Consider the following 57,671-nt stretch of genomic DNA (forward strand, 5'->3'; position numbering starts at 1 on the left):
CCGGCATCACCCTCACCGCCACCACCCTCGGCCTCATCGCCGCCCTCGTCATCACCATCTCCATCCACCACCACCCCACCACCTCACCCACAGAAACAACCGCCAGTGACAGGGAGACGTGAATGACGAACCTCCTCCACACCCACAGGTCCGCGCTCCAGCGCCTGCGGCTGCTGGTCAACCGCCAGCTCGGCGCCGGCGACTTCTTCTGGCATGCCTGGGCCACCGCCAACGTCCGGGAGCGCAACCTTCCGATCGTCTTCCACATGGAGCCCGGCCCGCAGGAGCAGGGCAGCGGTGAGCCCGTCGGGCTCTCCCTGGACGACCTGCGGCTCCGGGTGATCCGCTACGCGCACTGGTACCGCGGTCAGGGTGTCGGCCCCAAGAGCCACGTCGGTGTCTACACCCGCGCCGGTGTCGAGAACCTTCTGCACTACATCGCGGTCACCAGCCTCGGGGCGGTGCCGGTGCACGCCAACGCCGCGATGCCGGCCGACACCGCCGCCGACTACTTCCGTCGCACCCGCGTCACCGTGCTCGTGGGGGACCGCGACCTGGTCCAGGGTTGCACCGCGGTCTGGAAGGAGACGGCACCGCAGGACACACCGGCCGTGCTGGTGGAGGACACCGTCCTGCTGCGCGACAGCGCGCCCAAGCCGCCGCACCGGCTGGAGGGTTTTCCGTACCGGCACGCCGATGCGGACCTGGTGCTGATCTCGCATTCCTCCGGTACCACCGGGAGGCCCAAGGCACCCGTGTTCACGCACCGGTCGTTCTTCGCCGGGCGCTGGGACCGGTTGTTCGCCTTCCCTTCCCATCGCACGGACAAGTTGCTGTCGGTGTTCCCCCACAGCCACTCAGCCGGACTCGCCCATCTCAGCATGGCGATCCTGCTGGGACTGCCCACCCTGCTGCTGGACGACGTCTCGGGCCCGTCGGTGGTCCGTGCCGTCAACACCTTCCGGCCCACGATGGTGATCGGCTTTCCGATCGCGCTGGCCGGACTGCGGACCGCTGACATCACCCCTGAAGCCGCGCGGACCGTCCACACCTGGTGCGGCATGGGCGACGCCTCGCACGAACGGCACATCCGCCCGCTGATCGCCCTCGGCTCGCGCGCCACCCGCGGCGGGCGGCTGCCCGGTTCGGACTACCTGGACGGCCTCGGCTCGTCGGAGATGGGCATGGTTCTCTTCGAACAGGTCCACAACGCCGAGATCGGCATTCACCGGCGGCTGGTGGGCCGCCCCACCAAAGTGGTGTCCAGCGCCGTCGTCCTCGATGAGGCGGGCCGGGAACTACCGGCGGGACAACCGGGAATGCTCGGTGTCCGCGCCCCCAGCGTCACGCCGGGCTACTGGGACGACCCCGGTCTCACCGAACGCTCCATGCGCGACGGTCACTTCCTCACCGGTGACATCGTGGAGTACGACGAGCAGGGCCTGTGGTACCACCTCGACCGGGTTCCCGATGTGATCAACTCCGGCACCGGACCCGTCTACAGCCTCCCCCTGGAGGAAGTGGTGCTGCTGGAGACCGGCGCCCTGGACTGCGCGGTCTTCGCGGTGGACGACCCGGACCTGCCCGGAATGTCCTGCCCCGCAGTCGTCGTGCTGCCCGAGGACATCGAAGGGGGCCTCGCAGCCCCGCCCCCCGGTGAGCTGCTCGCGCGCTGCAACGGCGCCTTGCGCCGGGCGGGGTTGGCCGAAGTGAGGGCCCTGGTGGTCGCCACGGAGCGGGCGGGCATTCCGGTGGGACCGACCGGAAAAGTGCTCAAGCGGCGCCTTCGCGAACGACACGCCCGCCTGCTCGCCTCCGACGCCACCCCCGGCCCCGATACCGCCGTCGTCCCCGAGAGGACGAGGGCATGAGCGGTATCCACGCTCCCGCACGCGACGACACCGAGCACCGTGCCGCGCGCCAGGTCATCGAACTCGCCACCGGAGCCTGGCGGGCCCGGGCCCTGTACGCCGCCGCCTCGCTGAGGCTCGCGGACCACATCGCCGACGGTCGTACCGACTGTGCTCGGCTGGCCTCGGCCACCGGCACCGACGAGGACGCCGTCCGACGGCTCATGCGGTTGCTGGTCACCCTCGGGGTCTTCGAGGGCGGAGAGGACACCGGCTACCGCCTCGGCCCGGTCGGATGCCTGCTGCGCAGTGGAGTGTCGGGCTCCATGCGAGACATGTGCCTCATCTACGGCGAGGAGTTCCACCGGGCGTGGGGAGCGATCGTGCCCGCGCTGCGGACCGGGCGCAGCGGATTCAGCCAGGCGTTCGGCAGTTCGCTGGGGGAGTACCTGCGCGACACCCCCGGCGCGGGGGAGAAGTTCCAGCGGGCGATGAGCGTCGGCAGCGTCCCGCTGGCCGCGGTCGCGCAACTGATCGACTTCTCGGGGTACCGCACGGTCGCCGACCTCGGAGGCGGCGCGGGCACCCTGCTCTCCGCGATCCTGACGGACCACCCCGGTCTGCGAGGAGTGCTGTTCGACCTGCCGCACATGGCGGCCCTGGCCCAGGAGCACCTGGGCGCCACCTTGGCGCCTGACCGCTTCGAGATCGCCGGCGGCGACATGTTCGAGGCCGTCCCCACCGGGGCCGATGCCTATCTCCTGTCGCGGGTGCTCCAGGACTGGAACGACCCGGACTGCGTGACGTTGTTGGCGAACTGCCGCCGTGCGATGGGGGAGTCGACCAGTTCCGCACCGCGCCTGTTCATCATCGAACGAGTGATACCGACCGATGCGTCTGCCGTGCTGCCGGTGCTGTGGGACGTTCATCTGATGCTGGTTGCGGGGGGCCGCGAGCGGACCCTGCCGGAGTACCGCGCCCTGCTGGCCCGGGCCGGACTGACGCTTGAGTCGGTACGGCCGCTGCCACTGGAAACGAGTCTGCTCGTCGCCGCGCCCGCCTGATCATCCCATCCGCTCAGGTAAGGACATCGCTCCATGGATCTCACCGACCGTCGTGTCATCGTGCTGGGAGGCACCTCGGGCATCGGCCTGGCGACCGCGCTCGCAGCCGCCCGCCGAGGGGCTCTGGTAACCGTCGCTTCCAGTCGCCGTGACACCGTCGAAGCCGCCGTCAAGACGCTGCCCCCGGGCAGCCGTGGAGTGGTTTGCGACGCCCGCGACGAGAAGGACGTCCAACGACTCTTCGCCGAAACCGGCCCGTTCGACCACCTGGTCTTCACCGCGGGCGACAGCCTTCTCCTCGACCGCATCGAGGCGATCACGTCGTCCGACGCCCGAGGGGCCTTCGAGATCAGGTTCTGGGGCGCCTGGCTCGCCGCCAAGTACGCCAAGGAGCATCTGCGGCCCGGTGGTTCCATCATCCTGAGCTCCGGCATCGCCGCGGGCAGGCCGCCCAGTGGCGGAAGCGTCGTCGCGCCGGTGTGCGCCGCGGTGGAAGCGCTCACCCGCGCTCTTGCCGTCGAACTCGCACCGATCCGGGTCAACGCGGTGGCCGCGGGAATGGTCGACACCGACCTCTGGGCCGATGTGCCGGCCGCCGCCCGCGCCGCCATCTTCGCCGAGGCACGCCGGACACTGCCCGCCCGGACCACCGGTGAACCGGCTGACATCGCCGAGGCACATCTCCATCTGATGACCGCCCGATTCACCACGGGCACCGTCCTCACCATCGACGGCGGAGCCACCCTGACCTGACCGCGGTACTCCCGGTCGGAAGGACAGGCCCTGGCGCCGTACCCCCCACTGCGTCGCCAGGGCCCCGGCCGAGCCCCTTCGTCCATTCGGCGGCACGGTCGCCGCCCCTCGAATCCGTCCCCACTACCCGAGAGTTCTCAGCCCACCAGCCACCAGGAGGCACCCGTGACGCAGCCCCCCTCACCACCGGTTCCCCATCCGGGCCCGGTCGGCCCCACCCCGCACCTGCGCCCGTCCTCGCAGGAGTTGAAGAAGCTCGACCGCCGGCATCTGGTCCGCTCCATGCAGCGCGGAGACGTCCAGGACCGTGTCGTCGTCGTTCGCGGCCGGGGCTGCACCGTATGGGATTCCGACGGCAACGAACTGCTCGACGCCGCGGGCGGTGGAGTGTGGCACTCGCCCGTGGGCCACGGCCGCGAGGACCTCGCAGCGGTCGCTGCCCGGCAGATCACCGAACTGGAGTTCTTCACCAGCCTGATGGAGTTCTCCAACGATCAGGCGATCCAACTGGCCGCCCGGCTCGCCGCGCTCGCGCCTCAGGGCATCGAAAGGGTCTTCTTCACCAACGGCGGCTCCGAAGCCGTGGACACGGCGATCAAGGCCGCCCGCCTGTTCCACTTCCGGCGCGGCGAAGAGGACCGCACTTGGATCATCGCGCGCCACAACTCCTTCCACGGCTCCACCTACGGCAGCGGCACCGCGACCGGACTGCCTCCCATGCAGCAAGGAGTCGGGCCCAATCTGCCCCACGTGGCGAAGGTGTCGGCCCCCTACCTTCACCGAGCCGCCGAGCTCTACGGCCTCGACGATCCCACCGACTTCCTCCTTCGGGAACTGGAGGAAACGATCATCCGGATCGGCGCCCACAAGGTGGCCGCCATGATCGGCGAGCCCATCATGGCCGGAGGAGGGGTCCTCGCACCCCCGCCCGACTACTGGCCCCGGGTCCGTGAACTCCTCACCCGCCACGGCATCCTGCTGATATCCGATGAGGTCGTCACCGCCTTCGGGCGCACCGGCACCTGGTTCGAGTCGGAGCGGCGCGGCATGGCTCCCGACATGATCACTACCGCCAAGGGCATCGCCGGCGGCTACATCCCCCTCGGCGCCACCCTGATGACCGACATCATCGCCGACACCATCCTCGACGCCGACACGGGCTTCTTCCACGGGTACACCTTCCAGGGCCATCCCGTCGCCTGCGCGTTGGGTCTCGCGACGCTCGACATCATCGAGCGCGAGGGGCTGCTCGCCAAGGCCGACGTCATCGGGACCTGGTTCGCCCAGGGGCTGGCCCCCGCACGGGAGTTGCCCTGTGTCGGGGACGTACGGGTGGAGGGCTCGCTCGCCGCCGTCGAGATCATCACGGATCGGACCACCGGCCGCCCGGCCCACTGGCCCACGGTCGTGGCCGCGGCCCGGGAGATACGCCAACGGCACGGAGTCATCGTCCGCCCCTACGGCCACAACCTGGCGCTGGCCCCGCCGCTGACCCTCCAGGAGAAGGAAGCCCGCCGCGTCACCGACGCGGTGCTCGACGTCCTCTCCCGCATCCGCCCCGACGTCGACACTGACGAACGGCCCGGACAAGGGCGCCCGTGACCGGTGTCCAGGAAGGAACCGCAGCCATGCTGAACTACCACTCCTCGGCGATGCTCATGCGAATGCGCCGGCTCCACCGCCACGGCGACGGCAGGTTGTTCATCGTTCCCCTCGACCATTCGGTCGCCGACGGACCGATCCTGCCCGGTGGGGAACTCGACCCCCTCATCGGCAGCCTGGCCCGCAGCGGTGTCGACGCCGTCGTCCTCCACAAGGGCAGGCTGCCGTACGTCAGCCCGTCGCGATTCGCGGACATCGGCCTCATCGTCCATCTCAGCGCCAGTACCGTCCACGCCCCCGATCCCGATGCGAAGTACCTGGTTGCCAGCGTCGAGACCGCGGTACGCCTGGCCGCCGACGCGGTCAGCGTCCACGTCAACCTCGGCTCGGACGGCGAACATCGCCAGATCGCCGACCTGGCCGCGGTCGCCGATGCCTGTCACCAGTGGAACATTCCGCTCCTGGCCATGATGTACCCGCGCGGCCCCCGCATCCAGGACCCGCACGATGCCACCCTCCTCGCGCACGCCGCCTCCCTCGCCACCGACCTCGGCGCCGACATCGTCAAACTGCCCTGGGCACGCACCGCAGCGGAGATGGTCGACGTCGTCAGCCAGAGCGCGATACCGGTCATCACCGCCGGCGGGCCCGCCGGCGGTGACACGGGCACCCTCCTCGCCCAGGTGTCCCGGATGCTCGGCGCCGGCACCGCTGGAGTCGCCATGGGACGCAACGTCTTCCAGGCCGCAGACCCGGGCCGCATCGCCCGGCAGGTCGCCGACATCATCCACCGACCCCACTCTCCGGCCCCGGGAGACCGCATCTCCTTCGCCGACTCCGTCCGTGACGACACGGAACTGAGCCTGCGGCACTGACCAAGGCCGGCACGGCATCCGCCGGACCGGTGCCACGCAGAGAACGGAGGATGTCACGTCATGCCTGACAGGCGCTCAAGGCGACGATGGCGGGACGCGAGCGGAACGACAGGAGCGGAGCCACCCTTCGAGGTCGCCATCGTCGGCGCAGGACCACGAGGGCTATCCGTCCTGGAGAGGCTGTGTGCCAACGAGCGCGCCGCACCCACCCATCCCGAGATCGTGGTGCACGTGATCGACCCGCACCCGCCCGGCTCGGGCGAGGTGTGGCGCACCGGACAGCCACGGCAACTCCTCATGAACACGGTCGCCTCCCAGATCACCGTCTTCACCGACGACAGCGTGACCATCGAAGGTCCCGTCGAACCCGGCCCCAACCTGTACGAGTGGGCCCGCACCCTCGCGCTCCTCGGCGAGTTCGACGGCTATCACGAGGCCGACATCGCCGAGGCCCGCTCGCTGGGCCCTGACTCGTACTCCAGCCGGGTGTTGTACGGCCACTACCTGCACGCCTGCTACACCAGGATCGCCGCTTCGGCTCCCGGCCACCTCCGCATCCGCTTCCACGCCACCCGCGCCGTAGCCCTGGACGACGCCCACGGGGTTCCGAACGGCCCGCAGAGCCTGCGCCTGCACAGTGGGGAACGCGCACTCCTGCTCGACGCCGTCGTTCTCGCACAAGGACATACATCCGCCCGACCCACTGCCCAGGAGTCCAGAGCAGCAGGACTTGCCCGCATCCACCACCTCACCTACATCGGCCCGGGAAACCCGGCGGACATCGATCTCGGCATCGATCGGGTGGAGCCCGGGCAGCCGGTTCTCCTCCGAGGGCTCGGACTCAACTTCTTCGACTACATGGCCCTGCTCACCGAGGGACGCGGCGGTCGGTACGAGAACGCCGACGGCCGACTCGTCTACCGGCCCTCCGGGGAGGAACCCCTCCTTCACGCCTTCTCCCGCCGGGGCGTGCCGTACCACTCACGCGGGCGCAACCAGAAGGGTGCTTCGGGCCGCCACCACCCACGACTGCTCACCCCGGACGCCATCGCCCGGATGCGTGCCAAAGCTCCCGGCGGGCTGCGCTTCTCCACCGATATCTGGCCACTGATCGCCCGCGAGGTCGAATCCGTCTACTACGCCACCCTGCTGGAACGACGCGGGGACGGCGCCGTGGCCGAGGCGTTCACCGAGCGCTACCTCACAGCCGGGGACGGGGAGCACGCCGCGCTGCTCAGCGCGCACGCCGTTCCGCCCGGTGAGCTCTGGCGCTGGGAGCACATCGACAACCCCTGCGCCGGACGCGCTTTCACCGACCGCAACGCCTTCCGCGCCTGGCTGCTGAACCATCTCGAACGGGACGTGGAGGAGGCGGAGAACGGCAATGTGGACGGCCCCCTCAAAGCCGCACTCGACGTCCTGCGAGATCTGCGCAATGAAATCAGGCTCGCTGTCGACCACGGAGGGCTGCGCGGCGACTCACACCGAGACGAGTTGGACGGTTGGTACACCCCGCTCAACGCCTACCTCTCCATCGGGCCGCCGGCCACCCGCGTACGCGAGCTCATCGCCCTCATCGAGGCGGGGATCGTGGAGATCACCGGGCCCGGCACCCAGGTGCGTTTCGACGCACCGAGCGCCTGCTTCGTCGCCGCGTCCGTCGACGTGCCAGGGCCGCCGGTCCACGCCCGCAGCCTGATCGAAGCAAGGCTGCCCGTGCCCGATCTGCGGCGCACACTCGACCCCCTGCTCACCCAACTCCTCGACAGCGACCAGGCCACTCCCTACCGTGTCACCGGGCCGGGCCGTGCCCACCACCAGACCGGAGGTCTCACCGTCACCGAGCGGCCCTACCACATCGTCGACAGCCTCGGCCGGCCCCACCCCCGACGCCATGCCTACGGCGTGCCCACGGAGTCGGTGCACTGGGCGACCGCGGCGGGCATCCGTCCCGGCGTGGATTCGGTCACCCTCGGGGACTCCGACGCCATCGCCCGAGCGGTCCTCTCCCTGGCTCCCGCCCTCGTACCGACCGGCGCCGCCGAACCGCCCGCGACCACGGGGGCCGAACTGCCCGGGGTGATCGTGTGAACGACCTCGACACCGGTCTGCTCTCCCCTGTGAGGGCCGGTACCCCCATAGAGGAACTGGTCGGAGACGCGGCCTGGCTACAGGCGATGCTGGACGCCGAATCAGCCCTGGCCCGCGCCCAAGCCGCCCTCGGCACTTTGCCCCGCGAGGCCGCGGACACGATCACTTCCGTCTCGCGCAACCATGCCCTCGACCTGCGTGCCATCGCCGTGTCGGCACGCGAGAACGCCAATCCGGTTGTGGCCCTCGTCCGCGAGTTCACCCGAGCCGTCGCCGAGGTCGACCCCGCGGCCGGCGAGTACGTCCACCGGGGATCGACGAGCCAGGACGTGTTCGACACCGCCGCCATGCTCATCGCCCGGCGGGCCCTGCGCCACATCGCCGCGGATCTGCACGCCGCCGCCGCATCGCTCACCTCGCTGGCCCGCGAGCACCGTGGCACGCTCATCGCGGGACGCACTCTCGCCCTACAGGCCGTGCCCACCACTTTCGGCCTCAAGGCGGCAGGTTGGCGCCAGCTCGTGCTCACCTCGGCCGAGCGCTGCTTCCAGCTCTCCGAGCAACTCCCGGTCTCGCTCGGCGGCGCTGCGGGAACCCTGGCCGGATATGCCGCCTATGCCACGCCGGTGACGGCCGTCCTGCCCGGTGTGTCCCAGGCCGTCCCGAGCGCAGACGATGACACCGGTGGCTACACCGACCGCCTGGTACGGGCGTACGCCCATGAGACCGGCCTTGCCGTGCAGACGCTCCCGTGGCACGCGCTGCGTACCCCGGTGGCAGATCTGGGTGCGGTACTGGGTCTCACCGCCGGCTCGCTCGGCAAGATCGCCGTGGATGTGATCACCCTCTCCCGTACGGAGATCGCCGAGGTCGCCGAACCCGGTCCACCCGGGCGGGGGGCATCCTCCGCGATGCCGCACAAGCGGAATCCGGTCCTGGCCACCTTGATCCGCAGCGCGGCGCTTCAGGTCCCGCTGTTGGCTGCCGGACTGACAGCCGCGCTTGCCGCGGATGACGAGCGCTCCGGTGGCGGCTGGCACGCGGAGTGGCTGCCGCTGCGCGAGTGTCTCCGCCTCACCGGAGGCGCCACGCACACCCTCGTCGAGCTGGCGGCGGGTCTGGAGATCAAGCCCGAGCGGATGGAGGCGAATCTCCGCCCCATGGCCAGTGCGATGAGCACCGAGCGCATCGCTGCGGCGTTCTCGTCGAGCCTCGGCCGGGCGGGGGCCCGTGAACTCCTCACCCGCTGCGCCCAGGAGGCGGCCGGGTCCGGGCGTACGGTACGCGAGGTGTTGCCCGCCGCGTTGGCGGCGCTGCCCGACGGTGGACCCGAGCTCACGTCCGCGGAGTTGGACGAGCTCTGCGACCCTGGACGGTACACGGGGTCGGCCGCCTGGCTGGTGGATCGGGCGGTAGGGGAAGGGTAGCGCTCAGGCGCTACCGCTCCGCACGGTCCCGGCCCTGGCGCCGAGCGCGGTGTCCGTCTCCACCGACGCCTCCAGATCGGCGCTGTGTTGGGCGAGCCGGTCCCGCAGTTCCTGAAGCCGGGAGATTCGGCTGTCCAGCGACTCCAGACGCTTGCGGACCGTGTCGAGTTCGCCGTTGCATCTGCGGGATTCTTCCAACGGCCGGTCCAGGCAGCCGCGTTTGAGGTAGTGGAGCACATCCTCGGTGGTCAGACCGACGGCGAGTAACTCCTTGATGTTGATCGCACGCACCAGCGCGACATCGTCGTACACGCGATAACCGTTGCTGTCGCGGGAGGGGGCCAGCAAGCCTTGCTCCTCGTAGTAGCGCAAGGAACGAGTGCTGGCGCCGATCTGTTCCGCGAGTTCCCCGATACGCATCCTGTCCGTCTCCGTGAGGTTAAGGCGGGCGGTTCTGTCACCTCAATCTTTGGTGGAGGAGGTGACAGTCTGCGACTGCTCAGTTCATTCCGCGTAAAGATGGCTGATTTCCGCTGCTCTAAGGGTCTTCGTACCCGCAGGGTTGACCGAAACCGCGAGTACTCCCGGAGTACGGATCTCCCCTGCCTCGGCGTGTGCTGCGCCCCGCGGCGGCGCGGTCGCACGTTCACCGGGCCGTGGGTCACAGGATGCACGGCGAGACGTCATGCCTCCCGGGTGCCTTCGGGGCCGGTGAGGTGTTGCACCCCCAGTGTGAGACGGGTCATCACCTCGTCCGCGTGCGCCACCCGGTCCTGGTGGAGCGTGACCCCGAGGAGGAACGTCCCGTTTCCCAGGGCGCAGTAGAACAGGGCGCCTTCGTCCACGTCGAGCACGGTTCGGGTCAGCCGCCCGGGCAGTACCGCCTTCAGCGAGTGGTTCAGTCGGGCCACGACGAAGTGCAGCCGTCGGGAGATGTCGTGGTAGCGGTCGCGGCGCTGCTGTCTATTGATCAGGCTGTGGTATCCGGCCAGTCCTTCGGCGGACAGGAGGTCCGTGGAGAGGAATCCCGAAGTGGGGTCGACGTAGGCCACGTAGTGCAGGTTCTTCGCGGTGAGCGAGGCGGCGCAGAGTGCCCCGATGCGATCGGCGTCGGGTCCGATGTCGCCGAACACCTCGCGGTGGTGCTCCTGGGTCGGGGACCCGGCGAAGGGGAACTCCGTCGGCGCTGGACGTTCCGGCGACGGTGATGCCTCGGGTGCGCCGATGAAGCCGCCGTAGTCGATGCGCAGTTGGTGCAACCCGGTACGGAAGCCCGTCGCGAGCCTGGTCATCGCCCGATCGCCGGCCTCCGCGGTCTCCCGCCCCAGGGAGACGCCCGTCAGATAGCGCCCCGGTCGTACGTAGTAGTGGAACAGGGTGGCCTGACCCAGTCGTAGGACGGTGCGGATCAGCCGTCCGCTCTCCACCGGGCGCAATGAGCGGTCCATCCTGCCGAGCAGGAAGTTCAACTGGCGTCCGACGCGGATGTAGAGGGCGCGATCGCCCTCGGAGGGCCCGTGTGGGTTGACCAGGTGGGCGAGGTGTGGGTGGTCGAGGATGTCCACGGAGTAGTTGAAGACGCCTCGATGGTATTCGGCGACGTGGTGCAGGCCCTCGGGATGGAGCGCCTGTTCACAGAGGTCGATGAAGGCCGCACTGTCGTCCGTCACATGTTCGGCCTTCTTCCGGTGCGGCACCGGCACCGGTCCGGTCTCGGCCAGCGGGTCGGCCGTCTCGATAAGCGTGTGGGGATGGTCCCCCGTTTTCTCCATCACGCCTCCTTCAGGTTGTGTGGTCGAAGCCCGAATAGAACAGGGCCGGGTCGAGTGCCTCCATCTGGCGTTTCAGGTCGGCACCGAAAGGGGTGTCCAGGGCGGGCAGTTTGCTGGCGTAGAGCGCTGCCACGGTGTCTGGAGCGTAGGGCAGATGGATGAGGGTCCTTTCATGGGGTGACGCGAACAGGCCCTGTTCCAGGGCGTGTTCAGTGGATGTCGGGCGGGTCGTGCCGTTGGTGGATGCGGGGTCGGTCCCGTTCCTTGTGGTTCCGGGTTCCACAGGGGCGGCGGATCTTCCTCCCGGCGTCGGTTGGTTCTCGACGAGCAGGAGGTTGTTGTGGATCAGCCCGTGTTCCTTGAGGCGGTCCACCAGCTGTCGGGTCTCGGGCCGGGCCAGTCCCCCCGGTTCGCTGACCACCGCTATGAACTCCACGGCCCGACAGATCTCCACCGTGACCTCGCTCCACTCGGAGCCGCAGTCCACCAGGAGACAGCCGGCGAGTTCGACCAGGCGTTGGACGGCCATGCCCATGATCTTGGGCAGATTGGTCAGCTCCTCCAGCGGAGGGTCACCGGGCGTTCCCTGGGTGAGCAGCAACATCTCGCCCTTGCGCCCGTCGGGGGAGCGCATCGGGGTCAACCGCGGCTCCAGGGAGCGGAAGTCCAGGGGGATCGCACCGTCGAAGGCGAACCCGGCGAGACCTCCGCCGTAGTGCATAGCCGAGCCCCACTGGTGCAGCAGCCGGGTCAGCCCGGCGGTCCGCAGGTCGGCATCCATCAACATCACGTTCTGTCCGACCGGCCCGACCGCGGCGTCCACCATCGCCCCCGCAGCGATGGTGACCGTACTGGCACCGACCCGTGGAGTGGCGGCGAGCACCGCCACCGACCAGGAGCGACCGAACTCTCCCTCCAACGATTGGTCCACCACTGGTTGCCTCCTCGGGGCGACGCACACCGGGGACGGGCACGCGGCCCGTTCCTCAGATGTAGGGGATGTCCAGGTCCAGCTCAATCCTCACTCCCCCTTGTGCCCCCCTGCCGCCGTGCAACCGGGCTTCGCCGATCTGAAGATTGGTCGCCGCGAAGACCGTGAAGGGGTGCTCGGCGCGCATCCGCTCCCGCAGTCGCTGGTACGTGTCCCGGTCGAGTTCCCATGCCTGCTCGGATTCGCCCGCGAACACCAGGGCGTTGCCGTGGTTGAGCGCGGCGATGAGGGTGAGCGGATGGTCTGCGCCCAGCGATTCGACGAGCCCTTGCCAGCCCTCGGCGCTCAACTGCAGGCTGTCCGTTCCGCTGCCGGCCGAGCGCCGGCAGAGGGCCAGGTTGACCTGGGCGATCCTCAGGAACGGGTGCCCCGGCTCCCAGGTGGCGTACTGGTCGACACAACCGCTGGCCAGTTCGACCGCCTCGGCGTGCTTGCCGAGGAGCCGGAGGTCGGCCGCGAGGGCAAGGCGGGCCGCCACCGATTCATGGTGGTCGGGACCTCCGTAGATCAGCAGCCCGGCCACGGTCTCCGCATCCAGTTTGCGCGCCGCGCTGATGCTGTCCCGGCCGCCGCGGCGCCTCAGGGTCGCCGCGAGGCCCCTGGCGGCGATGAGCGTCGTGGGGTCGGACTCACCGAAGGTGTCGACGGACTCCTTGTACGCGTACTGGAGATGGCGCATGGACCGGTCGTAGTCGCCCGACTCCCGGTACCTGTTGCCGAGATGGGCGGCGGAGTCCCAGGTCAGGCGGTGTCTGATGCCCAGCATCCGACGGCAGCGCTCGGAGGTCTCGCGGTGGAGGTCCAATGCCTCCTCCGTCATGCCGACCATGGCCAGGGACAGCGCGAGGTTCCCCTCCGCCATCAAGGTGAAGGGGTGGCCGTCGCCGAAGACGTCCTTGATGAGTTCGGCCGTTGACTGGTCCTCCGCGAACGCCTCCTGGACCCGTCCGAGTGCGCGTAGTTCTGCACCCCGCCCCAGCGCGCTGCGCAGCGTGAAGGGGTGGTCGAGGCCGAGTGCCGCCCGCAGGGCGTCAAGGGCCGTGCGGTTGACCTCTTCGGACTCCTTGAACCGCCCCGCGTCCCGATGGACGTTGCCCCATTCGACCTGGAGCCGCAGGAGCAGGGGCTCCCTGGGCGGCAGGGTGGCGCTCCAACGGTCGTTCAACTGCTGGGCGAGGTCGAGGGCAGCGCCGAGTTGACCGGTCAGTCGGCGTGATCTCACCTGGTTGACCAGCCACCGCCGTACCTCGGGGTCATCGCTGGTGACCGCCTGCGAGGTGTCGACGTGCTGGTCGAGTTCGGCGAGGACCGGCTCAAAGCGCTCCTCGTCGGTCTCGTCGTCCTGCGGGGAGAAGGCGGCGAGGATGTGATGGACCGCGGTGAGGGTTTCCGTGCGCTCGTCCTGCGACAGATGGGCGCGCAGCAGCACCAGCCCCATCGGGTCGCCGACGATCCGTTCGGAGGCGTGGTCGGTGCGGGCCAGCGCCCGTGCGGACAGGGTGCGAAAGGCGGTTCCGAAGGTCACCGAGGTGAGGGGGGCCTGTCCCTGCCGGCCCAGCCATGCGAGCGCTGCCGGCGAGCGCATCAGCTCGATCGACGCGCCGCGCGGAGACAGGTACGCCAGCAGCCGCAGGATCCGCTCGGCTGCCGGGTTCTCCGTACGGAGGGCGTTCAGCTGCATCGCCCAGGTGGTGCGGGCGGCCTGCGGGTAGTCCTCGACGGACGGTGGCGCGGGTTCGTCGGCGGATCGCGACCGATAGAGGTCGACTGCTTCTGCGAGCGGCAGACCCGTGTTGCGCAGCCAGGTGGCGGCCAGTTCGACGGACTGCGGCAGTCGGCCCGAGACGTTGAGGATCTCGGCGGCCATCTCGGCGGTGAGGCCGGGGAAGTGGCGGGCGAGTTGGGCGTGGGCCTCGGCGCGGGTCGGCATGGCCACCGGGATCCGGGTGCCGACCGCGGCCCACTCGTCGGACTGTGAGGTGATCAGGACGTGCGCACTGCCCCCTCCGGGCACGAGACCTTCGAGTTCGGTGGCGCCCGGAGCGTCGTCGAGGACGAGCAGAAGCCTGCGGTGGCCGCTCGTGGTGCCTTCGCGCAGCACCCGCAGGGCAGCGGTGACCGCGCCCGGCGAAGTGCTGGTGGTGACCTGGAGCCTGGCTCCCAACTCGGCGAGCCCGGCACGGACGAGTGCCGGGGTGTCGGCGTTGATCCACCAGATGGCGTCGTAGTCGGCCGCGAAGCGGTAGACGAACTCCAGCGCGATCTGGCTCTTTCCGACGCCGAGCGGGCCGGTGAGGGCGACCGGCAGCACGGGCCGGCCCGGCACCAGGGCGTCACGGAGTTGGTCGAGGTACTCCTCCCGACCCAGGAAGGTGGCGTTGCGGGGCGGTGACTGCCAGATGTCGGGTGCCTGGCCGGGGAAGCGGGCGCCGCCCTCGGCGCGGTTGCGGGTGGCCGAGCGGGCTTCCTCCTTCTGGCCGTCGAGTGCGAAGCGCTCGAAGAGCAGACTGCGGGCCTCGCGCTCCCCGAGGCTCTGCAGCAGAGGTCCCTGAAGTCGTGCGATGGGACCTTCGAGCCGGGTCTCCTCGATGGTGACCGCGACCATCCAGGGGCTTGCCCGGCCGCCGCCCAGACGCGCCGAGTTGCGCACGCACTGGTCGCTCACCTCCTGGTAGCCGGGTGCCGACGGCAGTGCGGGGGAGACCAGGACGATGGTGAACGTGGGTTCCTGCTCCGAAGGCGCCCGCGGTCCCTGGTCGCCGTCGGTGGTCTCGCAACTGATGCCTATGCCCGCCAGTTCGGTGCGGATCCAGTCGGCCCACTGGCGGTCACGAGGTGCGTGCACGATGCGGGCTGTCCGCGGCCCGGGCGGGGTGATCTCCTCGAACCGGTTCGCGTACTCCCGCCGGAGCCGCTCGGGGACCGGGCGGATCACATTGACCTCGCCGCGGCTGATCTCCTCGGCGATCCGCAGGTACGCCTGGAGCTGGCTGGAGTGCTCGCCCGGCTCCAGGACGAAGGGGACCAGCACCTCCTCGTAGGCGAAGGTCGCCGAGTGCCGGACCTCGACCTGGCTCCAGTACGCGGTGGTGTCACCGGCGACCAACGGTCCCACGATGCCGGCGAACTGCTGTTCCGCGTAGCGGCGTCGGGCCATCGCCTTGGCGCGGTCGACGCGCTCGATCCGCATCGGGACCGGCAGGATACGGATCTCCCGGCCGGTGCGCTTGGCCTGTTCATGGACCTGTCGGGCGACGGCAGCTGTGCCTTCGATGGACTGGTTGCTCAGGTTGAAGCCGCCGACCAGTACGTCGGGCAGCCACAGGGTGCAGACGCTGGCGTTGTCCGAGTGGCCGGTGCGGCTGTCGATGAGGACGTAGTCGTAGCCGGAGTTGCGGAGCTGCTCCCGCAGGGTGTGGACGAACTGCGCCCCGGCCTGCTGACCGTAGAACCGGGCCCAGTCGAACAGGGCCACGTTCTTGCTGTACTCCTCGCTCTGGCATCCGGGGCCGAGGAAGGAGATGCTGCCGCCGTCTCCGGGGAAGTGGCTCCAGCGGACGGTGTCGACCCAGCCCGCCACTCCGGTGTGGAGGTCCAGGAGTTCATTCAGTCGCGCGTCGTGGGCGGGTGGCGCGAACTCTTGTGCGACCAACCGCTCCACGGCCGATCCGTAGTCGCGGACCATCTCCACGACGCCCTGTAGCCGGACGAGGTCCGGATCGGAGAGGAAGGGGCGCAGGAAGCGGTGCAACCCGGGCGACTCCAGGTCCCAGTCGATGACCAGCACGCGCTTGCCGTCGCTCGCGAGGAGCCAGGCGACGTTGGCGAGCGCCATGGTGCGGCCGACCCCGCCCTTGTAGGAGTAGAAGGTGACGATGGTCGCCGTGCCGTCGCCCTCAGGGGCTCGGTTGGCGAAGGGCTCCACGCTGCTCATCGATGCCGCTCCACGTGTTCACATCAGCTGTGCGGTCCCCGGAGGATGGGACGTTCACCCTCTTCCGGGGAAGAGAACCAGGACCTGCGCTGAGCAATCGCGTGCTGCCCGGAATCGAAACTTCCGGAACTGTGCCTCCCGGATTCTCGAACTCCGGAATGGGGCGGCGTTGCGATGCTCCCGGACTGCCACGGTACCTGGACGGGAGCGGGGTTGTTATCCCATGAGAAGGCCGGCATACGGGAGTGAGTGGTGAATTGCGTGAGGTAGTCGATGTCATGGGCCGTCATCACCGGAGGTGGATGCAGGGCTGCGCCCGCGACGCGCTCGGCGACATTCCGTACGACCTGGAGATATCCGCCGCGCGCGGCCGGATCGGCGACCAGGTGTCCCAGCCCGCGCCGGGGGTAGTCGCTCCCCGCGGGCCCGGCCAGTCGAACGGTCTCCTCCACCCAGCGGTCGGGCAGTCCTGCCGTGTCCCACACCACGTTCACCGGGGAGAGTGCCGCATCGCCCGTGCGATGGCCTTGCCATCCCATGCGCTCGCTGAAGACCGACAGGTCAAAGGTGCAGCAGGGGCTGCGGAAGTACTCCTGGGTGTACAGCACGACCAGTGCTCGACAGGCCATTGCCGGTGTGCTCGGCGGCACCCCGGCACCTGGCTGACCAAAGATCCCGGCACCCCCAGAAAGCCCGGCACCCCCAGAACCCCCAGAAAACCCGATACCCCCGGAAATCTCAGTCGCCCCACCGGTAGCCGTCGTTCGGCGGTGCCTGTCGGCCAACTCGCCGTCGAACTGCGCCTCACGCCCCAATCTGGCGCGCAACTCCCCTTGGAGATCGCAGAGAAATTGCTCGACGTATTGTCTGCCGCCACCGTCTATGGCGTGACTAATGAAAAAGTACGGGCCCATATGCCCCGTCCCCCACCCTAGATCAGTACGCTCATCACCTTTTCGCTCACCGGCGCGATTTTCTCTCGGCAGACATCCTCATGATAGGAAGAAATGGTCGCCCTGTGGCCTCGTTGTGATCGGTATCCGCCAGTGTCCTTATGCTTTCGGCCACGCGCTGTCCGACGTGGTCGATCAAAGTGCGTAGATCTGCGCAGTAGCAGGACGGATTGTCGAAGCCGTTCCGCGGCTCGTACCGGTGGGCCCGCAGCCCGCCGCCGCACACCTGCACCACGGGGCACCCTCTGCACTGCGCGCACAGTCCATCGATGCCCACCCGCTCCGCGGCGAACCCCGGATGCCCCGCGACCTGGTCGAAGTCATGCGTGTAGACATGACCTCCGGTGTGGACGGCCTTGTCGTACGCCGATCTGAGGACGTCGTTCTGCTCGATGGTTCCGTCGGACTGTACGACCACCGAGTCGGAGCCCAGCGGCCCCCAAGTCTCGCCCGCACTCGCCCCGCCGAGTTGCACGTCCACCAGCGCATCGAAGAGACGTACCGGGACCTCGCGCACCGGGGCGTCGAACCAGCGATCGAAAACGGCTGAAAGCCATGTGCCGTACGGAGCAAGGCCGGGACCTGCGCCGGGCGGCGGAAACTCCCACGTGGCGTGCGGAAGCAGCAGGTCCACCGCGGGCGGGTCAAATTCGAGGAGCGCTTCGTAGGTGGCCACCGGATCGGCTTCGAGGTCCACCACGCACAGCAGCCCCCGGTAGAGCTTGCGGTAACGCTCGCCCCGCAACAGCGCGAGCCCCCGGGCCACATCGGTGTACGTGCCCTTGCCCGAGCGGTAGGGCCGCCGTCGGTCATGGGTCTCGGCCGTACCGTCCAGGCTGACCCCCACCTGGATGCCCCGGCGTTCGAACACATCGAGGAACCGGGGGTCGATCAGGGCGCCATTGGTCTGAACGGCCAGGTCCAGCCTGGTGTCAAGACCTTCCCAGGCGCTCTGCAGAGCCGCCGCGAGCCGGTCGATCCGCTCCGGGCCTGCGAGCAACGGTTCGCCGCCGTGCAGCATGACCTGTACCTCGGGGGGACGGTGTCGGCGCACATGATCGGCGATCCGTCGGGCGGTGCGGTCCATCACCGCGGGCGCCATCACCAACGGCTGTTCGATCCACCCCTGGTCGCGCAGTTCGTAGACGTAGCAGTCGGGGCAGGAGAAATTGCACCGGCTGTACAGCTTCACGATGAACTGGGTGAAGGCGCCCGGGGGTTGTCGACCACCCTGCGCGCCGGCCGCGGCGCCCCGCACCGGGGCACAATCCGCGCGATGCGCTTGCACGGCCCCCGAAGGCCCCCGACGCATGTCTTCCGGCGGTGGCGCCCCGGCCCGACAGTCACAAGGCACTTTGCCACCTCGGAGTACGCGGCCCCGCCGTTCCGCCGGCCGTCTCACCGCGGTGTTTGCGCAGCAGCGCCTCCACGACGGCGGAGCGCGGCAGACCTTCCAACAGCTCGACGGGAACCAGGCCCGCCAACTCGGGTAACTCCCCCTCGGTGATGGGCGCGCTCTTCCCGGTCGCGCAGTTCATGGCACCCAAGCCCCCTGTTCACGTATCTCGTACGTCCCGGTCGGGGACGTCGAACCAGCCCGACAGGTCCTGGTATCGTCCGGAAATAGTGAGCCGTCGGCGAATACCCAACCCGTACGCCTGACGTGTGCCGTGCGCCTGCCGTGTGTGCACCGGGCAGGCTCTTCCACTGTACCGAGCCCGGTCAAGTGAGCCTATCCTCGGTAGCGGGGGCTCATGGGTCGAAACGGCCGGTTGCCGGCGTGGAACCATGTCGGTGCCGGTGGTGGTCCCGCCCATCCGTACGGTGACCGGCGGCAGTCTGCGAGGGGCGCGTGGATCGATCCGTCAACTACTTCTACACCAGCTGCACCAGGGGCGACGGCTGGCCGGACATCACCCGGTTCCACGCCGATCTTGAGTACCGGCTGCGGGTGAAGGAGGGCCGGTGGGTGAGCGGCGACCTCAGTGGATCGACGGCCGCTGACGGCCCGGCGGCCGAGGCGGTCGCCGAGGTCGGAGTGATGATCGCGCTCTACTCGCCCCACTTCTTCACGAGCCCGCGATGCGCCTTCGAATGGGCCGTCTTCCAGGCCCGGATCCGCCGCAGCGAGCTGCTCGCGCGCCATGACATGAGCCGCTGTCTGATCACGCTGCTGTGGAAGCCGGTGCCGGAGGGCACGAGACCCGCGTCCGTGCCGGAGCCGGAGGAAGCCGTGCACGACGGGCTGGGCCTCGCCGCGCTGATGCAGTCGGACACGCCCGAGTCCTACGACAGTTACTTCCACCTCATCGGACGGCTGGCGGAGCGCATCACCGAGGCACGGCGTACCGAACTGCCCCCTTTCTCGACCACCGATCTGGCCGACGTCCAGCCCGAGTTCGGCCCCGCGTCGCCCGGTGAGGCCGCTGAGACCGGTGAGGCCGGTGAGACTGGGACCGCTGAGACCGCAGAACCGGGCCTTCCGCGCCGACGCACACCCTGGGTGGTGTCCGCTGACGCCACACAACCGGGCTCGACCGCGCAGTACGTGGGCTTCGGCAGCCTGCCCCCACTGGTCCCCGCCGATCCTGTTGTGACCGCGGGCTCCGCATTCCCGACCCCCCTGACCGTCGCCGTCAACTACGTCGGCGCTGACCAGGCGTGGGCGGACTGGATCAGCTCCTTACTGGGGGAGGACGGCAACGCCGAGGTGCGACAGGTGCGCTGGGAGGCCGGGGACGAGTCGCTCGGCGAGAGCGTGGCCCGGGCGCGCTCAGCCGCCCACCGCGTGGTCGTGATCTTCTCCCGCAGCTACTTCGCGGCACGCGCCACCGAACCACTGGAGTGGGAGGACGTGTTCACCGGTCGCGACAGCGAGCGACTGATCCCCGTACAGATCGACGAGGAGCCGCGCCCGGTCCTGGTGCGCCGCGGACTGCGGGTCCTTCGGCTCCACGGCTCCGCCGACGACGAGGTGCGGCGGCTGCGGGCGGAAGTGCGTGATCCGAGCCCCCGCGTACCGCTTCCGCGTGAGGGGGAGCTGTGGTGACCGCGCAGAGTGCTCGCCCCCGCACGCCGACCGGCCCGCCGCCGATATCGAACCTCCCGGGGCAGGGCCTTCCCTTCGTGGGGCGCGACGCCCAGATCGCCGAACTCCTCGGCCTGGTCGAGAAGCACGGCCATGTCCTGCTGCACGACCTGGATGTGACCAACCAGGGCATGGGCAAGACCCAGATGGCCATCGCCTACTGCCTGCGCTACACCCTGCGGTACGACGTGGCCTGGTGGTTCTCCTGCCGGGGAGCGCACGACGACGACACACTCGCCCAACTGATCGGCGAGCAGTACCGCCAACTACGCGCGGCCTGTGAGATCACGGGCGACTTCCGCCCCCGGCGGCGGAGCGATCCCGCCTGGCTGTTCGTCTATGACCAGGTCGAGTTCCCCGACCGGATCTACGAGCACTTCGTCCCGGGCGCCGGGCACCGTCTGATCACCTCCCGTGCGGCCGGCCGGACCTGGGGCGACAACCAACTGGGGCTCGCCGGGCTGACCGTGCACGAGTCGACCGGCCTCCTGCTGAACCAGGCCCAGAACCTCACGGCACGCGAGGCCGCTCTGCTGGCCGAGGTCGTGGACGGCCACCCGGGGCAACTCCTCACGCTCGCCGAGATCGCCCGGGACACCGGCTTCGAATCGGCGCGGAACGCACTGCGGGACATGCGCCAGCGCGGTGGAACCGACAAGCGCGGCAACGGACTACCGCGACACCAGGGCCCCCAAGACCCCTTCGGGACACGGTTCCTGCCGGCCCCCGACCCCTGGAATGCGCACGAGATGGCAGCCCCCTCCTTGGGCGGCGCGGCGTTCCCCGTCGATCCGCCGAGGGCACGGACGCCCGACGGACAGCAGGGCCGTCGAGCCGCCCGGCTCGACCCACAGGACAAACGGACCCTGATCGAGGCGCTGGGCAGGTCCCCGGTCGGCCGCAGCCGTGATTCCTGGGACGTGTTCGTCGACTCGATTCGCCAGGCCACGAGGCTCGACCTCTCCGCCGTCAACGACGGGAGCAACGCCAAGGACCGGATCATCTCCCTCGTCAACTTCGCCTTGGGGCGGCCCCGGCCGGATGTGATGGCCGCCATCGCGGACGCGGTGGAGGAGCGGGGCGAGGGCGAGGACGAGATCGACACGGTACGGCGTCTGGTGGACGCGGCGGTGCGAAACTGGGACGCGTGCTAGGTCGTGTCTGCACAGGCCCGTCTGGCCTGCGACGACACCGGGGGGTGCGCACGGGCCGTCGTGCACCGGGCGGAGTTCGACACCGACGGCCCGGGATCACCGAGTAGTTCGAGAGCGGTACGACGGAGGCCGCTCGGTACACGCCCGTGGGAGGGGCCATGTCGAACGAACCTTTTTTCTTCACCAGTTACGCCATACGCAGGGCGGACCGCCGATTGGTGGCGCAGTTCCACGCCCGGTTGCAGGACGAGATGCAGATCAAGCGCGGACGCTCGCTGCCCCACACGGGCTTCCTCGACACCGAGTCGCTGAAGCTCGGCGTCGGCTGGCGGCGACCGCTGGTGGACGCCCTGCGCACCACCCGCTTTGTGATCGCGCTGCTCAGCGACGACTACCTGCGCAGCAACTGGTGCGGACAGGAGTGGGCCGTGGCGACGGAGCGGGCCCGGCGTGCCACCCTGGCCACAGGTGAGGAGCCGGTCGCCGTCATACCCCTGTTCTGGACCCGACCCACCGAAGCGCTGCCCCCCGCGGTCAGGGCGCTCCAGTACCGCACGAACCTTCTGGGCAGCGCCTACGAGGACACCTGCCTGGTGGATCTGATCAGGGGCGACTCGCGCGAGTACCACCAGTTCATCGTGGATCTGACGGACCTTCTGACGAAGGCGGCCTCGGTGCCCCTCCCACCCCTGGACTTCGCCACCGCAGACACCCTCCCCTCGGCCTTCGTACCGGTCTCGTCGGCCGCCCCGCCCACGGTGTCCACCCCCGCGGTCCCGGAGTCCGTGCCCCATGGGCAGGGCGGGTCTCCGGCCCGCCCCGGCGTCGTGGGGAACAGTGGCCGGCGGATGACGGCGGCGGAGAAGTCGCTGTACATCGACATACTCGTGGACTCCGCGGTGGGGCGCAGCCGTGAGTCCTGGGACGTCTATGTGGACTCGATCAAAGGACTTCTCTGGCCGGTGCGGTTCTCCTTGCTGACGGACGGCGGATCGGCCAGGGTGCGGAGCGTGGCGCTGGCCAATGAGGCGCTTCGGCGCAAGACCCCTGAACTGCTGGTCGCGACCGTCGACGCCCTCGCGGAACTGGAGGGCGCGGAGGCGGCCGGACCGCTGCGGGCGCTGGTGGACGACGTGGTGTCGCGCTGGCCGCAGGAGTAGGGGGACGGCTCGAACCCGCACACGAGGATGCGTGCCCGCGGGCCACGCACGGTGTGCGGGTCGTCGCCTTCCGTCCTCGTGTGCCCAGGGGCGGCTGTGACCGGCCCCGAACGGTCTGAACAGCGCAGGCGTAGGGCCCGACGGGGGCGGTGGGAAGGGACCTTCGGACCGTGCTGAAGGGGCCTTTGGCCCCGTGCAGGACTACGCCCTTGGTGATGAATGCTTCCAGCCATGGCTGGTATGGGCGCATATGGGTCGGGAGGGTTTATCGTGCATGACGAGGGGGTTCCGTCGCGGCGTCGGGGTCAGTGCGAACCGTCCCGCTGAATGGAGGAGTCACCTTGCGGACGCTTCAGCCTCTCGGCACGGAAACGGGCGTCGAGCACTCCTGGGACGTCACCGTCGCCCCGGCACTCGATGCCACGGCAGCGGAGTCGACGTCCGGCACCGATGAGCCACAGCGACCGGCCTCCGGCGCCCAGCCGCCCGCGTCCGGGCTCAGCGCCGCACTGCTCAGCAGGGTGGCCGGGTTCTACGATTCGGGACTGCGCTCGGGCCAGTTCCTGTGGTGCGACGAAGGCCGCTGGGCCTGGTGCCGTCTGGAGCTGCGTTCCGCCTCCCAAGGCGTCGTCGCGCTGGACATCCGACCCCTGACCGGCCCTCCATCCGGACTGACCGCACGCGAGATCGACATCATCTCCCTGGTGGCGCTCGGTCTGTCCAACCGCGAGATATCCAGCCGCCTCGGCACCAGCATCCGTACCGTCACCACCCAGGTCGAACGGCTGTTGAAGAAGCTCGGCCAGGACTCCCGTTCCGGGCTCAGCGCGCTCGCCGTCGACCGTGACCTCATTCGGCTGCCCATCCCCGGCGGGGTCGAGCACCGCTCCGGCATCCGCGTCCTCGACATCGAACGCCACTCCGCGACGGCGACCGGGGTGGCCACCCCCGTACCGCGCAGAAGCAGGCCCGCCCGCCGTGACACCGTGCGGATCGGCACCATCGCCGTCGGCGGCGCCTTCGCGGCCGACGGCCGGGAGACCGCCCAGGGCGCGGAACTCGCCGTCCGTGACATCAACGCCCTGCGCGGGGAGTACGGCCGAGCGCTGGAACACGTCGTCGTCCAGATCGACCCGCTCGACGAGGACTCCGTGCGCGAGGGCCTGGCGCAGTTGGTCGAAGCCGATGTCGACGCCATCACCAGCAGTTACGCCAGCGCCATCAGCCAGGGCGTCTTCGACTTCGCCGCCGACTTCGGACGGACCTTCCTCCACACCAACACCTGGACGCGCAGTGTGGAGGCCGTCCGCGAGGACCCCCGCCGTCTTGGGCACGTCTTCCAGACCTGCCCTTCGGAGACCGCCTACCAGTCGGCGCTTCTCGCGTTCCTGCGCTCGCATCCGGCGTCGGGCCTGTCATCAGGCCCGTCATCGCGTACGGGGCCGCCGCGGCTCGCCGTGGTGGAACTCGACGGTTTCGGCTGTGCGATCACCGATGACACCTTCGAGGCCCGGGTGCGCCAGGTGGGGTGGACAGTCACATCGGCCCAGCGGGTCGGTCTGACCGTGGACCGCGTCGACGAGCTCATCGAAGGCGCGCTCAGCGACCGTCCGGACGTCGTCGTGGTGTCCCACCTCAACGTGGAGACCGCGGCCGAGCTCCAGAACGCCATCACCCGTCATAGCCCGGCCCAGCTGACGTACCACATCTACACACCGTCGGTGCCGGGGTTCGCCCAGCGGATCGCCCACGGCGGTGAGGTGATCTGGTCCACGGTCACCGGACGGCCCGATGATCCACTCGGGCGCCGCTTCACCGATGCGTATGCGCGGGAGTTCGGCACCCCGCCCGGCCGCAGCCAGGCCAGCGCCGCTTATGACCAGGTGCGGATGCTCCACTCCGCCTTCTCGGTGACGGGATCGTTCCGTCCGGAGGCGGTGGACCGCTATCTGCGCGAATCGGCCTACCGCGGGGTCAACGGCACCTATCTCTTCGCCTCCCCGGGCCAGTCGGTGACCGGCTACCCGTACGACTCGGTCGACCAGAGCCTGTCGCAGCCCACGCTCACCTATCGGCTGTCGGGGCGCGGTCAGGAGATCCTCCCCGTCGGCTGACGACCAAGGCCCGCGCCGCGGATCGATCGTCGGGGCGGACCGGAGACGCACGAAGGCGCCGCCCACCGTGGTGGGCGGCGCCTTCGATCACCTCAGTTCCCGGCGAAGAACGGTCCGTAGTCGTACGTCACCCGGGGCACCGAACAGGGATGCCCCAGCACCAGGTGCATCAGCTGTCTGGCGGGCTCGATCACCGCACTGGCGACGGTGGAACCCTGCTCCAACTCGTGTTCCTTCGGATTGGGGTGGCAACACAACGCGTCGGGGAAGTTCTCGTGGTCGCTGAGCACCTCGTGCCAGCCGGCGACCGAAGGCCGTGGCATCAACTCCGCCAGCGCCTGGGCCCGTTCCCTGCGGAACAGCGTGTCCGGCATGACCCGCGGGCCATGGTCCATGGCGGTCGTCGGGAAGGCACTGTCATCGCTGATGAAGTGGTTGGCGTGGACGAGGTACTCGCCCTGCCGCACCGGGAGCCAACTGATGTCCCGTGCCGTGCCCGGCCTGGCCTCGGCATCCACCGCCGTGCCGTCACCGACGATCAGGTAGTTCGCCGACGAGGACCGGGGCGCGGCCCTCAGCACCTGCTCGGCCGCCTCGGCGGACTCGGCCTCCAGCAGTCCCCGCAACAGCAGGTGGTAGGGCATCCCCGGGGTTCCCACATCGAGGGAGGAGACGAGGGCGTTGGTCAGGACCGTCACACCGGCCGCGTTCATCCCGAACTTGGCGAGGAGGCCCGCCTCCACCACGGACACCCAGCGCGGGCCGCGCTCGGGGATCGCCTCCAGCACCACGACGGTCTGGTGCGAGAAGGGTATCCAGTCCCAGTTCTGCCCCACGACGGGCTCCGGGCCGCGCAGATCGCAGAACGCGGTGCACTCACCGGGGACCACGGCCGCCGCAGCGAGCTTGCGGGCCTTGCCCGAGAAGAGGATCTCGGTACGCAGATTGAGGGCGAGGACGTCGTCGAAGGTCACCCCGGCACCCTCGGCGATGCCCTCCATCTCCTGGAGGTAGCGGGGGTCGAAGTCCTCGATCGCCGGCACGAAGGTGCGGGCCAGTGCCGTCGCCTCGTCCCAGGTGAGGTCGGCGAACTTGGCGTACACCCGGGCGTAGTTCTCCAGGGACAGCAGTACGCGCTCCTTGGCCGCGCTCCCGTACTGCACCCCGCGTTCGTGCGCGGTGCCCTCGACCCGGACGACCAGCGGCTCCCGGGGGGTGATGAACTCTTCCGTCGTACTCATGAGGCGCTCTGCCCTCCGTCCACGGCGATGACCGTTCCATTGACGTAGCCCGACTGTTCCGAGGCGAGGAACAGGCACACCTCGGCGACCTCGTCGGCCGTGCCCAGACGACGGGCCGGGATGCGTTGCAGCACCTGGGCGAAGATCTCCGGGCTGTGCGACACGGTGGTCATGGGGGTGTCGATCACCCCGGGGGCGACCACGTTGCAGCGGATGCCTTCGGGACCCCACTCGACGGCCAGCTGACGGGCGAGGGAGACCACCGCGCCCTTGCTGGCGCTGTAGGCGGCGCTCGGCTCGCCGCCGTCACCGCGTACGGCCGCGATGCTCGACAGCAGGGTCACACTGCCGCTCGCGCCGGTGGCCAGCATCCGCTTCGCGGCCTCGGCCGCGACCAGTAGCGAGCCGCGGGCGTTGAGGTTGACGACCGCGTCCCACTCCGCAGGGGTGGTCTCGATCGCCGCCTTGAAACGGTAGACACCCGCGCAGTGGACGAGGGCGGTCGGAGCCAGGCCCTCCCAGGCGCGGTCCACCTGCTGGAACGCCTGCTGCACCGAGGAATCGTCGGTGATGTCGCACGGAAAGGTGGTGATGCCCTCGTCGAACTGCTCGCCGTGCTCGTCCACCGCCAGGTCCAGGCCGATCACCGACCAGCCGCGCCGGGCCGCCAGTACCGCGGTGGCCCGGCCGATGCCCGAGCGGGAGCCGGTGACCACCAGCCGCCGCCCGGTCCGCGTACCGTCCGTGGGGTTCATGAGGTGAGCACTCCTCCGTTCACATTGAGGGTCTGACCGGTCACGTAGTCCGCGCCCGACAGCAGATAGTGGACGGCGTCGGCCACATCGGCACCGATGCCATGCCGGGCCAGCGGAACTTCGGCGACCAGTCGCTCGCGCTCCTCGTCGAAGGAGCGCCCGCTGCGACGGGCCCGCGACTGCAACTCCTCGCGGTGCATCTCGGTCATCACATAGCCCGGGGCGACCGCGTTGACCGTGCAGTGGGGCGCCAGTTCCACCGACAGCGTCTTCATCAGGGACTGCACGGCCGCCTTGGACGCGCTGTAGGCACCGGCGCCCGGGGTGGGCTGCTGGGCGAAGAGGGAGCCGAGGACGACGATCCGACCGGTGTGCCCGTCGTGCGCCAGCGCGGGCCACACCGCGCGCACGGAGTGCAGCACCCCGAAGAAGTTGATCTCCAGTACGCGTTGGATGTCCTGATCGGGAGTGTCGAGGAGCGGGGTCTCCGGGCCGCCGACGGCCGCATTGGCGACCAGGGCGTCGATGCGCCCGAACGCCGCGAGGGCGCGCTCCGCCATCAGCGCCGCGTCCTCGGGACGGGACACATCGGCCACCAGGGGCGCGATGTGCTTCCCACCGGGGTCGAGTGCCTCGCCCGCGCGGACGACCGAGGGATCGACATCGGTGATCAGGACGTTCCAGCCCTCGTCGAGGAGCCGCCTGGCCACGCTGTATCCGATCCCGCGTGCAGCGCCGGTGACGACCGCGGTACGCCGGGTGGCGGCCGGGGGCACGCCCTCCGCCGTGGCCTGGGCGGGAACGCCGCTCATGACCGGGCCGCCGTGGACTCGCGCACCGCGCTCGCCACCTCGTGGCAGCGGGCGAACCAGATCCGTTCATCGGCCCGGACCGAGGTCAGGAACTGCTCCAGCATCCGCAGTCGACCGGGGCGGCCGATGATCTGCGGGTGGACGGTGAGGGTCACCAGACCACCGGCGTCATGGATCGCGGACGACTCCTCGCCCCACAGTTCCGCCACCTCGCGCGACGAGCGGATCGTACGGTCCCAACTGGAGGCGTCGAACCAGAAGTGCGGGGCGTCGTCCAGCGACCAGTGCACCGGAATCTCCACCAGGTCGTGGCGGGGATGGGCGTAGGGCAGGACCGCGTCCATCATGTTGGACGAATAGCTGAACCCGTTCGCCACGAGGAGATCCAACGTGTTCGGGCTGATGTCCCACGAAGGGGATCGGTAACCCATGATCCGGTCCTGGAAGGAACGCAGTACGGACAGCCCGCGGGCGAGTTCCTCCTCCTCCTGGTCCCGTGCCATCAGGTGCGGAGAGCGGTGGGTGAATCCATGGTGCCCGATTTCATGGCCCTGTTCGACCACGGATTCCACGATCGTCGGATGCCTTTCCGCATCGCCGCCGCAGACGAAGAACGTGGCCGGTATATCCAGACGCGTCAGCATGTTCAGCAACTGGGGTACCGCGACTTCGGCGCCGTAACGCGCCTGAGAAAGCACTCCGGGGCGGGCGGCGTTCGCAGGGTCTTCGGCGAGCCACAATTCTTCGGCGTCGAAGTCGATGGTCAACGCCAAAGCCGCGCTATAGCCAGCTGGCCACATACGGGGTCCTCTCTCCAATGCGGGATTGAGGAACACGGTAACGATCAGGACCGTTTTGCGAACTCCGTAAGATTACGTATCGGACCGTGTGAAGCGGTCGCTGCGCCCGACCCCGGTGGCGCTGAGCCCCGCACCCGTACGTACAGATGCGTATGTCGGTCGCCGCCGGGTTTTGCCACCCTTCGGGAATCGATGGAACCCCGTTGAACCGACGGGCGCGGAGAGGAAATGCCGGTGTCCAGTCCCACCAGTGAAAAAGCACCTCAGCTGACGAGAGTGCTGCGGTTGCCCGCGATCGTCCTGTTCGGTCTCACCTATATGTCTCCGGTCGCCGTCTTCACGACCTACGGAATCGTCAATGACGAAACCGCGGGACATCTGCCGGCCGCCTATGTTCTGGCACTGGGTGTGATGCTGCTGACCGCACACAGTTACGGTCGGATGGTACGAAGCTTCCCGGCCGCCGGTTCCGCGTACAAGTATTCCCAGCGGGTCTTCGGGGGCCATGTCGGTTTCCTCACCGGCTGGACGCTGATGCTGGACTACCTCTTCTTGCCGATGGTGTCCTTCCTCCTCGCCGGTATCTATCTGCACGCCCAGTTCCCCGGGGTGCCCCAGGGCGTGTGGAGCGTGCTCGTCCTGTTGCTGGTGCTGGTCTTCAACGTGCTGGGCGTGAAGTTCATCAGCAAGATCACCGCGATCATCATGGGGATCACGGCACTGCTGCTGGTGGTCTTCGTGACGCTGTCCGGTGTGCAGTCCGAGGTCTCGGCCTCCGATGCCTTCCAGTCGTTCATCCCCGAGTCCGGTCAGTGGACGCTGCTGGCGGGCGGTGCGGCCATCCTGGCGCTGAGCTTCCTGGGGTTCGACGCGGTCTCCACGCTCGCGGAGGAGGCCCACAACCCGCGCAAGACCATTCCGCTCGGCATCATCCTCACCACCGCGATCGGTGGTGGTCTCTTCATCCTGGTGGCCTGGGTCGGTTCGCTGGTCCGCCCGGACAACAACTTCACCGACCCCGACTCGGCCGGCGCGGAGTTGATGGAGACCGTCGGTGGCAGCGCCCTGAGCGGTGCGTTCACGGCGGTGTACGTGCTCGGCTGTATCGGTTCGGCCATGGTGTCGCAGGCGAGCGTGTCCCGGATCATCTTCTCCATGGGCCGTGACGGACTGCTGCCCCGCACGGTCTTCGGCCGGCTGCACCCCAAGTTCGGTACGCCGGTGGGCGCCCTGATCGCGGTGTCGGCGGTCGCCCTCCTCTCCACCGTCCTCACGCTCGACCAGGCCGTCGTCATGATCAACTTCGGTGCGCTGGCCGCCTTCTCGATGGTCAACCTGAGCGTGATCAAGCACTATCTGTTCGGCAAGGGGCGGACCACGGGCGCTAGGTCGCTCCTGGTCAACGGTTTGCTGCCGGGCCTCGGCTTCGCCTCGACGGTCTGGCTGTGGACCAGCCTCACGGGTGAGACCTTCGTGGTGGGTCTGGTGTGGATGGCGGTCGGCGTTGTACTGCTGGCGATCTCCACCCGGTTCTTCACCCGGCAGCCGCCCGAGTTGCACATGGGCGCCGAGGGCGAGGACTTCGCCGCCCTGGAGACCGAGACCCCGACGGTGTCCCGACCGCACGAGGGCAGCCCACTGGGCTGATCCCGCACGGCGCAAAGCGCAGGGACGAAGAGGAACGCCGAGGAGGCGGGTGCGGTCCGCGGCACCTGCCTCCTCGGCATTCCGGGCCCGAGAGCGGCGGCTCGCCACACATCGACCGGCCCGGCCGCGGACCGTCGGGGGGCGGCTTCGTCGATACAGGCTCGCCTTCCCGGCGTGCGCCGTGTCCCCGGCGTCCCGGCGGTGAGTCCGGCCGTCTCCTCGCCCGGGGCTTCCCTCCTCAGTCCGCCCAGTCCGCCCAGTCCGCTCAGTGCGGCGGCACGGGCGCGCTCGGTTCGCTCAGTCGAACTGTGGTGACTGGGCCACCACCCGCTCCGCGACCGGGAAGACGGTCTCGCAGTCACCGCACTCCGCGTCCCCGAAGAGATGGGCGATTGCCTCGGCCACTTCCTTGTGCCCGTCGCTCATGGCCCGTTGATGCAGCCGCTCGGACGGCCCCCGCAGATCCTGCGGCGCCTTCGGACGCAGCGGGCGGCGTCCACCACCATCCAGACCCTGTTCCTCGGTGGACGAGAAGTGGCCGGCGTCGCCCAAGGTCAGGAAGAGTTCCACTCCGCAGTGGGGGCAGCTCACCTCGTACTCGCCCTCCACGAGGCCGTCGAGGAGTTCGTCCCACACGGTCACACCGTCGAAGGCCAGCGCGGCCTGGAGCAGCAGCACGTACGTCTGCGGCTCCAGCGCCGCTCCCAGGCACTCGTCGGTCAGCCCCGCCAGTTCCGCGATGGTGGACGCATGGGTCGTGCGGATGTCGGAGCCGTCCGGCGAGCGACGGGCGCAACTCACGATCACGCCCGCCGCGATCAGGGCCCAGGAGCGCTGCTCGGGCTCCTGGGCGGCTGCAATTCGTGCGAGCCGGGGCAGCGCTGCGAAGCTCGCGGTGAAGGCCGAGTCCAACTGTGGACAGAGACGATCCATCAGTTCCGGCCAAACGCTACTCGGGGCAGCCTCAAATCGGTCGAGCAGGGCCGGAACGCCAACTGCGGAACCGAATGCGTCCTTGAGCTGCGACCAATCCGTCATGCCCGGATCTAACCAGGCGCTCGGTGGGGGAGGGAGAGCAGGCGGGTACCTGTCCCTTTTCAGTCAGTTGTCCGGTTGATTGCTTCGACCGGTCAGCGGCGTTCACTCAGCGGGACAGGTGGCCCCCGCCAGAGACCGGGCCACCACCCCGACCTCATTCGAGAGCTTCAACAGCCCAGACGGTGTCTTCTGTTCGGCCGGGCGGTTGCTCTCCTGATCGAGCCAGGTGTGCAGCCGGTCGACCGAGTCCCAGATCGGATCGAACGTCATCTCCAGGGTGTGCTCCATGACACCAGCGTCCCATGCCGACGCCCTGTCGGCAGCGTTCCCGGGTGCGTTGGCCGAGCCTCGCCACAATGTGCTTTTCCTGTGGTTGTTTTCGGTGCACGGCCGAAGGGTCGAACACCACGAACGAGGTACGGGCGCTGGGCGTTGACCAGCTGGCGGCGCCCGGCCGGACACCGCCTCTGATTCGGTCGCATCGGTCCAGGCAGCAGCCAGTGACACGGGTCATCGGCTCCGGGGCAGGTCTGAGGAGTGCGGACCCTCGCAAGCGGTCAAGAGCACGGTCCCAGCGGACGGAGCGCGATCCGCATCGATCGACGGCCCGCGGTCGAGGCTCCACACGGTACGACGCGTCCGGGCGGCCGATTGTGGGTGCAACCCGCCCGGCCTGCTGCGCCACCGAAGACGACCAAAGGACTGTTTCGTATACCCCCGACGGGTCACCGTGCTGACGGGAGAGCCCCTCAGCCCCGCCCGATGAAGGGCATTCCCGTCGCCATCACGGTGACGAACTGCACATTCGCCTCCAACGGCAACTCGGCCATGTGCAACACCGTCCGCGCCACGTCCGCCACGTCCATCAGCGGCTCGACGGCACGCGACCCGTTCGCCTGCACCACCCCCTGGGCTATCGGAGCGGTCATCTCGGTCGCGGCATTGCCGATGTCGATCTGCCCGCAGGCGATCCCGTACGCCCGACCGTCCAACGAGATCGACTTCGTCAGCCCGGTGATCGCGTGCTTCGTCGCCGTGTACGGGGCGGAGTGCGGGCGGGGCACCTGAGCCGACAGAGAGCCGTTGTTGATGATGCGTCCCCCGCGCGGGGACTGGTCCCGCATCAACCGGAACGCAGCCTGGGCACAGAGGAAGGCCCCGGTCAGATTGACGTCCACCACCGCCCGCCAATCCTCGGGTGAGAGGTCCTCGAACCGCACCCCACCACCGGGACCGAACACACCCGCATTGTTGAACAGCAGGTCGACACGGCCCCAATGCCGATGGACCTCCTCGAAAAGCGTGGTCACATCGGCGGGTGACGTCACATCAGTCGGGACGCAGCGCAGCTGCCCGTCCGTCAACGACACCGTCTCTGCCAACGGCCCGGGCCTGCGCCCGGCCAGCGCCACCCGCCAACCCGCCCCTGCCAGCGCCAACGCGACACTCCGACCGATGCCCGACCCCGCACCCGTCACCACTGCGACCCGCGATTGATCCGTCATGGGCGCGCAGCGTAGCCCCGTGGCAGCCCTCGCCGCTCCCGGTATGACCGCCCGCACCGCCCACACCGCGCAGTCGGCCGAACTGCGCAGCGCGGCCCGCCACATGACCCGGCGCCGTCTGCTCAACCACACCACGGCCGCGATGGCACTCGCCTTCGGCGTGGGACTGCCCGGTACGGCCCACGCCGCCGAAATCGACGCCCGGCGCATCACCGAGGACCCCTTCACCCTGGGCATCGCGTCCGGCGACCCGCTGCCGGGCTCCGTACTGCTGTGGACCCGACTCGCGCCGTCGCCCTACGAACCCGACGGCGGAATGCCGTTCCGCCGGGTACGGCTGCGCTGGGAGGTCGCGCACGACCGCCGCTTCACCCGGATCGTCCGCCGTGGCACCGCGGTGTCCCATCCCGAACTGCACCACAGCGTCCACTGCGAGGTGAACGGGCTCGTCGAGGACCGCACGTACTACTACCGCTTTCGCGCCGGGCGGTGGATCAGTGCCACCGGCCGCACCCGCACCGCACCCGCGCCGTCCTCCCGGGTGGCTGCGCTGCGGTTCGCGGCCGTCTCCTGCCAGGCGTACCACCACGGGTACTTCACCCCGTACCGACATCTCGCCGACGAGGAACTCGCGGTCGTCTTCCACCTCGGCGACTACCTGTACGAACACCCCGTGAGCCCCGTCGGCGGCGCCCGTCGTCTCAGCGGCGGGCCGCTGCCCGCCCACTTCGACCGAGAGACTCTCACCCTGGAGGACTACCGGCTGCGCTACGGCCTCTACAAGAGCGATCCGGACCTCAAGGCGGCCCATGCCGCGCACCCCTTCGTCCTCACCTGGGACGACCATGAGACGGAGAACAACTACGCGGGCGACAATCCGGGTCACCCCCAGCCGACGGAGGAGTTCCTCCTGCGCCGGGCGTCCGCCTACCGCGCCTACTGGGAGCACCAGCCGCTGCGGCTGCCCCAGCGCCCCCGGGGGCCCGACATGCGGCTCTACCGCAGGGTGCGCTTCGGGCGGCTGGCACAGTTCGACGTCCTCGACACGCGCCAGTACCGCTCGGCGCAGGCGTACGGCGACGGCTGGCACCCCCCGGGCCCGCAGTCCGAGGACCCCGCGCGCACCCTCACCGGTGCCGCACAGGAACGCTGGCTCCTCGACGGCTGGCGCACCTCACGCGCCCGTTGGCACGTCCTGGCCCAGCAGGTCACCTTCGCCCGACGACGGCGCAGCCCGGTGCCGCCGCACACCGTGAGCATGGACGCCTGGGACGGCTACCCCGCCTCACGGAGCCGGGTGCTCGCCGGAGCGGAGGCCGCCGGCATCGACCGTCTGCTGGTGCTGAGCGGCGATGTCCATGTGTCGTACGGCTTCGACCTCAAGGCCGACTGGGACGACCCCGACTCCCGCACGCTCGGCACCGAAATCGTCACCACCTCCATCAGCAGTGGAGGCAACGGCACCGCTCGGCCCCCCAACTGGACCGCACTCACCACCGCCAACCCCCATCTGCGCCACTACGACGGCCGCCGCGGCTACACGGTCGTCACGCTCGACGAGGACCGGATGCGTGCGGACTTCCGGACCGTCACGGCGGTCACCACCCCGACCGCACCGATGACGACGGCCGCCTCCTTCATCAGCGAGGCCCGATCTCCCGGGCTGCGACGCGTGTGAAGTCCGTGCATCCCGAGGAGTCGTGTGCGAAGCACCGACCCTTGCAGACAGGTGCCAACCAATCCTGCGGAGCTGAGAGCATAGGCAAGGATTCAACGATATGGAGATGTGATGCCGAAGCCGGACAGCGGCCAGGGCGGTACGGAAGGGAACATACCCAGCGCGCGAACGCCGTCGGACCCCCGGACGACGACCGCCGCGACCGAAGCGACCGGAGCGATGACCGCGATGGCCGCGGTGGCCCCGCCCACCCCCGCCGACACCGAAACCCCCGTGCCCGTCGAGCACGCGGGGACCGGCGACCCCCGTACGGCGGCACGGCGCGCAGGACTCGTCGTCACCCTCGTCCTCGGCGGCCTCACCGCGCTGCCGCCCCTCTCCATGGACATGTACCTCCCGGCGCTCCCCGCCGTCACGGACTCCCTGTCCGCACCCGCCTCGACCGTGCAGCTCACCCTGACCGCCTGTCTGGCCGGCATGGCGCTGGGACAACTCGTCGTCGGACCCATGAGCGACAAGTGGGGGCGCCGCCGCCCGCTGCTCATCGGCATGCTCGTCTACATCCTCGCCACCGCCATCTGCGCCTTCGCACCCTCCGCGGAACTGCTGATCGCCTTCCGGTTGCTCCAGGGCCTCGCCGGTGCGGCGGGGATCGTCATCGCCCGGGCGGTGGTCCGCGATCTCTACGACGGAGTGGAGATGGCCCGCTTCTTCTCCACCCTGATGCTCGTCTCGGGAGTGGCACCGATCATCGCTCCGGTGATCGGCAGCCAGGTGCTCCGCTTCACCGACTGGCGCGGCATCTTCGTCGTCCTCACCGCCGTCGGTGTGCTGCTGACGGTGGTGGTCCTGAAGTGGCTGCCGGAGACCCTCGCCCCCGAGCGGCGGCACAACGGCGGTGTCGGCCAGGCCCTGCGCACCATGCGTGGACTCCTCGCCGACCGTGTCTTCGCCGGCTACATGCTCACGGGCGGACTCGCCTTCGCCGTCCTCTTCGCCTACATCTCCGCCTCGCCGTTCGTGGTGCAGGAGATCTACGGCGCCTCCCCGCAGACGTTCAGCCTGCTGTTCGGCCTGAACTCCATCGGTCTGATCGTGCTGGGGCAGATCAACGGCCGACTGCTGGTGGGCCGCGTCAGCCTGGACAAGGCATTGGCGTCCGGACTCGCCGTGATCGTCTTGGCGGCGGTGGCACTGCTGCTCCTCACCTCGGGAGTCTTCGGCGAGGTCGGTCTGTTCGCGGTGTCGGCGGGGCTCTTCGTCCTGATGGCGGCGATGGGTCTGGTGATGCCCAACACCAACGCCCTGGCGCTCAGCCGTACCCCCCACGCGGCAGGCTCGGCCTCCGCACTCCTCGGTACGTGTTCCTTCCTGATCGGGGCCGTCGCCTCACCCCTGGTCGGCATCGCAGGGGAGGCGACGGCCGTACCGATGGCCGTGGTGCAGTTGGCCTGTGCACTGGCGGCGGTGGCCTGCTTCCTGCTGCTGTGCAGGCCCTGGCGTTCGCCCGAGGGCGCCACGGTCTAGATACTGCTGATCCGAGCGGGCGCACCCGGCTGGGCCGCCCTCGGTCGGGGTGGGTAGACGGTTCAGGGCAGGCGGCGGGGGTGGCCCAGCAGATGCAGCCGGTCCTTCGAGTCCGTCCAGCTGAAGACGCCCACCCCGGCCACCTCGAACTGCGGGATCCGCACCTGAGGAGCCAGCGGCTGGGGCACCGGCCGGGGCACCTCCAACTGCACCGGCACACCACCGCCCGCCAGCGCATCGGCCGCACTGCGGGCACTGGTTGCGCCGTAGGCCGTGCCCGTGTCGCCCACGGTGGCCAACAGCAGCTGCCGTGAGCCGTCCGACTGCTCGAAACAGTGCGCCTTGCGGCGCTCCAGATCGAAGGCGAGATGGCCCGCTACGAGGTACCCGCCCTTCGGCGACACCACGGCGCGCGGAAACTCGCCGGGCTCGATCGCGGGCTTGTGGCAGCGCGTCTGCGCGAGCGGCTTGCCCGTCGCGGTGTCGTGCACGGCCCAGATCTCATGGGTGCGCGCATCCTTCCGCTTCTTCGCCGGCCGCCACTTGGCGAGGAGGAGGCCGGGCGCCACGGAGGTCGGCGTACCCGATGCGGGGTCGGCGCCCGAGGGGGCCACGTTTCTGCTGTACCAGCCGCCCTTGACCCAGAAGCCGCTTTCGCCGCTGAGTAGGAGCCCCTTGTCCGTCACCGCGCGCACCTCGGTGAGCCGACGGCAGCCGGTGCAACCCTTGGGGTGGGCCAGCGCGTTCTCGGGCACCCGGGCGGTCTCCCCGGAGAGGGGATCGACGACCGCATTGCGGGTGCGGCCGTCGGTGATCAGGATTCCCGGTCCGCTGCCCGATACGGTCGGCGCACCGGACCAGGGGAGTTCGACGCGTCGCCGGGCGCCGCTCAGGGCGTCGTAGACATCGAGGACGACGAAGGTGTCCGACGTCAGGTGGTCCCCGCTCGTCCTGCCGAACGACCAGGCCACGAAGAACTCGCGGCCCTCCCGGGCGACGGAGAGCAGCCGGGGGAAGCGCCCCGCCGCAGCCCCACCGGGTGCGTCGGACACGGAGGAGTCGATGGCCGTCGGCGGCTGCCAGGGGTGGCCGCTCCAGCCTGGTTGCCCGGTCGACACATCGAGCGTACGCATCCGGAACCTGCCCTTCGGCAGCCGTTCCAGATGGGCGAGGAGTCCGCTCGCCCGCGCGAGAGCCTGCTCGGGGGAGGCGTCCGGGATCTCCCAGCGCTGGCCGGGGGCGTAGGCGGGCGGGACGGCGAGCCGCACGGCCGGTGCGGGGGAGGACTTGGTGGTGGGGCGGGTGGGGGCGTCGGCAGCCGAGGAGTCGGTGTCGCTGCCACACATGGTCAGTACGAGGAGCAGTGCCGTTCCGCCGGCTCCGGCTGCCAGCGCCATGCGCATGATCCGCCGTCTTCTGCGCCCCTGTGTGCTCATGGATCCCCCGAGCGCGATGCTCACATCCGAGGGCGCCCGTCCCGTGCGGCGCCTCACCCCGTGGCGGGACCGCACATATCCGCGGGCGGTCTCGCCTTGCCTGGTCCTGCTCGCGTGCTCGTGATGCCGGTGGATCTCGGACGCTGGTGCTCAGACACCGCTCTCGGCCCGGAGCGGTGCTCTTCTTCTCCTGCTCTCCGGCGTTGCGGTGCTGTTGTGTGCACCGAGCCAGATCACTGCTCACCTTGCGGGCCCCTGCTCACCTGCGGAAACATCGCTCGCACCGCAGGCTGCCGCTCACGCCCATGGATGGTGCTCACGTTCCGTGTGCGTCAACGGCCGTCAGCGTAGCAACAGGCCCTCCGTGCCGCTCGGTTCGGGCCCTGATGGAAGCGATGGGCGCCGCGAGCGTGTGGATCCAGTCGGGGGCTGCTGGGCTGCCGGGCTGCCGGGCATGCGAGCTGCGGTGTCTGCCGGGGCTGTTCAGCTGTTCGGCATCGACGGATTGATTCCCTGTGCCGTGCCGTGCCGTGCTGTGTGGGAGTGCGGCCCACCGCCGACCCCCGCCGGACGGCTGTGGGTCATGGGACGCCGGCCGGCCTCTGCGGCGCGGTGGAAACGCCTAGAATCACCCGGTGAATGCCACCTCCCCCACCGCGGAAGTCCTGCGCGGCGCCCTGGCCGGTTTGCTCGACGGGCTGCCGCCCAGCCAAGCCGCACGCGCCGTCGAGCGACTGATCGCCAACTATCGCGGTGCCACCCCCACCGACGCTCCCATCCTCCGGGACCGCTCGGATGTCGCCGCCTACGCCGCCTATCGGATGCCCGCGACCTTCGAGGCCGTCCGCTCGGCACTGGCGGCCCTGCGGGAGTCCGCGCCGGACTGGGTGCCAGCGACCCACACCGACATCGGCGGAGGCACCGGGGCGGCGAGTTGGGCGGTGGCGGAGGCATGGCAGGACGAGTCGCCCCTCACCACCGTCCTCGACTGGGCCGAGCCCGCACTTGCCCTGGGGAGGGAGTTGGCGGTGGCGTCCGGGGTCCCGGCCCTGCACGACGCACACTGGCAGCGCACGCGCATCAGTGCGGCGATCTCCATGGAGAGCACCGATCTCGTCACCATGTCGTACGTGCTCAATGAACTGACGGCGTCCGACCGCATGGCCGTCGTCGCGGAGGCCGCACGGACCGCGCAAGCCGTGGTGATCGTCGAGCCCGGCACCCCCGACGGCTACGACCGCATCATCAGCGCGCGAAAGGAGCTGGTGGCGGCGGGGCTGACGGTCGCCGCTCCCTGCCCCCACAGCGCGGACTGCCCCATCGTCCCGGGTTCGGACTGGTGCCACTTCGCCGCGAGGGTCAGTAGGTCCTCGTTGCACCGCCAGGTCAAGGGCGGTTCACTGCCGTACGAGGACGAGAAGTTCAGCTATGTCGCAGCGACCCGCTTCCCACCTCTCCCGGCGAAGGCCCGTATCGTCCGCAAGCCCCAGATCCGCAAGGGATTGGTGATGCTCGACCTCTGCGAGGAGGAGGGGCGCCTGGCGCGGGAGAACGTGGCCAAGCGCCACGGTCCGTTGTATCGGGCCGCCCGTGACGCTGCCTGGGGCGAGCCCTGGCCGCCGGCTGCCCCCGACGCCTGAAGGGTGCGCGGTGACCGAGGCCACCATGGCGCCGGACCGCAAGGCCACCAGCCACCGGTCATTAGCCACCGGTCATCAGCTATCAGTCACCGGCCATCGGCCACCGGTCTCAGCCCCGCCCCTGCCGTACGCATACGCATTGGAGCGGGGCCGTGTCCGTGGCCCTGATCGCGGACCGCACCGGCCCCCGGCCAGCTGCCGGGAAGCCGGGACGGCCCTCCACCCCTGCTCAGTCGTGATCCTGCTCAGTCACGCAGTTCCTGGGTGCAGCACTTCACGCTGCCGCCCCCCTTCAGCAGCTCACCCAGATCCATTCCCATCGGCTCGTAGCCCCGGTCCCTGAGCGGCTCGAAGAGTCCGAGCGCCGCCTGCGGCAGCAGGACGTGTCGCCCATCGCTCACCGCGTTGAGCCCCAGCGCCGCCGCGTCCTCCTCCTGCGCGATCAAGGCATCGGGAAACAGCCGTGCCAGGACCGATCGGCTGCCCGGTGAGAAGGCTTCGGGGTAGTACATGACCTCGTCCGCCGCCTCGTCCAGTACGGACAGGGCCGTGTCCAGGTGGTAGTAGCGGGGGTCGACCAGATCGAGTCCGATCACCGGGCGACCGAAGAACTCCTGCGCCTCGTCGTGGGAGAGCGGACTGGATCGGAAGCCTCGACCCGCCAGCACATAGGACGAGGTGACGGCGAAGTCTCCCTCCCCCTCATTGATGTGCAGCGGTTCATGGATCTTGGTGTAGCCGGCGGACCTGAACCAGTCGAGATGGGCCACGGCCTCGCCCTCCCGTTCCCGGTGGGCGAACCGGGCACCGAGCACCCGGCCGTCGATGACGGTCGCGCCGTTCGCGGCGTAGACCATGTCCGGCAGATCGGGCTGCGGCTCCAGCAGCTCGACGGTGTGGCCGAGTGCGCGATAGCGGTCGCGCAGGTCCTCCCACTGGGCCAGGGCCAGTTGAAGGTCGACGGGCTTCGCCGGGTCCATCCACGGGTTGATGGAGTACGTCACCTTGAAGTGCGTGGGTGGGCACATCAGATAGCGGCGCGGCGAGGCGTCACGAAGCGATGAGCGCAATGAGGGCTCCTCACATACGAGTACGACGGGGAACACGCGGTCTGCGTGTGTGGAGCCATGGTGAGGCCAAATCGGCCATTGCGCTGTGACCTGGTCGACTGCTTCATCGTTTTGTACGGCGCGCCCGACCTCAGCGGATGGAGAAACCTCCGTAAAGTGACCCGCCCCTGGTACGGCGGGTTCTCGACAATCGGCCGTACGATGATTCAGCCGATCGAGACGATACGTTTCGGCTTATCTCTTGTAGATTGGTCGCCATGACCGACACCAAGGCGCCTGATTCCAGCCGTCGTAGCGAACGCTCCCGCCGAGCCATCTACGATGCCGCTCTCGCCCTCGTCACCGAGGTCGGATACGGCCGAACCACCATCGAGGGCATCGCGGCCCGCGCCGGGGTCGGAAAACAGACGATCTACCGCTGGTGGCCGTCGAAGGCCGCCGTGCTCCTCGAAGCCTTCCTCGATCTCGCGGACCAGGCGGCCGACGGGTCCTATGACTTTCCCGACACCGGAGATCTCGAAGCCGACCTCAAAACCGTGCTACGCGCCACGGTGGACGAGATGAACAACCCGGTCTACGAAGGACCCACCCGTGCGCTCGCCGCGGAGGGCATCGTCGATCCCGTCCTCGGTTCCCAGTTCGTCGAGAAACTGCTGGAACCGCCGATCCGCCTCTATGTGCAACGGCTGCGCTCGGCCGAGGCCGCAGGCGCCCTGAGGCCCGGACTTGACCCCCGTACCGCCGTCGAACTGTTTATCGGACCCCTCACCCACCGTTGGCTGCTGCGCACCCTCCCGCTGACCCACGAGTACGCCGACTCCATCGTGGAGTACGCGCTCAGCGGCCTGAGCCCCCGCGGCTGAAGATCAGCCTCCGGCCCGACCGGGTCGGCGCCTGGGCCCCCCTCACGGTCCGGATGCCGACCCCCGGTTGGGAACTGTGGCCACCCACAGAGCAGGATGGTGGGACGATGGTAGAGACCACGTGGGGCGAGCGTGAGGTGTGTGAGGGGATAGATGGGCGACGGTAAAGGTCGTTACAGCGGCACGGAGAACAGGCCCTCCTGGGAGAGCCGGCTGCCCCAGTGGCTGCGCCGACGTGCCAAGGACACCGAACCCGACGATTCCGCCCGCGAAGAACTGCTGCTGGCCGTCGCCGATGCGGGAATGCCCCTGGCCCCTGCCGCGTATCCCGTCTCCTATCGATGTTCCTGCGAACGCATCGGCTGTCCCACACCCGGGCGCCACCCCGTCTCCTTCGCGTGGCAGACGCAGTCGACCACCGATCGCGCACAGATCCAGCGCTGGGCCGAGGGCGAGCCCCTGGCCAACTTCATCACCGCGACCGGCATGATCCACGATGTGCTCGACGTTCCCCTCGAAGCCGGCCGCAGCGCTCTGGAGCGACTGCTGGAGCAGGGCATCGACGTCGGTCCGGTCGCCGAGTCGGGCGGGGAGGGCGAGCAGGCGCGGGCCCTCTTCTTCACCGCGACCCGCGGCACGCCCGAGGACGAGGACGAGTGGTGGCCCTGTGAGCTGGACTGCCGGCCCGAGACCATGGACGAGCACCCGGGGCTGCGCTGGCACTGCCGGGGCAGTTACGTCCTCGTCCCGCCCGCCCGGCTTCCCGGGGACCACGAGGTGTACTGGGTGCGGGGCCCCGAGCATCCGCTGCCCGACCCGCTGACCTTGCTGGAGAGCCTCACCGACGCCTGTGCCCAGTTCATCGGCGATCACGGTGACATCGAGCACGAGGCGGCCTGGCCACTGGGCCGTTGATCCTCGACGCCTCGACGCCTCGACGCCTCGACGCCTCGACGCCTCGACGCCTCGACGCCTCGACGCCTCGACGCCTCGACGCCTCGACGCCTCGACGCCCCCGGTGCCGCGGCGAGCGGCCCCGGCAGCTTCCGGAAGAAGGTCACCGCCCGCCCGGGGCGACCGCCCCGACGCGGCCGACCTCGGCAACGGGCGCAAGCTCGCGGCTATCGCCCATCTCGCCCATCTCGCCGATGTGGTCTGGGACGTGGCCTGACCGACCCGACCGCCCTCACTGACCTGACCGGCACGGCTGGTCCGGAGGGCCCCAGCACACAGCCTAGGAACCCTTGGCGGAGGTCAGTCCCGTCAGCCGTCCCAGGACCTTGACCTTGCCCCCGTTGAGCCCGCTGCTCGCAGCCGGCACCCATGCCGCCTGACTGGAGATCCGCTCCTTGGTCAGCGAGGTCTTCACCTCACCACTGAGCAGCGCCTTCACATCCGGATGGACCTCGATCCGCACCCCCCGAGCCATGGTCTCGCGCTCGAAGTTGCGGACGGTGAAGAAGACCAGCGCCCCGCCGCCCTGGGTCGCCAGCGCCAGCGGGCCGTAGTCGCCGCTGTTCAGCGGCTGGTCGATGTACTGCCGTGCGCGACCCGGCCGATTGGCCTCCTTCACCCGGGTGGTGCGCCACTGTGAGGTGTGGGGGCCGGCCTCGAAGTGCTCGGGCTTGCCGGTCTGGGTGTACGAGGCGTACTCCTGGCTCAGATCGCGCGGCACGCGCGCCAGAGCGGGACTGTCCGGCGCGATCGCCTCGGCGAAGCCGTCCTGGTCCATCTTCAGGGCGGGAATGCGATCGGGGGAGAGGATCGTCAAGTACGCGGCCTGCCAGACGTCCTGAGGCGCGTTGCGGAGGAAGACCAGCACCCAACGGTTGTCCGCGGGGCCCTTGTCCTGGTCGCGATTGGAGTCCGCATCGGCCAGGAAGAACCGGGGCCAGCCGGCCTTCCTCGGAATGGTGAAGCGGGCGTCCGTCAGCTCCAGGGGCACATGCTGGGGATTGCCGTCGGGGTAGTTGACGCTGCGTGACTTGATGCCCGCCTGGTTGATGGCGCCCAGTGCCCCGGTGACGCGCTGCGCCGCCTTGGCGGGGTCGTACGCCTTGTCGGCGGCGTTGTAGGCGTCAGTGAACTCCTTGAGTGCCTCGGCCGCTTCCGCCGCCGTTGCGGCCGGCACGATCTCGCGCTCTCCGTGCACGGTCACGCACCCGCTCGCCGTCAAGGCAAGCGCCGTCACCGCCACCACCGTTCGATGGAACCGCACTGCCCTCTGCGCCCGGCTCCCGTGCTGCCCGCCCACCCGAATCGGCCTTCTCATCGGCTGCACTCTCCTTGCCCCCCACTGACCGTCCGAACCCTACCGGGGTCAGGAACAGCGCGAGTGCCGGGACCAGATAGAGCGCCCACACCGTGATCTGAAAGCCCGTGGGGGCCGGTTCGAAGCCCAACACCCCCCTCAGCAAGGTCCCGTACCAACTCTCGGCGGGGATGGCGTCGGAGAAGTCGAAGGCGGCTGCCGGCACTCCGTCCGAGAAGTCGGCACGCTGGAGGTGGCCCACCCCCTTCGACAGCATTCCTGCGGCCAGCACCAGGAGCGCGGTGCCGATCCAGCGCACCGAGCGGGACAGGTCCACCCGCAGCACGAGCCGCCACACCGCCCACACGACGAGCACTGCCGTGGTGATGCCGAGCAGGAGAACGGTGAGCGGGCCGTCGCTGCCGTGGCCGTCGGACGCGGCCCGCACCGAGGACCAGAAGAACAGGGCAGCCGTCAGGCCCTCATGGGAGACCGCCAGCGCCGCTGTCGTCGCCAACGCCCCGTGGCCCCTGCGCGGCCCTTGCGCCGCCGAAGCAGTCGCAGTCGCAGTCGCGGTCGCGTTCGCAGTCCCGATCGTGTCGACGGGTGGTCGCCGCGTCCGCAGCACCACCCAACCGATGAGTCCGGCCGCGGCAATCGACAGGAATCCGCCGAAGACCCCCTCGGCGTGGGGGGTCAACTCCCGCGGGCCGTATTCGAGTACGGAACCGAACCCCAGCATCAACAGTGCCGCGGCAGCGGAGGCGAGCAGCACGGACGACAGCGCGGCGCGTCGTCCGCTGCGGAAGGCGAAGGCGATGACCAGGGCGGCGACCAGGCCGGCCTCCAGCCCGGATTGCAGCCCCATCAGATAGGTGCCGTACACGCCCTCCCCCTCCGCTCGCCGGGGGCGCCGAAAAGCCTGCCCGCGCCCTCTTGTCGTACGAGACGGCGAGTTCCCCACCGGAGTTCTCCTACGCACGGCCCCGCCAGAACGGCTGTATTGCATCGCCGTGCCCAGTGGGCAACGGGCGCGGACTCACCTGGGCGGTCGGACGGTACGGGGATGCGCCGCCCGGGCGGTGCGTACGAGCGGCTCCCCGCAGTCGCGTACCCGGGACGCGCCCACCGGGGAGTGCCGGTGGGGCGCCCCGGTTCGGATGACGGTCCGGGCGGGGGCCTGTCAGTCCGCGCGGCGGGGCAGCACCACCGGCGCCCCCGAGCGGGGGTGCGCGAACACTTCGACGGGCTGGCGGTAGACCCGGCTGAGCAGCTCGTCCTGGAAGATCTCCGCCGGTGCGCCCTCCGCCGCGATGCGCCCCTCGTGCAGTACGGCGACCCGGTCGGCGTAGGCGGCGGCCAGGCCCAGATCGTGGAGGACCACGACCACGGAGTCACCTGCCGCCGCCCGGCTGCGGCAGATGCGGAGCACCAACTCCTGGTGGCGCAGGTCGAGTGCGGCCGTCGGCTCGTCGAGGAGCAGCAGCGCGGTGCGCTGGGCCAACACCCGGGCCAGCGCGACCCGTGCCCGCTCACCGCCCGAGAGGGCGGAGTACGGCCGATGGGCGAACTCGCCGGTCTCGGTGGCGGCCATCGCCTCGGCGACGGCGGCGTCGTCCTCGTCCTCCCGTGCGGTACCGGCCCAGGGCGCGCGGCCCATCCGTACGACGTCCGCGACCGGGAAGGGGAAGGAGAGGGCCGTGGACTGGGGGAGTACGGACCGTCGTAGGGCCAGTTCCGGGGCGCTCCACGAGCCGGCCGGACGGTCACCGATCCGGACCGAACCCTGGTCGGCGGCGATGTCGGCGGCAAGCGCACCGAACAGCGTGGACTTGCCCGCGCCGTTGGGTCCGACCAGCGCCAGCACCTCGCCCGCCCGGGCGGACAGATCGATGCCGGCGAGGACCGTGCGTCCGCCCAGTTGGACGTGCACCCCCTCCGCACGGGCCAGCACGCTCCCCGGGGCGGGCCGCTCGGGCAGCTCCCGACCGCGGGAGCCGAAGAGACTCGTCATGGCCCTCATGCCCAACCACCTTGCTTGCGACGGGTCCTGCGCAGCAGCCAGAAGAAGAACGGGCTGCCGAAGAGTGCGGTGAGCACACCGAGCGGGAGTTCGGCGGGCTCGGCCACCGTGCGGGCGGCGAGATCGCCCACGGCGAGCACCAGCGCACCGCCCAGTGCGCTGCCCGGGATCAGGAAGCGGTGTCCTGGGCCGTGGACCATCCGCAGCAGATGCGGAACGAGGAGCCCGACGAACGTGATGATGCCCGCGACCGCCACGGCGGATGCGGTGAGGAGGGCGACGGCCAGCACTAGGGCGATGCGCAACCGCTCCACGTCGACGCCCAGATGGCGCGCCGACCGCTCCCCGAGGGCCAGCAGATCGAGCTTGCGCGCGTAGAACGGGGCGATGAGCAACCCCAGCAGGGCGCAGGGCAGTACGGCGAGCACCTTGGGCCAGGTCGCCTGCGAGAGCGACCCCAACTGCCAGAAGGTGATCTGGGTGATCTGGGCGTTGTCGGCGAAGAAGATGAAGAGGCCGATGAGTGCGCCGGCGAAGGCGTTGACGGCGATTCCGGTGAGGATGAGGGTGACGACCTCGGTCTTCCCGCCCGAACGGGAGAGCACATAGACGAGGAGCACGGTCACGAGTCCGGCGACGAAGGCGCAGGCGGTGATGGTCCAGTTGCCGAAGAAGCTCAGGCCGAGCGCGATGGAGGCGACGGCTCCGACCGCGGCACCTGCGGAGATGCCGATGACCCCGGGTTCGGCGAGCGGGTTGCCGAAGACGCCCTGCATCAGGGCACCGGCACAGCCGAGGGCGGCCCCGACGAGCAGGGCGAGCACGACGCGCGGCAGCCGTACGTTCCACAGGACGCTCTCGCCGACCCGGTCGAGGGGGGCGCCCCCGAGCCCGATGCGGTGTCGTGCCGATGCGATGACATCGCCGAGGGGGATGTCGTAGGCGCCGTACCCGGCGGAGACGAGAGATACGAGGACGAGCGCGCCGACGAGACCTGTCGTGAGCAGGAACGCGGTGGAACGGGAGCCCTTGGCGGCCGGTCCCTGCGGTGCGGCGGATGCGGTCCCGCTGGCTGGCTTGCCGAGATCGACCTTCGGTGTGCCCGGTCCCTGGTGGGCGGCTGACGGGGTGTTCAAGCTGGTTGCTGTTGCTGTTGCTGTCGGTGTCGGTGTCGTTGTCGAGGGCGCAGGGTCAGGGGAGTTGGACGGTGAGTCCTGTTCGGCCTGGTTCGTCCCCGGGCTCGATCGGGAGTGGTCGACGGGCCCGTTCTCCGCCGGGGACTCCGATTCCGGTTCCGTTTCCGTTGCCATGGTCATGCGCCGTTCGCGTAGAGCTGGTCGACCAGGGACTTGAGCACCTGGTCCGTCCGGGGGCCGTAGTTGAGTAGTACGCCGTCGGGGATCGACACCACCCTGCGGTCCATTCCGGCAGGGGTCTGGGCGACGCCCGGGATCTTGATGAGGCCGTCGATGCCGCCCACGGAGTCAAGGCCCTTCGACATCACCAGGATCGCGTCGGGTGCCGCCTTGGCCAGGGCTTCGCTGGTGATGGCGGTGAAGTCCTTCTTCAGCCCGGACTCCTTGCCCGCGTCCACCGCTCCGGCCGCCTCCAGCAAGGACGCGGCCCCCGACTCGCTGCCGCCCAGGAGGTATACCGAGGCCGTTCCGCGCAGATAGAGGAAGGCGACCCGCGGCTTCTTGCCCTCCGCGGGCTGGGGGATGTCCTTCTGGACGGTGGCCAAGCGGGCCTCGGTGCGCTCCTTCAACTCGGTTCCCGCGGCCGGGACGCCCAGCGTCTTCGCGACGGCCTCGATGCGGGTGCCCACGTCGGCGAGTTCCTTGGCGGTCTTCACCACCACCAGCGGAATGCCGGCGTCACGAATCTGCTGAATGGATTCAGCAGGTCCCGAGACCGTTTCGGCCAACACGACCGTCGGCCTCAGCGACAGCACGCTCTCGGCCGAGACGTCATGGCCGCGCGTGACCACCGGAAGGTCCTTGGCCTCCTCGAAGGTCGCCGTGACGTCGCGGGCGACCACCTGTGCGCCGAGGCCGAGGCTGAACACGATCTCGTTCAGCGATCCGGTGAGCGGCACGATGCGCTCACCCGAGGCGATCGTGACCTTTCTCCCATCCGCGGACCCGACCGTCACGGGGTACTCGGGCTTGGTCGTGACGTTCACCGGCTCGACCCGGTCAGGGGCCACAGATGGCTTCGACTTCCCCCCTTCGGAAGGCGAAGCGGAATCACCGCCACAGCCCGTCGCCGTGACCGCGATGGCGAACGCGGCCACAGCCGCACCCATCAGGCGGAATCTGTGCGTCGAGCGCACCGAGCGCGACTTTGCCCGTGAGAGCACCGGGAGCACCGTCCTGTCGTTCTTCTGATCCAGGGCGAGGGCAGTTGCCCTCTGATGTCTTCCCCTGGTCTGGAGCTCATGGCTGAACCGGACCGAGGGGCCATAACCGGAATGCAAGGGGCTACCGGTACAGGCCGGACATAGCTTAGGTTAGCCTTACCTCGGTCTGTCAGACCGTGGTGGGCTTCGAACTTCTCGGGAGGGGTATTTCCATGCCGTCGTGTCGACCGGTGCGCGTCTTCGCCGTCGCGCTACTCGCGGCCTTGCTCGGAGCTCTGCTCCCGGCCGGTACCGCTCATGCGGCGGATCGCACGGTCCAGGGCGGCAGGCTCGACTGGGGCATCAAGTCCTCCTTCCAGAGCTATGTCACCGGACCCATCGCCAACGGCAGTTGGCGGCTGTCCTCCGGCGCCGCGACCGTGGGCGGCAGCAACTTCCGCTTCCACTCCGCCAAGGGGACCTACGACCCCGCGACCGGCTCGTTCGAGGCGCGCTTCACCGGTGGGGTCCACTTCACCGGCCACCGCAAGCCGACCGGCGGCAATGAACTGGACCTGGCGATCAGCCGTCCGACCGTCAAGATCTCCGGCGGTCGCGGCACGCTCTATGCGGACATGATCAGCAAGGCCAGGGGCAGCGGCAAGGTGACCTCGGCCCGTCAGGTCCCGTTCGCCTCGCTCGGCCTCGGTGGCATCAACATGAAGGGCGGCTCCAGCCCGATCGGGCTCAACAGCATCCCCGCCACGTTGACCACACAGGGCGCCAGCGCCTTCGCCGGCTACTACACGGCGGGCACCCCGCTGGACCCGATCAGCCTGAGCGTCGATGTCCTCGCCGCACCGACCGCGCCCAAGAAGACGACGAAGCCCTCCACCAAGCCTGCCGCGAAGCCCAAGGCGCCGCAGCAGGCCGGCGCCCTCCAGGACGCCGCGGTGGACTGGGGAGTGCGCCGCACGTTCCGCGAGTACGTCACCGGGGACATCGCCCAGGGCAAGTGGACCCTGTCCGGGGGCGCCCAGGACGGCGGAGCGCTCTTCCGCTTCCCCCAGGGCAAGGGCACCTATGACGCCAAGAAGCAGACGCTGAACGCCACCTTCTCCGGAGCCGTGCGCTTCACCGGTGAGCACCTCGATCTGACGCTCACCCAGGTGAAGACCACCGTGCAGTCGGGTCGAGGCACCCTGATCGCCGATGTGGTCAGCGCGGGCAAGACGCAGAAGGCCGTGCCCCTGATCACCTTCACGGCCAAGGACTTCGCTCCCCAGAACGGTCTCGCCGCGCTCACGGAGGCCCCCGCCACCCTCACCGCCGGTGGTGCCAAGGCATTCGGTGGCATGTACCAGGCCGGCACCGACATGGACCCGATCTCGCTCGCCGTCACCGTGGACAAGAAGGCGCAACTGCCCGCCCTGCCCGACCTGGGCACCGCGGCGGAGCCGACGCCCACGCCGACCGAGCAGAAGGACGATGCCAAGCCGTCGTCCGCAGCCGCGGCCCCCGCCGCGAGTTCGACCGATTCATCATCCCCCACCGGGGTGTACGTCGCGGTGGGAGCCGGAGCGCTCCTCCTCGTGGCCATCGCCCTGATCGCCGTACGCCGACGTCGTACGACCCAGAACTGAACTGACTCTTCGCATCCCCCCCGGAATCCCCCCGGAGCCTAGGAGTAACCCACCATGCCAGCCTCTCGCCGTCCCCTTGCCCTGGCCGCAGCCGCGGCCACCGCGGCAGCCCTCGGTGCCACCGCCCTCGCCCTGCCCGCCGTCGCGGCCGGCAAGCCCTCGTCCGGTTCGGCCAAAGCCGCCCCCGCGGCCGGCGCTCCGACGATCGGCCTGAAGGACGGCACGCTGGACTGGGGCTTCAAGGAGTCCTTCCGCACCTATGTGGCCGGTGGCGGCAAGATCGACGTCGCTGACGGCGCCAAGCAGGCAGCGGGCAACGGCCCGTTCACCTTCACCAACGGCAAGGGCATCTACGACACGACGACCCACGCCACCAACACGACGTTCGACGGCAGCGTCGTGTTCAACTCGGCCCACTTCACGATCAAGCTCTCGGATCTGCGGGTCATCACCACCCGCACGACCGGCACGATCCAGGCCGACATCACCTTCAACGGCACGCTCGACAATGACGTGGCCCTCGCCAACCTCGATATGACCAAGGTTCGCCCCGCCCAGGGCGACGGCGGCGCGATGCTGTTCAAAGACATACCGGCGACGATCACCGCAGCGGGCGCGAAGGCGTTCCGCTACAAGGAGGGCGACGTGCTCGACGCCGCCACTCTCACGGTGAAGTCGGAGGGCGGCGGTCGCCCGTCGCCCTCCCCGTCGAACTCGTCGAAGCCGCCCGTGAGCAGCCCGTCCCCCTCCACGTCGTCGAAGCCGCCCGTGATCGAGCCCTCGGCTTCCACGTCCACCAAGCCGACGCAGCCCAGCGGCAAGCCGTCGACCTCCACCGGCCCGACGGCTCCCGTCGGCAACGGCACGATCGTCGACGGAAACCTCGACTGGGGCGTCAAGGAGCGCTTCCGCGAGTACGTGACGGGCCCGATCGCCCACGGAAAGGTCGAACTGGCCGCCGGTGCGAAGAAGTCCGGCGACATCTACCGCTTCCCCAAGGCGAAGGGCACCTTCGACGCCAAGAAGAAGACCCTTGCGGCCTCCTTCGACGGCAGCGTGCGCTTCCTCGGCCACCTCACCGACGGTACGTACGTCCTCGACCTCCGCATGAGCGGTCTGGAGGTCAAGGTGAACGGCACCCAGGGAACGCTGATCGCCGACGTCTCCACCAAGAGCCGCGCGACCGGCAAGGTGACCACCCTCAAGGACCTGAAGTTCGCCACCGTCAAGGTCCCCTCCGGCGGGCTCAAGGCGCAGAACGACGTCGTCAAGCTGTCCGGCGCCGCGACCACGCTGACCGCCGCCGGTTCCAAGGCGTTCGAGGGCATGTACAAGGCCGGTGAAGCGCTCGACCCGCTGACCGTGGCCGTCTCCCTCACTGAGGGAACCGACCTGCCCGACGGCTCAGGCGGCACCTCGGACGGCGGCTCGACCGGTGGTTCCACCGGCGGTTCGGGTACGTCCACGGGCGGCGGCACCACCGGTGGTTCTGTGGGTGGCGGCACCACCGGTGGTTCTGTCGGCGGTTCCGTCGGTGACACCGGCGCCCTGGCCTCCACCGGCTCCGACATTCCGACGGTCGGCCTGATCGCCGCCGCCGCGGGTGTCGCCGCCGCCGGTGCCGGTGTCGTCTTCGCGGTGCGCCGCCGTGAGTCGGCCAACCAGGTCTGATCCGCCACGACCCAAACCCGCGCCGCCACCGACGCGCACGCCGCGCGCCGGTGGCGGCCCGGGCCCGTTTCCGGGGGTTGAGCGATCCGGCCCGCGCCGAAACGAGGGCTCCCGCCCTGCGGCTTTCGCCCACTCCGTACTGCCGTGTGGGTACGGATACGAGTCGTTGTCGCCTTGCAATCGCGGTATCACTATGCGACGGCGCATCGGGTGCTTGAATGCCGGAGTGAACGAACGCGATGTGCACGATGTACTTGACGTGCTCCATGTCTTCTGCGGTGCCGACGGTCGGAACGGAAACGCCCTCGGAGTGGTGCGTGACCCCCGCGTCTGCCCCGACCGGACGTCACGTCAGGCGCTCGCCGCCGAACTCGGCTTCAGCGAGACGGTTTTCGTCGACGACCCCGAGCGCGGCGTTGTGGACATCTACACCCCCAGCACACGGCTGCCGTTCGCAGGACATCCCCTGGTCGGTGTTGCCTGGCTGTTGGACCTGGAGTCGGTCAGCGCGCCCGCGGGCGAGGTGTGGGCGCGCAACGACGGCGAGTTCACCTGGATCACGGCCCGCGCCGAGTGGGCGCCGCCGCGGCTCATCGAGCAGTACGCCAGCGCCGACGAGGTGGACGCACTTCCCACTCCGCCGCCGGGCGAGGGATGGCTGTACGCCTGGGCATGGGAGGACGAGGCCGCGGGGCGCGTTCGCGCCCGGGGCTTTCCCCGGCGCGGTGACGGCATCGCCGAGGACGAGGCCACCGGGGCGGCGGCGCTGCTGCTCACCGAGCAACTCGGCCGGGCCCTGAACATCACTCAGGGCAGGGGCTCACAGATCCTGACGGCTCCCGGCCCTGACGGGGAGATCGAGATCGGCGGTCGAGTACGCCTGGAAGCCCTCGCTCCGCCCGCGCCCATCCCCGCCTCGGTACTGGCCCAACCCGCTCCGACGCCGGTGCGCATCCGGATGGCCCCCATCAAGCGGGACGCCGGCTCGCGTCCACGGCTGGTCCCCTACACCCTGCGCGCCGAGGTGATGACTCCCCGGGAGTCATGACCCCGGCTCCAACTCCGGGAGCCGGCGAACGTTGTCGTCCCGGCGGGGAACGTTGTTGTCCCGGCGGGGAACGGTTCATCAGCGAGACGACCGGGTCGCCGAGTTCCACCGCGCGCCGGTACCCGATCGTGGCCGTCCCGTGGGGCGGCCGGCAGGGCAACTGATCATGGTTTCGGAGCCTCGAACCCCAACTGCCGGCGGATCGCCGGGAGGTGGGTCGGAGTGCTGCGTGCGCGCCCCGGTCGTCGAAGCCGGCCGCGAAACCCGTTCCCCGCCGACCTCACCGTCGAATCCGACTGCCCGAGAGGATCCACCCCCGATGCCGTGGTCCGTTGGAATGCGGGCCCTGCGCGGCCGACGGCAGGGGCGGTGCGCCGGATGATTCGATCGAAGGGCTGACGGACGACGAAGGGGCGGTCGCCGAGTGCCGGCGACCGCCCCTTCGTCGTCTTCGGATCAGGCGCTGAGCGGGAACTCCGAGCCCAGCTCGCGGAAGACCGCGCCGTTGAAGTCGAAGGCGCGCTTGCACTCGTCGATGATGCGCTGCTTCTCCAGGTCGTCCGCGTTCACCGCGTCCAGCAGCTCGCGGTAGCTCCGCTTGAAGGCGGCGGGGTTGGAGATGCCCTCGAAGACGTAGAACCGCACGCCGTCGCCCTTGCGGGCGAAGCCCCAGGTCTTCTCCGCGCGGTCACGGATGATCTGGCCGCCGGAGAGGTCTCCCAGGTAGCGGGTGTAGTGGTGTGCGACATAGCCCGCGGGCCAGGTCCTCGCGCACTCGGCGACCCGGGCGGCGTACGCCGCGGTCGCCGGCAGGGGCGAGGCCGTCGCCCGCCAGTCAGCCCCCCGCATATGAGCCAGATCGCGCTCCAGTTCGACGGTGCGGAACAGCTCCGGCTGGATGAAGGGCCCCGCCACCGGGTCATCGCGCAACGCTTCGGCGGCCTCCTCCAGCGCCTGGTACACGAACCACAGCTGTTCGGTGTACCGCGCGTAGGCGTCCACACCCAGTCGGCCACCCATGAGGTCGCTTATGAAGGAGGAGGTCTCGGCTTCGGTGTGCTGCTCGTGCGAGGCGACGCGGATGAGCGTGGAGAAGGGAGTGCCGGTGGCGGTGGCGTCCAAGGCGGACCTCCAGGAACAGGTGACGGAGAAGTGCGGAGGGCACCAGCGCATGGCTGCTACCGCCACCGATCATCCTACTTAGGCTTACCTAAGTCAATGGGTTCCCGACGGGCTGTCGGTAAAAAGTTCACCAGCGGGCCGGTTCAGGGCAGGGTGAGGATCTCCGCTCCGCCGTCCGTGACCACCAGGGTGTGTTCGAACTGGGCCGAGCGTTTGCGGTCCTTGGTCACCACGGTCCAGCCGTCGTCCCACATGTCGTGCTCGTAGTCCCCGAGGGTCAGCATGGGCTCGATCGTGAAGGTCATACCGGTCTGGATGACCGTGGTGGCGTGCGCGGCGTCGTAGTGCGGAACGATGAGACCGGAGTGGAACGCGGTGTTGATGCCATGTCCGGTGAAGTCCCTGACCACGCCATAGCCGAATCGTTTCGCATAGGACTCGATCACCCGGCCGATCACATTGATCTGACGCCCCGGCTTGACCGCCTTGATGGCTCGATTGAGCGATTCACGGGTCCGCTCCACCAGGAGTCGCGACTCCTCGTCGACATCACCGCACAGATAGGTGGCGTTGTTGTCGCCGTGCACCCCGTGGATGAACGCCGTGACGTCGAGGTTCACGATGTCCCCGTCACGCAGGACGGTGGAGTCGGGGATGCCGTGGCAGATGACCTCGTTGACCGAGGTGCACAGGGACTTCGGGAAGCCGCGATAGCCGAGGGTGGACGGATAGGCGCCGTGGTCGCAGAGGAACTCATGGGCGACCCGGTCGAGTTCGTCGGTGGTCACGCCGGGGGCGATGTGGGTCGCGGCCTCGGCCATCGCCTGCGCCGCGAGGCGACCGGCGATGCGCATGCGCTCGATCGTCTCGGAGTCCTGCACCTCCGGGCCGGTGTACGGGGTCGGCGCCTCCTTCCCGACGTACTCGGGACGGCGGATCGAAGCGGGCACGGAACGGATGGGGGAGAGCTCGCCGGGTACGAGCAGTGACTGGCCAGACATGTCAGCGAGTCTAACCAGGGGTGGTGGGGCAGCATGGCGACAAGGGACGGGCGCCCACGCATGGGAATCCATCGCAGCGGCACGAGAGATTGCACGAGAGAGGAGAGCCCCTGATGGCTCTGTTCAAGCGGCGTACGGTCGGCAAGCCGGGGGAGTGGTTCTACTGCCTGGAGCACAAGAAGGTCGAGGAGGGCCCCGAGTGTCCGGCGAAGAACCGTTTCGGTCCGTACGGGACCCGGGCGGAGGCGGAGCGTGCGATGGAGACCGCACGGGAGCGCAACCTCGAATGGGAGAACGACCCGAAATGGCATGACGGCGGCCAGGGCACCGGGGGCGGACCGGCCTCCTGAGGCCCCAGCGCCCAGCCGCCGCGCCGCGTGGTCCATGGACCCCCGGTGACCCGGGCTCGCCGGGTCACCGGGCGCCGCACCCTCCATGCGGGGGTGCGGCTGCTCCGCTCACTGCCGGCAGGGGACCAGCCCTCACGGCTGTTGCGCGGTCGCCTCCTGCTCGGCGCGGCGGCGCAGCGCGTCCTCGTCGGTGTCCGCGTCGTACCGCACCAGCCGGGGCAACACCGCGGTGAGCAGCCCCACGCCGGCCAGACACATCAGCCCGCCGCCCCAGAATGCGGAACGGGTGCCGGTCCACCCCGCCATGGCGCCCGCCCGGACCTGGCCGAACTGCGGGCCGACGCTGTAGGACAGCACTTCTATCCCCGCCAGCCGCCCCCGCAGCTCCTCGGGGATCGTCTGGTTCCAGATCGTTGAGCGGCCCAGGCCGCTCAGTGTGTCGCCCGCCCCCGCGACCGCCAGGCACAGCAGCACCAGCCAGACATTGCCCACCCAGCCGGCCGCCGTGATGGCCAGTCCCCAGATCGCGGCGCCGAAGATCACCAGCAGACCGTGCCGCCGCACCCGTGAGGTCCAACCGCTGGTGGCGCTCAGCAGGGCCGAGCCGACCGCGAGCGCCGTGTACATCAGCCCCAAGGACCACTCGGCGTCGAGATCGTCCGCCAGGAAGGGAAAGATCGCGAGCGGGAACGCAAAGATCATCGCGACCAGGTCGATGGCGTACGTCCCCAGCAGCACCGGCCGCGACCACGCATAGCGAGCGCCCTCCGCGATGCCCCGCAGCGAAGGCTTCTCCGCGTCGTGTGCCGCCGGCGCCGGGCTGAGCCGCAGACACAGCAGTACGGAGGCCGCGTAGCCGACGATCGTCACCGCATAGGCGGTGGCGGGGCCGGCGTACGCCACGATCACGCCCGCCGCCGAGGGGCCCGCGATGCCGCCGAGTTGCCAGCGCAGGGTGTTCAGCACCGCAGCCGCCGTCTGCTGCTCGTGCGGCACGATGCGCGCCATCATCGAGTCCAGCGCCGGACGCTGGAGACCTGCGAGGGCGGAGACCCCGGCAGCGACCCCGTACAGCGGCCACAGCATCGGCTCGGGCAGCAGTGCGTTCACCAGCAGGACGAAGGCGAGCAGCCCGAGGCCGGCTTCGGTGGCGAGGATGAGCGTGCGTCGGTCGAAGTAGTCGGCGAGCGCTCCGCCGTACAGACCGAAGACGATCAAGGGGATGAGTTCGACCGCGCCCATCGCGCCCACGGCCAGGGGGGACCCGGTCATCTCCTTGATCTGGAGGGGCAACGCCACCATGGCCATGGTGCTGCCGAAGAAGGTGACGAGGCCCTGCACCCACAAGAGTCGAAAGTCGCGGGACGAGTGCCAGGGGGAGAAGTCCGGGATTACCGCCGAAAGCTTGGAAGCCACAACGATCCATCGTCCATGTCGTCGAGGACCGTCAGCAAGCGAGTTTTCTGCTCCGATTCCCATCGCTGGTGCGAAGCGGATGCGGCCAAGGGCCGCTGACGAGGGTGGATGTGGCCATCGACGGGACGAAGGCCGTCCGTTCGGGGACGGGGGACGGTCCTGTCCGGTCCATCACCGGCCCCGGTCCGCCTCGCCGCAGTCGGCTGTCCGCAGTGCGGTTGAGTCCGTCCGGCCCCCTGATCGCTCAGCCGGGGAACGGGCGGCGCTTCACCAGCGGGCGGGCGGTGGCGTGGTCAACTGGTCCGCCAACCGGGAGAGCCGATCGCGGAAGTGCCGCTTGCCCCGCGCCGCGGGCACGCTGTTCTCGCCCGCTGCCGCGCTCACCAGGTGCTGCACCGTGTCCAAGTCGATGCCGTCGACGGCGTCGGCATCGCTCACGTACCTGGCGTTCCCCTCGACCGTCAGCGTCTCGTGCGCCAGCCCCTCGACCTCCGGATGCCCCCCGTCCAGGGCGAGCACCGTCGCTCCCGCTCGCCTGGCGTCGTACACCCGCTCCAGCAGATCCGCCGCCGGGTGCCCCGGCGTGACCAGCAGCAGCGTCTCACCGCGGCGCGCGGCCTCCAGCCGGCCCAGACCGACGGCCAGGTGCGCCGGGTCGTCCGGACGCACCTGGTGGCGGACGAGCGTCGGAGTGAGCTCAGGCAACCCCGACCAGGCCGCCTCGTCCACCAGATGGGCCGCCAGATGCCACGGCTCGTACTCGGCGGTCCCCACCAGCAAGAGACCACCGCCCCGCGGTACCACGGAAGTCCGCAGGATGCCGGCGAAACGTCGGGTTGCGGCGGGCCACTTGGTACCCGCGAGAACTTCACGCAGCAGGGCGACACGTACGGCATCCATGGCCCCAGATCATGAAGGACACATGACACGGCGGTCAGGTCTATGCCCCCGGTTCACCCGTTCGAGAGGAAATACTTGCGAGTAGGGTCGGGGCATGACTTCGACGAACTCCGCGAGCACCCCCGCGAACGCAGAAGCCCAGGCCGCCAAGCCCGCCGCGAAGGACCCCTGGGAACTCCCCGATGTCTCCGACCTGGTGGTCGGCGTGCTCGGCGGAACCGGCGACCAGGGCCGCGGCCTCGCCTACCGGTTGGCCAGGACCGGCCAGAAGGTGATCATCGGCTCCCGTGCGGCGGAGCGCGCCCAGAAGGCCGCGGTCGAACTCGGTCTGGGCATCGAGGGCGCGGACAACGCCGAGTGCGCCCGGCGCAGTGATGTGGTCATCGTGGCCGTGCCCTGGGACGGACACGCCAAGACCCTGGAATCGCTGCGTGGTGAACTCGTCGGCAAACTCGTCGTCGACTGCGTCAACCCGCTCGGCTTCGACAAGAAGGGCGCCTACGCACTCAAGCCCGACGAGGGCAGCGCCGCCGAACAGGCCGCCGCCCTCCTGCCCGACTCACGGGTCACCGCCGCCTTCCACCACCTGTCCGCCGTACTGCTCCAGGACACCTCCATCGAGGAGATCGACACCGATGTGATGGTGCTCGGCGAGTCCCGCGCGGACACCGACCTGGTCCAGGCCCTGGCCGGCCGCATCCCCGGGATGCGCGGAGTCTTCGCCGGCCGGCTGCGCAACGCCCACCAGGTCGAGTCCCTGGTGGCCAATCTGATCTCCGTCAACCGCCGCTACAAGGCGCACGCCGGGCTGCGCGTCACCGACGTGTGAGCCGCCTCGGGGCATGGGGGACACTGTGGGGGACGGTCGAATCCCCCGACAGGAGCCTCCCCCCATGCCCCGCCTCGCCCTCTTCGCCCTCGTTGTCTGTGCGCTCGCCGTGGTGGCGGCCGTGGTCTCCTTCACCCAGGGCCTGTGGATCGGGATCGTCTGGGTGCTGCTCGCCGGACTCTCGTCGAACATGGCCTGGTACTACTTCCGCAAGGCCAGGATCGACGCGCACCGGGCCA

General features: G+C 69.6%; 48 protein-coding genes and 1 pseudogene (1 of these 49 running past the window's edge). 24 read left to right on the top strand and 25 right to left on the bottom strand.

All coding sequences use genetic code 11. The features are described 5' to 3' along the window. Positions 1 to 122 precede the first annotated feature (122 nt). From ACFXJL_RS26275 to ACFXJL_RS26305, 7 genes are all read left to right on the top strand, one after another. On the top strand, positions 123 to 1,871 hold the full coding sequence (locus tag ACFXJL_RS26275) for a class I adenylate-forming enzyme family protein (RefSeq protein WP_384696300.1): 1,749 nt from the start codon (positions 123 to 125) through the stop codon (positions 1,869 to 1,871). Next, a complete protein-coding gene (locus tag ACFXJL_RS26280; protein ID WP_358879373.1) occupies positions 1,868 to 2,914 on the top strand; it encodes a methyltransferase in 1,047 nt (348 codons plus the stop codon). Before ACFXJL_RS26275 ends, ACFXJL_RS26280 begins: the two co-directional genes overlap by 4 nt. Positions 2,915 to 2,947: 33 nt before the next feature. Further along, on the top strand, positions 2,948 to 3,667 hold the full coding sequence (locus ACFXJL_RS26285) for an SDR family oxidoreductase (RefSeq protein WP_384696303.1): 720 nt from the start codon (positions 2,948 to 2,950) through the stop codon (positions 3,665 to 3,667). Between the two features lie 165 nt (positions 3,668 to 3,832). Then, on the top strand, positions 3,833 to 5,269 hold the full coding sequence (locus tag ACFXJL_RS26290; protein ID WP_384696306.1) for an aspartate aminotransferase family protein: 1,437 nt from the start codon (positions 3,833 to 3,835) through the stop codon (positions 5,267 to 5,269). A gap of 26 nt (positions 5,270 to 5,295) precedes the next feature. After that, positions 5,296 to 6,144, top strand: coding sequence for a 2-amino-3,7-dideoxy-D-threo-hept-6-ulosonate synthase (locus ACFXJL_RS26295; RefSeq protein ID WP_358879376.1), 849 nt, complete (start codon positions 5,296 to 5,298; stop codon positions 6,142 to 6,144). A 60-nt stretch (positions 6,145 to 6,204) separates the two neighbouring features. Further along, positions 6,205 to 8,235: an FAD/NAD(P)-binding protein gene (locus ACFXJL_RS26300; protein ID WP_384696309.1), complete on the top strand. Its 2,031-nt coding sequence runs from the start codon at positions 6,205 to 6,207 to the stop codon at positions 8,233 to 8,235. Beyond that, a complete protein-coding gene (locus tag ACFXJL_RS26305) occupies positions 8,232 to 9,662 on the top strand; it encodes a lyase family protein (RefSeq protein WP_384696312.1) in 1,431 nt (476 codons plus the stop codon). The genes ACFXJL_RS26300 and ACFXJL_RS26305 overlap by 4 nt, the downstream gene beginning before the upstream one ends. A gap of 3 nt (positions 9,663 to 9,665) precedes the next feature. Here the strand turns inward: ACFXJL_RS26305 and ACFXJL_RS26310 are convergent, their stop codons facing one another. From ACFXJL_RS26310 to ACFXJL_RS26340, 7 genes are all read right to left on the bottom strand, one after another. Further along, positions 9,666 to 10,082, bottom strand: a complete 417-nt coding sequence (locus ACFXJL_RS26310) for a MerR family transcriptional regulator (RefSeq protein WP_358879379.1) — start codon at positions 10,080 to 10,082, stop codon at positions 9,666 to 9,668. 263 nt (positions 10,083 to 10,345) lie between these two features. Next, positions 10,346 to 11,434 carry a hypothetical protein gene (locus tag ACFXJL_RS26315; RefSeq protein WP_384696316.1) on the bottom strand — a complete coding sequence of 363 codons (1,089 nt, stop codon included), beginning with the start codon at positions 11,432 to 11,434 and terminating at the stop codon, positions 10,346 to 10,348. A 10-nt stretch (positions 11,435 to 11,444) separates the two neighbouring features. Further along, the gene (locus ACFXJL_RS26320) at positions 11,445 to 12,368 is read right to left on the bottom strand and encodes a hypothetical protein (protein ID WP_384696319.1); all 924 of its coding nucleotides are present in this window, start codon (positions 12,366 to 12,368) and stop codon (positions 11,445 to 11,447) included. A 52-nt stretch (positions 12,369 to 12,420) separates the two neighbouring features. Continuing rightward, the gene (gene fxsT / locus ACFXJL_RS26325) at positions 12,421 to 16,359 is read right to left on the bottom strand and encodes an FxSxx-COOH system tetratricopeptide repeat protein (protein WP_384696322.1); all 3,939 of its coding nucleotides are present in this window, start codon (positions 16,357 to 16,359) and stop codon (positions 12,421 to 12,423) included. A gap of 23 nt (positions 16,360 to 16,382) precedes the next feature. Beyond that, complete coding sequence (locus ACFXJL_RS26330) at positions 16,383 to 16,988, bottom strand: hypothetical protein (protein WP_358879383.1); 606 nt, start codon at positions 16,986 to 16,988, stop codon at positions 16,383 to 16,385. Positions 16,989 to 17,319: 331 nt separating this feature from the next. Next, entirely contained in the window at positions 17,320 to 18,570 is a 1,251-nt protein-coding gene (locus ACFXJL_RS26335) for an FxsB family cyclophane-forming radical SAM/SPASM peptide maturase (RefSeq protein ID WP_384696325.1), read from the bottom strand. 85 nt (positions 18,571 to 18,655) lie between these two features. Further along, positions 18,656 to 18,850 carry a hypothetical protein gene (locus tag ACFXJL_RS26340; protein ID WP_358879385.1) on the bottom strand — a complete coding sequence of 65 codons (195 nt, stop codon included), beginning with the start codon at positions 18,848 to 18,850 and terminating at the stop codon, positions 18,656 to 18,658. 314 nt (positions 18,851 to 19,164) lie between these two features. Between ACFXJL_RS26340 and ACFXJL_RS26345 the strand changes: the two genes are divergently transcribed. From ACFXJL_RS26345 to ACFXJL_RS26360, 4 genes are all read left to right on the top strand, one after another. Next, on the top strand, positions 19,165 to 20,361 hold the full coding sequence (locus ACFXJL_RS26345) for a TIR domain-containing protein (protein ID WP_384696327.1): 1,197 nt from the start codon (positions 19,165 to 19,167) through the stop codon (positions 20,359 to 20,361). Continuing rightward, complete coding sequence (locus ACFXJL_RS26350; protein WP_384696330.1) at positions 20,358 to 21,554, top strand: hypothetical protein; 1,197 nt, start codon at positions 20,358 to 20,360, stop codon at positions 21,552 to 21,554. Before ACFXJL_RS26345 ends, ACFXJL_RS26350 begins: the two co-directional genes overlap by 4 nt. A 158-nt stretch (positions 21,555 to 21,712) precedes the next feature. Further along, positions 21,713 to 22,714 (top strand): TIR domain-containing protein, encoded by a 1,002-nt coding sequence (locus ACFXJL_RS26355; protein ID WP_384696333.1) that lies wholly within the window; start codon positions 21,713 to 21,715, stop codon positions 22,712 to 22,714. Between the two features lie 341 nt (positions 22,715 to 23,055). Continuing rightward, on the top strand, positions 23,056 to 24,828 hold the full coding sequence (locus tag ACFXJL_RS26360; RefSeq protein WP_384634396.1) for an ABC transporter substrate-binding protein: 1,773 nt from the start codon (positions 23,056 to 23,058) through the stop codon (positions 24,826 to 24,828). A gap of 92 nt (positions 24,829 to 24,920) precedes the next feature. Here ACFXJL_RS26360 and ACFXJL_RS26365 read toward each other — a convergent pair whose 3' ends face one another. The 4 genes from ACFXJL_RS26365 to ACFXJL_RS26380 are packed head-to-tail and all read right to left on the bottom strand — an operon-like array spanning position 24,921 to position 28,409. Beyond that, positions 24,921 to 26,069 (bottom strand): C45 family autoproteolytic acyltransferase/hydolase, encoded by a 1,149-nt coding sequence (locus tag ACFXJL_RS26365; RefSeq protein WP_384696336.1) that lies wholly within the window; start codon positions 26,067 to 26,069, stop codon positions 24,921 to 24,923. Beyond that, the gene (locus ACFXJL_RS26370) at positions 26,066 to 26,824 is read right to left on the bottom strand and encodes an SDR family NAD(P)-dependent oxidoreductase (protein WP_358879391.1); all 759 of its coding nucleotides are present in this window, start codon (positions 26,822 to 26,824) and stop codon (positions 26,066 to 26,068) included. The genes ACFXJL_RS26365 and ACFXJL_RS26370 overlap by 4 nt, the downstream gene beginning before the upstream one ends. Beyond that, positions 26,821 to 27,636: an SDR family oxidoreductase gene (locus tag ACFXJL_RS26375; protein WP_358879392.1), complete on the bottom strand. Its 816-nt coding sequence runs from the start codon at positions 27,634 to 27,636 to the stop codon at positions 26,821 to 26,823. The genes ACFXJL_RS26370 and ACFXJL_RS26375 overlap by 4 nt, the downstream gene beginning before the upstream one ends. After that, positions 27,633 to 28,409 carry a polysaccharide deacetylase gene (locus ACFXJL_RS26380; protein ID WP_358879393.1) on the bottom strand — a complete coding sequence of 259 codons (777 nt, stop codon included), beginning with the start codon at positions 28,407 to 28,409 and terminating at the stop codon, positions 27,633 to 27,635. Before ACFXJL_RS26380 ends, ACFXJL_RS26375 begins: the two co-directional genes overlap by 4 nt. 312 nt (positions 28,410 to 28,721) lie before the next feature. On the opposite strand from ACFXJL_RS26380, the gene ACFXJL_RS26385 reads away from it, so the two are divergent. After that, on the top strand, positions 28,722 to 30,083 hold the full coding sequence (locus ACFXJL_RS26385) for an APC family permease (RefSeq protein ID WP_384634406.1): 1,362 nt from the start codon (positions 28,722 to 28,724) through the stop codon (positions 30,081 to 30,083). Between the two features lie 297 nt (positions 30,084 to 30,380). Here the strand turns inward: ACFXJL_RS26385 and ACFXJL_RS26390 are convergent, their stop codons facing one another. The 3 genes from ACFXJL_RS26390 to ACFXJL_RS26400 all read right to left on the bottom strand — a co-directional run bounded on the left by ACFXJL_RS26390 (position 30,381) and on the right by ACFXJL_RS26400 (position 32,626). Beyond that, the gene (locus tag ACFXJL_RS26390) at positions 30,381 to 31,121 is read right to left on the bottom strand and encodes a hypothetical protein (RefSeq protein WP_384696341.1); all 741 of its coding nucleotides are present in this window, start codon (positions 31,119 to 31,121) and stop codon (positions 30,381 to 30,383) included. A 102-nt stretch (positions 31,122 to 31,223) separates the two neighbouring features. Beyond that, positions 31,224 to 31,409, bottom strand: coding sequence for a hypothetical protein (locus ACFXJL_RS26395; RefSeq protein ID WP_358879396.1), 186 nt, complete (start codon positions 31,407 to 31,409; stop codon positions 31,224 to 31,226). 461 nt (positions 31,410 to 31,870) lie between these two features. Next, entirely contained in the window at positions 31,871 to 32,626 is a 756-nt protein-coding gene (locus tag ACFXJL_RS26400; protein WP_384696344.1) for an SDR family oxidoreductase, read from the bottom strand. Between the two features lie 43 nt (positions 32,627 to 32,669). Between ACFXJL_RS26400 and ACFXJL_RS26405 the strand changes: the two genes are divergently transcribed. Continuing rightward, positions 32,670 to 34,304, top strand: a complete 1,635-nt coding sequence (locus ACFXJL_RS26405; protein WP_384634847.1) for an alkaline phosphatase D family protein — start codon at positions 32,670 to 32,672, stop codon at positions 34,302 to 34,304. Between the two features lie 111 nt (positions 34,305 to 34,415). Continuing rightward, positions 34,416 to 35,831, top strand: a complete 1,416-nt coding sequence (locus ACFXJL_RS26410; protein ID WP_384696347.1) for a Bcr/CflA family multidrug efflux MFS transporter — start codon at positions 34,416 to 34,418, stop codon at positions 35,829 to 35,831. A 62-nt stretch (positions 35,832 to 35,893) separates the two neighbouring features. Here the strand turns inward: ACFXJL_RS26410 and ACFXJL_RS26415 are convergent, their stop codons facing one another. Continuing rightward, on the bottom strand, positions 35,894 to 37,267 hold the full coding sequence (locus ACFXJL_RS26415; protein ID WP_358879399.1) for a hypothetical protein: 1,374 nt from the start codon (positions 37,265 to 37,267) through the stop codon (positions 35,894 to 35,896). A 635-nt stretch (positions 37,268 to 37,902) separates the two neighbouring features. Between ACFXJL_RS26415 and ACFXJL_RS26420 the strand changes: the two genes are divergently transcribed. Continuing rightward, the gene (locus tag ACFXJL_RS26420) at positions 37,903 to 38,907 is read left to right on the top strand and encodes a small ribosomal subunit Rsm22 family protein (RefSeq protein WP_384696350.1); all 1,005 of its coding nucleotides are present in this window, start codon (positions 37,903 to 37,905) and stop codon (positions 38,905 to 38,907) included. Positions 38,908 to 39,152: 245 nt separating this feature from the next. Here the strand turns inward: ACFXJL_RS26420 and ddaH are convergent, their stop codons facing one another. Next, a complete protein-coding gene (gene ddaH / locus ACFXJL_RS26425) occupies positions 39,153 to 39,977 on the bottom strand; it encodes a dimethylargininase (RefSeq protein WP_358879401.1) in 825 nt (274 codons plus the stop codon). Between the two features lie 257 nt (positions 39,978 to 40,234). Here ddaH and ACFXJL_RS26430 point away from each other — a divergent pair, with 257 nt between their 5' ends. The 3 genes from ACFXJL_RS26430 to ACFXJL_RS26440 all read left to right on the top strand — a co-directional run bounded on the left by ACFXJL_RS26430 (position 40,235) and on the right by ACFXJL_RS26440 (position 42,011). Then, positions 40,235 to 40,840, top strand: coding sequence for a TetR/AcrR family transcriptional regulator (locus ACFXJL_RS26430; protein ID WP_384696353.1), 606 nt, complete (start codon positions 40,235 to 40,237; stop codon positions 40,838 to 40,840). A gap of 153 nt (positions 40,841 to 40,993) precedes the next feature. After that, positions 40,994 to 41,755: a bifunctional DNA primase/polymerase gene (locus tag ACFXJL_RS26435; protein WP_358879403.1), complete on the top strand. Its 762-nt coding sequence runs from the start codon at positions 40,994 to 40,996 to the stop codon at positions 41,753 to 41,755. 103 nt (positions 41,756 to 41,858) lie between these two features. Then, positions 41,859 to 42,011 (top strand): hypothetical protein, encoded by a 153-nt coding sequence (locus tag ACFXJL_RS26440; RefSeq protein ID WP_384696356.1) that lies wholly within the window; start codon positions 41,859 to 41,861, stop codon positions 42,009 to 42,011. A 63-nt stretch (positions 42,012 to 42,074) separates the two neighbouring features. On the opposite strand, the gene ACFXJL_RS26445 is transcribed toward ACFXJL_RS26440, so the two are convergent. The 5 genes from ACFXJL_RS26445 to ACFXJL_RS26465 form a co-directional block, all read right to left on the bottom strand. Then, a complete protein-coding gene (locus tag ACFXJL_RS26445; RefSeq protein ID WP_384696359.1) occupies positions 42,075 to 42,971 on the bottom strand; it encodes a hypothetical protein in 897 nt (298 codons plus the stop codon). Further along, positions 42,919 to 43,977, bottom strand: a complete 1,059-nt coding sequence (locus ACFXJL_RS26450; RefSeq protein WP_384696362.1) for an FTR1 family protein — start codon at positions 43,975 to 43,977, stop codon at positions 42,919 to 42,921. Before ACFXJL_RS26450 ends, ACFXJL_RS26445 begins: the two co-directional genes overlap by 53 nt. Before the next feature lie 297 nt (positions 43,978 to 44,274). Continuing rightward, positions 44,275 to 45,114 carry a heme ABC transporter ATP-binding protein gene (locus ACFXJL_RS26455; protein ID WP_384696365.1) on the bottom strand — a complete coding sequence of 280 codons (840 nt, stop codon included), beginning with the start codon at positions 45,112 to 45,114 and terminating at the stop codon, positions 44,275 to 44,277. After that, positions 45,111 to 46,250 carry a FecCD family ABC transporter permease gene (locus tag ACFXJL_RS26460; RefSeq protein ID WP_384696368.1) on the bottom strand — a complete coding sequence of 380 codons (1,140 nt, stop codon included), beginning with the start codon at positions 46,248 to 46,250 and terminating at the stop codon, positions 45,111 to 45,113. The genes ACFXJL_RS26455 and ACFXJL_RS26460 overlap by 4 nt, the downstream gene beginning before the upstream one ends. Before the next feature lie 176 nt (positions 46,251 to 46,426). Then, on the bottom strand, positions 46,427 to 47,419 hold the full coding sequence (locus tag ACFXJL_RS26465; RefSeq protein WP_384696370.1) for a hemin ABC transporter substrate-binding protein: 993 nt from the start codon (positions 47,417 to 47,419) through the stop codon (positions 46,427 to 46,429). Between the two features lie 266 nt (positions 47,420 to 47,685). Between ACFXJL_RS26465 and ACFXJL_RS26470 the strand changes: the two genes are divergently transcribed. From ACFXJL_RS26470 to ACFXJL_RS26480, 3 genes and pseudogenes are all read left to right on the top strand, one after another. Further along, on the top strand, positions 47,686 to 49,095 hold the full coding sequence (locus tag ACFXJL_RS26470; protein WP_384696373.1) for an HtaA domain-containing protein: 1,410 nt from the start codon (positions 47,686 to 47,688) through the stop codon (positions 49,093 to 49,095). Positions 49,096 to 49,149: 54 nt separating this feature from the next. Continuing rightward, complete coding sequence (locus ACFXJL_RS26475; RefSeq protein ID WP_384696376.1) at positions 49,150 to 50,766, top strand: HtaA domain-containing protein; 1,617 nt, start codon at positions 49,150 to 49,152, stop codon at positions 50,764 to 50,766. A 226-nt stretch (positions 50,767 to 50,992) separates the two neighbouring features. Further along, positions 50,993 to 51,652, top strand: a pseudogene (locus ACFXJL_RS26480) (PhzF family phenazine biosynthesis protein); the annotation flags it as partial. A gap of 618 nt (positions 51,653 to 52,270) precedes the next feature. On the opposite strand, the gene ACFXJL_RS26485 reads toward ACFXJL_RS26480, so the two are convergent. Further along, positions 52,271 to 52,936 (bottom strand): biliverdin-producing heme oxygenase, encoded by a 666-nt coding sequence (locus ACFXJL_RS26485; protein ID WP_358879482.1) that lies wholly within the window; start codon positions 52,934 to 52,936, stop codon positions 52,271 to 52,273. Between the two features lie 143 nt (positions 52,937 to 53,079). Further along, on the bottom strand, positions 53,080 to 53,937 hold the full coding sequence (map, locus tag ACFXJL_RS26490; RefSeq protein WP_358879413.1) for a type I methionyl aminopeptidase: 858 nt from the start codon (positions 53,935 to 53,937) through the stop codon (positions 53,080 to 53,082). A 113-nt stretch (positions 53,938 to 54,050) separates the two neighbouring features. Here map and ACFXJL_RS26495 point away from each other — a divergent pair, with 113 nt between their 5' ends. Then, positions 54,051 to 54,287, top strand: coding sequence for a hypothetical protein (locus ACFXJL_RS26495; protein ID WP_358879414.1), 237 nt, complete (start codon positions 54,051 to 54,053; stop codon positions 54,285 to 54,287). 132 nt (positions 54,288 to 54,419) lie between these two features. Here the strand turns inward: ACFXJL_RS26495 and ACFXJL_RS26500 are convergent, their stop codons facing one another. Next, the gene (locus tag ACFXJL_RS26500; RefSeq protein WP_384696380.1) at positions 54,420 to 55,703 is read right to left on the bottom strand and encodes an MFS transporter; all 1,284 of its coding nucleotides are present in this window, start codon (positions 55,701 to 55,703) and stop codon (positions 54,420 to 54,422) included. A gap of 267 nt (positions 55,704 to 55,970) precedes the next feature. Continuing rightward, positions 55,971 to 56,603 (bottom strand): hypothetical protein, encoded by a 633-nt coding sequence (locus ACFXJL_RS26505; RefSeq protein WP_384634449.1) that lies wholly within the window; start codon positions 56,601 to 56,603, stop codon positions 55,971 to 55,973. 94 nt (positions 56,604 to 56,697) lie between these two features. Between ACFXJL_RS26505 and npdG the strand changes: the two genes are divergently transcribed. Both npdG and ACFXJL_RS26515 read left to right on the top strand, forming a co-directional pair. Then, positions 56,698 to 57,432: an NADPH-dependent F420 reductase gene (gene npdG / locus ACFXJL_RS26510; RefSeq protein WP_358879417.1), complete on the top strand. Its 735-nt coding sequence runs from the start codon at positions 56,698 to 56,700 to the stop codon at positions 57,430 to 57,432. 64 nt (positions 57,433 to 57,496) lie between these two features. Further along, positions 57,497 to 57,671 carry the 5' portion of a hypothetical protein gene (locus ACFXJL_RS26515; RefSeq protein WP_384634452.1) on the top strand. The gene runs 14 nt beyond the window's last position, so 175 of the gene's 189 nt are visible here — the first part of the coding sequence; it begins with the start codon at positions 57,497 to 57,499; its stop codon lies beyond the right edge, outside the window.

The sequence above is a fragment of the Streptomyces sp. NPDC059256 genome, from assembly GCF_042753785.1.
In the GTDB taxonomy this organism is placed as follows: Bacteria; Actinomycetota; Actinomycetes; order Streptomycetales; family Streptomycetaceae; genus Streptomyces.

Excerpts from the sequence above, each read along its gene's own strand:
- ACFXJL_RS26505 (WP_384634449.1), bottom strand. The coding sequence starts at position 56,603 with ATGGATGCCGTACGTGTCGCCCTGCTGCGTGAAGTTCTCGCGGGTACC.
- ACFXJL_RS26470 (WP_384696373.1), top strand. The coding sequence starts at position 47,686 with ATGCCGTCGTGTCGACCGGTGCGCGTCTTCGCCGTCGCGCTACTCGCG.
- ACFXJL_RS26430 (WP_384696353.1), top strand. The coding sequence starts at position 40,235 with ATGACCGACACCAAGGCGCCTGATTCCAGCCGTCGTAGCGAACGCTCC.
- ACFXJL_RS26300 (WP_384696309.1), top strand. The coding sequence starts at position 6,205 with ATGCCTGACAGGCGCTCAAGGCGACGATGGCGGGACGCGAGCGGAACG.
- ACFXJL_RS26465 (WP_384696370.1), bottom strand. The coding sequence starts at position 47,419 with ATGGGTGCGGCTGTGGCCGCGTTCGCCATCGCGGTCACGGCGACGGGC.
- ACFXJL_RS26355 (WP_384696333.1), top strand. The coding sequence starts at position 21,713 with ATGTCGAACGAACCTTTTTTCTTCACCAGTTACGCCATACGCAGGGCG.
- ACFXJL_RS26400 (WP_384696344.1), bottom strand. The coding sequence starts at position 32,626 with ATGACGGATCAATCGCGGGTCGCAGTGGTGACGGGTGCGGGGTCGGGC.
- ACFXJL_RS26375 (WP_358879392.1), bottom strand. The coding sequence starts at position 27,636 with ATGAGCGGCGTTCCCGCCCAGGCCACGGCGGAGGGCGTGCCCCCGGCC.
- ACFXJL_RS26405 (WP_384634847.1), top strand. The coding sequence starts at position 32,670 with ATGACCGCCCGCACCGCCCACACCGCGCAGTCGGCCGAACTGCGCAGC.
- ACFXJL_RS26295 (WP_358879376.1), top strand. The coding sequence starts at position 5,296 with ATGCTGAACTACCACTCCTCGGCGATGCTCATGCGAATGCGCCGGCTC.
- ACFXJL_RS26410 (WP_384696347.1), top strand. The coding sequence starts at position 34,416 with ATGCCGAAGCCGGACAGCGGCCAGGGCGGTACGGAAGGGAACATACCC.
- ACFXJL_RS26395 (WP_358879396.1), bottom strand. The coding sequence starts at position 31,409 with ATGGAGCACACCCTGGAGATGACGTTCGATCCGATCTGGGACTCGGTC.
- ACFXJL_RS26475 (WP_384696376.1), top strand. The coding sequence starts at position 49,150 with ATGCCAGCCTCTCGCCGTCCCCTTGCCCTGGCCGCAGCCGCGGCCACC.
- ACFXJL_RS26285 (WP_384696303.1), top strand. The coding sequence starts at position 2,948 with ATGGATCTCACCGACCGTCGTGTCATCGTGCTGGGAGGCACCTCGGGC.
- ACFXJL_RS26315 (WP_384696316.1), bottom strand. The coding sequence starts at position 11,434 with ATGGAGAAAACGGGGGACCATCCCCACACGCTTATCGAGACGGCCGAC.
- ACFXJL_RS26275 (WP_384696300.1), top strand. The coding sequence starts at position 123 with ATGACGAACCTCCTCCACACCCACAGGTCCGCGCTCCAGCGCCTGCGG.
- ACFXJL_RS26415 (WP_358879399.1), bottom strand. The coding sequence starts at position 37,267 with ATGAGCACACAGGGGCGCAGAAGACGGCGGATCATGCGCATGGCGCTG.
- ACFXJL_RS26455 (WP_384696365.1), bottom strand. The coding sequence starts at position 45,114 with ATGAGGGCCATGACGAGTCTCTTCGGCTCCCGCGGTCGGGAGCTGCCC.
- ACFXJL_RS26365 (WP_384696336.1), bottom strand. The coding sequence starts at position 26,069 with ATGAGTACGACGGAAGAGTTCATCACCCCCCGGGAGCCGCTGGTCGTC.
- npdG (WP_358879417.1), top strand. The coding sequence starts at position 56,698 with ATGACTTCGACGAACTCCGCGAGCACCCCCGCGAACGCAGAAGCCCAG.
- fxsT (WP_384696322.1), bottom strand. The coding sequence starts at position 16,359 with ATGAGCAGCGTGGAGCCCTTCGCCAACCGAGCCCCTGAGGGCGACGGC.
- ACFXJL_RS26370 (WP_358879391.1), bottom strand. The coding sequence starts at position 26,824 with ATGAACCCCACGGACGGTACGCGGACCGGGCGGCGGCTGGTGGTCACC.
- ACFXJL_RS26390 (WP_384696341.1), bottom strand. The coding sequence starts at position 31,121 with ATGACGGATTGGTCGCAGCTCAAGGACGCATTCGGTTCCGCAGTTGGC.
- ACFXJL_RS26495 (WP_358879414.1), top strand. The coding sequence starts at position 54,051 with ATGGCTCTGTTCAAGCGGCGTACGGTCGGCAAGCCGGGGGAGTGGTTC.
- ACFXJL_RS26280 (WP_358879373.1), top strand. The coding sequence starts at position 1,868 with ATGAGCGGTATCCACGCTCCCGCACGCGACGACACCGAGCACCGTGCC.
- ACFXJL_RS26340 (WP_358879385.1), bottom strand. The coding sequence starts at position 18,850 with ATGAACTGCGCGACCGGGAAGAGCGCGCCCATCACCGAGGGGGAGTTA.
- ACFXJL_RS26310 (WP_358879379.1), bottom strand. The coding sequence starts at position 10,082 with ATGCGTATCGGGGAACTCGCGGAACAGATCGGCGCCAGCACTCGTTCC.
- map (WP_358879413.1), bottom strand. The coding sequence starts at position 53,937 with ATGTCTGGCCAGTCACTGCTCGTACCCGGCGAGCTCTCCCCCATCCGT.
- ACFXJL_RS26435 (WP_358879403.1), top strand. The coding sequence starts at position 40,994 with ATGGGCGACGGTAAAGGTCGTTACAGCGGCACGGAGAACAGGCCCTCC.
- ACFXJL_RS26330 (WP_358879383.1), bottom strand. The coding sequence starts at position 16,988 with ATGGCCTGTCGAGCACTGGTCGTGCTGTACACCCAGGAGTACTTCCGC.